This window comes from Inquilinus sp. KBS0705 (genome assembly GCA_005938025.2).
In the GTDB taxonomy this organism is placed as follows: domain Bacteria; phylum Bacteroidota; class Bacteroidia; order Sphingobacteriales; family Sphingobacteriaceae; genus Mucilaginibacter.
This window is the reverse complement of sequence record VCCI02000001.1, coordinates 1095760-1153430: the sequence shown is the minus strand read 5'-3', so window position 1 is coordinate 1153430 and position 57671 is coordinate 1095760. Positions and strand designations below refer to the sequence as shown.

Annotated in this window: 58 protein-coding genes (1 of these 58 running past the window's edge); 29 read left to right on the top strand and 29 right to left on the bottom strand. The window is 42.5% G+C overall.

What is annotated here, in order from left to right:
- The first annotated feature begins 2 nt into the window (after nt 1-2).
- A complete protein-coding gene (locus tag FFF34_005145; GenBank protein ID TSD66791.1) occupies nt 3-1772 on the top strand; it encodes an arginine--tRNA ligase in 1770 nt (589 codons plus the stop codon).
- Nucleotides 1773-1892: 120 nt separating this feature from the next.
- Here the strand turns inward: FFF34_005145 and FFF34_005140 are convergent, their stop codons facing one another.
- Nucleotides 1893-2780 carry a 3-hydroxybutyryl-CoA dehydrogenase gene (locus tag FFF34_005140; GenBank protein ID TSD66790.1) on the bottom strand — a complete coding sequence of 296 codons (888 nt, stop codon included), beginning with the start codon at nt 2778-2780 and terminating at the stop codon, nt 1893-1895.
- Between the two features lie 59 nt (nt 2781-2839).
- On the opposite strand from FFF34_005140, the gene FFF34_005135 reads away from it, so the two are divergent.
- Nucleotides 2840-3499: a hypothetical protein gene (locus FFF34_005135; protein TSD66789.1), complete on the top strand. Its 660-nt coding sequence runs from the start codon at nt 2840-2842 to the stop codon at nt 3497-3499.
- Here the strand turns inward: FFF34_005135 and bioD are convergent, their stop codons facing one another.
- From bioD to FFF34_005120, 3 genes are all read right to left on the bottom strand, one after another.
- Complete coding sequence (gene bioD / locus FFF34_005130) at nt 3500-4114, bottom strand: dethiobiotin synthase (GenBank protein ID TSD66788.1); 615 nt, start codon at nt 4112-4114, stop codon at nt 3500-3502.
- Nucleotides 4115-4188: 74 nt separating this feature from the next.
- Nucleotides 4189-4548: a hypothetical protein gene (locus FFF34_005125; GenBank protein ID TSD66787.1), complete on the bottom strand. Its 360-nt coding sequence runs from the start codon at nt 4546-4548 to the stop codon at nt 4189-4191.
- A 195-nt stretch (nt 4549-4743) separates the two neighbouring features.
- Complete coding sequence (locus tag FFF34_005120) at nt 4744-5517, bottom strand: LexA family transcriptional regulator (protein TSD66786.1); 774 nt, start codon at nt 5515-5517, stop codon at nt 4744-4746.
- Nucleotides 5518-5602: 85 nt separating this feature from the next.
- On the opposite strand from FFF34_005120, the gene FFF34_005115 reads away from it, so the two are divergent.
- Nucleotides 5603-5968, top strand: a complete 366-nt coding sequence (locus FFF34_005115) for a GIY-YIG nuclease family protein (protein TSD66785.1) — start codon at nt 5603-5605, stop codon at nt 5966-5968.
- Here the strand turns inward: FFF34_005115 and msrB are convergent.
- From msrB to FFF34_005095, 4 genes are all read right to left on the bottom strand, one after another.
- Nucleotides 5958-6449: a peptide-methionine (R)-S-oxide reductase MsrB gene (gene msrB, locus FFF34_005110; GenBank protein TSD66784.1), complete on the bottom strand. Its 492-nt coding sequence runs from the start codon at nt 6447-6449 to the stop codon at nt 5958-5960. The genes FFF34_005115 and msrB overlap by 11 nt on opposite strands.
- Nucleotides 6450-6552: 103 nt before the next feature.
- Nucleotides 6553-9765 (bottom strand): tolB protein precursor, encoded by a 3213-nt coding sequence (locus FFF34_005105; protein ID TSD66783.1) that lies wholly within the window; start codon nt 9763-9765, stop codon nt 6553-6555.
- 63 nt (nt 9766-9828) lie between these two features.
- Entirely contained in the window at nt 9829-12156 is a 2328-nt protein-coding gene (locus FFF34_005100) for a penicillin-binding protein (protein TSD66782.1), read from the bottom strand.
- Nucleotides 12157-12515: 359 nt separating this feature from the next.
- On the bottom strand, nt 12516-13382 hold the full coding sequence (locus FFF34_005095; GenBank protein TSD66781.1) for an MOSC domain-containing protein: 867 nt from the start codon (nt 13380-13382) through the stop codon (nt 12516-12518).
- A gap of 143 nt (nt 13383-13525) precedes the next feature.
- Between FFF34_005095 and FFF34_005090 the strand changes: the two genes are divergently transcribed.
- Nucleotides 13526-15235, top strand: coding sequence for a GMC family oxidoreductase (locus FFF34_005090; protein TSD66780.1), 1710 nt, complete (start codon nt 13526-13528; stop codon nt 15233-15235).
- Between the two features lie 48 nt (nt 15236-15283).
- Entirely contained in the window at nt 15284-16012 is a 729-nt protein-coding gene (locus FFF34_005085; protein ID TSD66779.1) for a ThuA domain-containing protein, read from the top strand.
- Between the two features lie 74 nt (nt 16013-16086).
- On the opposite strand, the gene FFF34_005080 is transcribed toward FFF34_005085, so the two are convergent.
- The gene (locus FFF34_005080) at nt 16087-17670 is read right to left on the bottom strand and encodes a M20/M25/M40 family metallo-hydrolase (GenBank protein ID TSD66778.1); all 1584 of its coding nucleotides are present in this window, start codon (nt 17668-17670) and stop codon (nt 16087-16089) included.
- Nucleotides 17671-17829: 159 nt separating this feature from the next.
- On the opposite strand from FFF34_005080, the gene FFF34_005075 reads away from it, so the two are divergent.
- On the top strand, nt 17830-18489 hold the full coding sequence (locus FFF34_005075) for an OmpA family protein (GenBank protein ID TSD66777.1): 660 nt from the start codon (nt 17830-17832) through the stop codon (nt 18487-18489).
- Nucleotides 18490-18506: 17 nt separating this feature from the next.
- Complete coding sequence (locus FFF34_005070; GenBank protein ID TSD66776.1) at nt 18507-19016, top strand: hypothetical protein; 510 nt, start codon at nt 18507-18509, stop codon at nt 19014-19016.
- A 76-nt stretch (nt 19017-19092) separates the two neighbouring features.
- Here FFF34_005070 and FFF34_005065 read toward each other — a convergent pair whose 3' ends face one another.
- The 4 genes from FFF34_005065 to FFF34_005050 all read right to left on the bottom strand — a co-directional run bounded on the left by FFF34_005065 (nt 19093) and on the right by FFF34_005050 (nt 22068).
- Complete coding sequence (locus FFF34_005065) at nt 19093-19416, bottom strand: hypothetical protein (GenBank protein ID TSD66775.1); 324 nt, start codon at nt 19414-19416, stop codon at nt 19093-19095.
- Nucleotides 19417-19750: 334 nt separating this feature from the next.
- Nucleotides 19751-20041, bottom strand: a complete 291-nt coding sequence (locus tag FFF34_005060) for a hypothetical protein (protein ID TSD66774.1) — start codon at nt 20039-20041, stop codon at nt 19751-19753.
- 94 nt (nt 20042-20135) lie between these two features.
- Nucleotides 20136-20741 carry an RNA polymerase sigma-70 factor gene (locus FFF34_005055; GenBank protein ID TSD66773.1) on the bottom strand — a complete coding sequence of 202 codons (606 nt, stop codon included), beginning with the start codon at nt 20739-20741 and terminating at the stop codon, nt 20136-20138.
- A gap of 106 nt (nt 20742-20847) precedes the next feature.
- Nucleotides 20848-22068, bottom strand: a complete 1221-nt coding sequence (locus FFF34_005050; protein ID TSD66772.1) for an ROK family protein — start codon at nt 22066-22068, stop codon at nt 20848-20850.
- A gap of 222 nt (nt 22069-22290) precedes the next feature.
- On the opposite strand from FFF34_005050, the gene FFF34_005045 reads away from it, so the two are divergent.
- Both FFF34_005045 and FFF34_005040 read left to right on the top strand, forming a co-directional pair.
- Complete coding sequence (locus FFF34_005045; protein ID TSD66771.1) at nt 22291-22485, top strand: cold-shock protein; 195 nt, start codon at nt 22291-22293, stop codon at nt 22483-22485.
- Nucleotides 22486-22579: 94 nt separating this feature from the next.
- Complete coding sequence (locus FFF34_005040; GenBank protein TSD66770.1) at nt 22580-22765, top strand: hypothetical protein; 186 nt, start codon at nt 22580-22582, stop codon at nt 22763-22765.
- 6 nt (nt 22766-22771) lie between these two features.
- Here FFF34_005040 and FFF34_005035 read toward each other — a convergent pair whose 3' ends face one another.
- From FFF34_005035 to lepB, 3 genes are all read right to left on the bottom strand, one after another.
- The gene (locus FFF34_005035; GenBank protein TSD66769.1) at nt 22772-23545 is read right to left on the bottom strand and encodes a lipolytic protein G-D-S-L family; all 774 of its coding nucleotides are present in this window, start codon (nt 23543-23545) and stop codon (nt 22772-22774) included.
- Nucleotides 23546-23594: 49 nt separating this feature from the next.
- On the bottom strand, nt 23595-23918 hold the full coding sequence (locus FFF34_005030) for a hypothetical protein (GenBank protein TSD66768.1): 324 nt from the start codon (nt 23916-23918) through the stop codon (nt 23595-23597).
- Nucleotides 23919-24173: 255 nt separating this feature from the next.
- The gene (gene lepB, locus FFF34_005025) at nt 24174-25274 is read right to left on the bottom strand and encodes a signal peptidase I (GenBank protein TSD66767.1); all 1101 of its coding nucleotides are present in this window, start codon (nt 25272-25274) and stop codon (nt 24174-24176) included.
- 125 nt (nt 25275-25399) lie between these two features.
- Between lepB and FFF34_005020 the strand changes: the two genes are divergently transcribed.
- Together FFF34_005020 and FFF34_005015 are read left to right on the top strand one after the other, a co-directional pair.
- Nucleotides 25400-27031, top strand: coding sequence for a hypothetical protein (locus FFF34_005020; protein TSD66766.1), 1632 nt, complete (start codon nt 25400-25402; stop codon nt 27029-27031).
- A 57-nt stretch (nt 27032-27088) separates the two neighbouring features.
- Complete coding sequence (locus FFF34_005015) at nt 27089-27931, top strand: phytanoyl-CoA dioxygenase family protein (protein ID TSD66765.1); 843 nt, start codon at nt 27089-27091, stop codon at nt 27929-27931.
- A 252-nt stretch (nt 27932-28183) separates the two neighbouring features.
- Here the strand turns inward: FFF34_005015 and FFF34_005010 are convergent, their stop codons facing one another.
- The 3 genes from FFF34_005010 to FFF34_005000 form a co-directional block, all read right to left on the bottom strand.
- Nucleotides 28184-31225, bottom strand: coding sequence for a glycoside hydrolase family 92 protein (locus FFF34_005010; GenBank protein TSD66764.1), 3042 nt, complete (start codon nt 31223-31225; stop codon nt 28184-28186).
- Nucleotides 31226-31328: 103 nt separating this feature from the next.
- Entirely contained in the window at nt 31329-32108 is a 780-nt protein-coding gene (locus FFF34_005005; GenBank protein TSD66763.1) for an amidohydrolase, read from the bottom strand.
- 54 nt (nt 32109-32162) lie between these two features.
- A complete protein-coding gene (locus FFF34_005000; GenBank protein ID TSD66762.1) occupies nt 32163-33308 on the bottom strand; it encodes an aminotransferase class I/II-fold pyridoxal phosphate-dependent enzyme in 1146 nt (381 codons plus the stop codon).
- A 112-nt stretch (nt 33309-33420) separates the two neighbouring features.
- On the opposite strand from FFF34_005000, the gene FFF34_004995 reads away from it, so the two are divergent.
- Genes FFF34_004995 through FFF34_004980 form a run of 4 tightly spaced genes read left to right on the top strand, consistent with a single transcriptional unit; the run spans nt 33421 to nt 36291 of the window.
- On the top strand, nt 33421-34392 hold the full coding sequence (locus FFF34_004995) for an ABC transporter substrate-binding protein (GenBank protein ID TSD66761.1): 972 nt from the start codon (nt 33421-33423) through the stop codon (nt 34390-34392).
- Nucleotides 34393-35259, top strand: coding sequence for an ABC transporter permease (locus tag FFF34_004990; GenBank protein TSD66760.1), 867 nt, complete (start codon nt 34393-34395; stop codon nt 35257-35259).
- Nucleotides 35260-35261: 2 nt separating this feature from the next.
- Nucleotides 35262-36011 (top strand): ATP-binding cassette domain-containing protein, encoded by a 750-nt coding sequence (locus FFF34_004985; GenBank protein TSD66759.1) that lies wholly within the window; start codon nt 35262-35264, stop codon nt 36009-36011.
- Between the two features lie 34 nt (nt 36012-36045).
- Nucleotides 36046-36291 carry a hypothetical protein gene (locus FFF34_004980; protein TSD66758.1) on the top strand — a complete coding sequence of 82 codons (246 nt, stop codon included), beginning with the start codon at nt 36046-36048 and terminating at the stop codon, nt 36289-36291.
- Nucleotides 36292-36366: 75 nt separating this feature from the next.
- Here the strand turns inward: FFF34_004980 and FFF34_004975 are convergent, their stop codons facing one another.
- Together FFF34_004975 and FFF34_004970 are read right to left on the bottom strand one after the other, a co-directional pair.
- Nucleotides 36367-36816 (bottom strand): cytochrome c, encoded by a 450-nt coding sequence (locus tag FFF34_004975; GenBank protein TSD66757.1) that lies wholly within the window; start codon nt 36814-36816, stop codon nt 36367-36369.
- The gene (locus FFF34_004970) at nt 36817-38124 is read right to left on the bottom strand and encodes a sorbosone dehydrogenase (protein ID TSD66756.1); all 1308 of its coding nucleotides are present in this window, start codon (nt 38122-38124) and stop codon (nt 36817-36819) included.
- Between the two features lie 166 nt (nt 38125-38290).
- On the opposite strand from FFF34_004970, the gene FFF34_004965 reads away from it, so the two are divergent.
- Nucleotides 38291-39154, top strand: a complete 864-nt coding sequence (locus tag FFF34_004965) for a hypothetical protein (GenBank protein ID TSD66755.1) — start codon at nt 38291-38293, stop codon at nt 39152-39154.
- Between the two features lie 60 nt (nt 39155-39214).
- On the opposite strand, the gene FFF34_004960 is transcribed toward FFF34_004965, so the two are convergent.
- Together FFF34_004960 and FFF34_004955 are read right to left on the bottom strand one after the other, a co-directional pair.
- Entirely contained in the window at nt 39215-40165 is a 951-nt protein-coding gene (locus tag FFF34_004960; protein ID TSD66754.1) for an aldo/keto reductase, read from the bottom strand.
- Nucleotides 40166-40173: 8 nt separating this feature from the next.
- Nucleotides 40174-40398, bottom strand: a complete 225-nt coding sequence (locus FFF34_004955; protein TSD66753.1) for a hypothetical protein — start codon at nt 40396-40398, stop codon at nt 40174-40176.
- Nucleotides 40399-40541: 143 nt separating this feature from the next.
- Between FFF34_004955 and FFF34_004950 the strand changes: the two genes are divergently transcribed.
- The 3 genes from FFF34_004950 (at nt 40542) to msrA (ending at nt 42486) form a co-directional block, all read left to right on the top strand.
- Nucleotides 40542-41468, top strand: coding sequence for an MBL fold metallo-hydrolase (locus tag FFF34_004950; protein ID TSD66752.1), 927 nt, complete (start codon nt 40542-40544; stop codon nt 41466-41468).
- 25 nt (nt 41469-41493) lie between these two features.
- Nucleotides 41494-41733 carry a DUF3820 family protein gene (locus FFF34_004945; protein TSD66751.1) on the top strand — a complete coding sequence of 80 codons (240 nt, stop codon included), beginning with the start codon at nt 41494-41496 and terminating at the stop codon, nt 41731-41733.
- Between the two features lie 93 nt (nt 41734-41826).
- Complete coding sequence (gene msrA / locus FFF34_004940) at nt 41827-42486, top strand: peptide-methionine (S)-S-oxide reductase MsrA (protein ID TSD66750.1); 660 nt, start codon at nt 41827-41829, stop codon at nt 42484-42486.
- Nucleotides 42487-42561: 75 nt separating this feature from the next.
- On the opposite strand, the gene FFF34_004935 is transcribed toward msrA, so the two are convergent.
- A complete protein-coding gene (locus tag FFF34_004935) occupies nt 42562-44175 on the bottom strand; it encodes an ammonium transporter (protein ID TSD66749.1) in 1614 nt (537 codons plus the stop codon).
- A 592-nt stretch (nt 44176-44767) separates the two neighbouring features.
- Here FFF34_004935 and FFF34_004930 point away from each other — a divergent pair.
- On the top strand, nt 44768-45952 hold the full coding sequence (locus FFF34_004930) for an aminotransferase class I/II-fold pyridoxal phosphate-dependent enzyme (protein ID TSD66748.1): 1185 nt from the start codon (nt 44768-44770) through the stop codon (nt 45950-45952).
- Between the two features lie 29 nt (nt 45953-45981).
- On the opposite strand, the gene FFF34_004925 is transcribed toward FFF34_004930, so the two are convergent.
- Nucleotides 45982-46437, bottom strand: a complete 456-nt coding sequence (locus FFF34_004925) for a DUF4268 domain-containing protein (GenBank protein TSD66747.1) — start codon at nt 46435-46437, stop codon at nt 45982-45984.
- Nucleotides 46438-46517: 80 nt separating this feature from the next.
- On the opposite strand from FFF34_004925, the gene FFF34_004920 reads away from it, so the two are divergent.
- Complete coding sequence (locus FFF34_004920; GenBank protein TSD66746.1) at nt 46518-47993, top strand: alpha-L-fucosidase; 1476 nt, start codon at nt 46518-46520, stop codon at nt 47991-47993.
- On the top strand, nt 47994-48896 hold the full coding sequence (locus FFF34_004915) for an SMP-30/gluconolactonase/LRE family protein (protein ID TSD66745.1): 903 nt from the start codon (nt 47994-47996) through the stop codon (nt 48894-48896).
- On the opposite strand, the gene FFF34_004910 is transcribed toward FFF34_004915, so the two are convergent.
- Both FFF34_004910 and FFF34_004905 read right to left on the bottom strand, forming a co-directional pair.
- The gene (locus FFF34_004910; GenBank protein ID TSD66744.1) at nt 48897-50072 is read right to left on the bottom strand and encodes a glycosyltransferase family 2 protein; all 1176 of its coding nucleotides are present in this window, start codon (nt 50070-50072) and stop codon (nt 48897-48899) included.
- Entirely contained in the window at nt 50069-50992 is a 924-nt protein-coding gene (locus tag FFF34_004905; protein TSD66743.1) for a glycosyltransferase family 2 protein, read from the bottom strand. Before FFF34_004905 ends, FFF34_004910 begins: the two co-directional genes overlap by 4 nt.
- 217 nt (nt 50993-51209) lie before the next feature.
- Here FFF34_004905 and FFF34_004900 point away from each other — a divergent pair, with 217 nt between their 5' ends.
- Together FFF34_004900 and FFF34_004895 are read left to right on the top strand one after the other, a co-directional pair.
- Entirely contained in the window at nt 51210-51674 is a 465-nt protein-coding gene (locus FFF34_004900) for a DNA-binding response regulator (protein ID TSD66742.1), read from the top strand.
- Between the two features lie 112 nt (nt 51675-51786).
- Nucleotides 51787-52329: a DUF4199 domain-containing protein gene (locus FFF34_004895; GenBank protein ID TSD66741.1), complete on the top strand. Its 543-nt coding sequence runs from the start codon at nt 51787-51789 to the stop codon at nt 52327-52329.
- 63 nt (nt 52330-52392) lie between these two features.
- On the opposite strand, the gene FFF34_004890 is transcribed toward FFF34_004895, so the two are convergent.
- Nucleotides 52393-53358 (bottom strand): phytanoyl-CoA dioxygenase, encoded by a 966-nt coding sequence (locus tag FFF34_004890; GenBank protein TSD67963.1) that lies wholly within the window; start codon nt 53356-53358, stop codon nt 52393-52395.
- A 141-nt stretch (nt 53359-53499) separates the two neighbouring features.
- Between FFF34_004890 and FFF34_004885 the strand changes: the two genes are divergently transcribed.
- Both FFF34_004885 and FFF34_004880 read left to right on the top strand, forming a co-directional pair.
- A complete protein-coding gene (locus tag FFF34_004885; GenBank protein ID TSD66740.1) occupies nt 53500-54354 on the top strand; it encodes a helix-turn-helix transcriptional regulator in 855 nt (284 codons plus the stop codon).
- A gap of 76 nt (nt 54355-54430) precedes the next feature.
- Nucleotides 54431-54838 (top strand): extradiol dioxygenase, encoded by a 408-nt coding sequence (locus FFF34_004880; protein ID TSD66739.1) that lies wholly within the window; start codon nt 54431-54433, stop codon nt 54836-54838.
- A gap of 16 nt (nt 54839-54854) precedes the next feature.
- Here the strand turns inward: FFF34_004880 and FFF34_004875 are convergent, their stop codons facing one another.
- Nucleotides 54855-55325 (bottom strand): VOC family protein, encoded by a 471-nt coding sequence (locus FFF34_004875; GenBank protein TSD66738.1) that lies wholly within the window; start codon nt 55323-55325, stop codon nt 54855-54857.
- A gap of 202 nt (nt 55326-55527) precedes the next feature.
- Here FFF34_004875 and FFF34_004870 point away from each other — a divergent pair, with 202 nt between their 5' ends.
- The 3 genes from FFF34_004870 to FFF34_004860 form a co-directional block, all read left to right on the top strand.
- Nucleotides 55528-56412: an SDR family NAD(P)-dependent oxidoreductase gene (locus FFF34_004870; GenBank protein TSD67962.1), complete on the top strand. Its 885-nt coding sequence runs from the start codon at nt 55528-55530 to the stop codon at nt 56410-56412.
- Nucleotides 56413-56482: 70 nt separating this feature from the next.
- Nucleotides 56483-57289 (top strand): helix-turn-helix transcriptional regulator, encoded by an 807-nt coding sequence (locus FFF34_004865; GenBank protein TSD66737.1) that lies wholly within the window; start codon nt 56483-56485, stop codon nt 57287-57289.
- Between the two features lie 109 nt (nt 57290-57398).
- Nucleotides 57399-57671, top strand: partial view of a hypothetical protein gene (locus FFF34_004860; GenBank protein TSD67961.1) — the start only. The gene runs 882 nt beyond the window's last position; 273 of the gene's 1155 nt are visible here — the first part of the coding sequence; its start codon is at nt 57399-57401; its stop codon lies beyond the right edge, outside the window.

Below are 57671 nucleotides of genomic sequence, written 5' to 3'. Positions count from 1 at the left end.
CGATGGATTTTATTATTGAGGCTGTTGTTAAGGCCGTTAAAGATTTATACCAAACCGATATTGCTGCCAAATATGTTAACCTGCAGGAAACCCGCAAAGAATTTGAGGGACAAGTTACCCTGGTTACCTTCCCCTATACTAAAGTATCGCGAAAAGGCCCCGAGCAAACCGGTACCGAAATAGGCGAATACCTTAAAAATATATTACCACAAATAGCTGCTTTTAACGTAGTTAAAGGCTTTTTAAATATTGCTATTACCGATGCTTTTTGGATAGACAAATTGCATACCGAAATATTGGCCGATAACTTTGCTGTTGCTAAGCCTACAGGCAAAAAGGTGATGGTAGAGTATTCATCGCCAAATACCAACAAGCCCCTGCATTTGGGCCATGTGCGTAACAACCTGTTAGGTTATTCGCTATCGCAGATATTAGCTGCAGCGGGCCATGAGGTAAGCATGGTTAATTTGGTGAACGACAGGGGAATACACATTTGTAAATCGATGCTGGCCTGGCAGGAGTTTGGCAATGGCGAAACCCCCGAATCATCGGGCTTAAAAGGCGACCACCTTGCCGGTAAATACTATGTTTGGTTTGATAAAGCCTACAAACAGCAAATACAGGAACTGGTGGAAGAAGGCCAAACCGAAGACGATGCTAAAAAGAACGCGCCCCTAATTAAAAAAGCCCAGCAAATGCTGCTGCAATGGGAAGCCGGAGACGAGGCTGTAATAAACCTTTGGAAAACCATGAATGGTTGGGTATACGCAGGCTTTGCCGAAACCTACAAAACCATGGGTGTAAGCTTCGATAAGTTTTACTACGAAAGCAACACTTACCTGTTGGGTAAAGATATTGTTGAAGAAGGCTTGCAAAAAGGCGTATTCTTTAAAAAAGATGATGGATCTGTATGGATAGACCTTACCGAAGATGGCCTTGACCAGAAGCTGGTGTTACGCGCAGACGGCACATCGGTATATATTACACAGGATTTGGGTACCGCGCAGCTAAAATATAATGATTTTAAGATGGACGAATCCATCTATGTAGTAGGTAACGAGCAGGACTACCACTTTAAAGTATTGTTTTTAATACTGCAAAAACTGGGCAAAAACTGGGCAAAAGGTCTTTATCACTTATCTTACGGTATGGTCGATCTGCCTTCGGGTAAGATGAAATCACGCGAGGGAACGGTGGTTGATGCCGATGACCTGATGGCCGATATGTATAAAACCGCAGCTGATACTACCGAGGCAATGGGTAAGGTAGATGGCTTTACCGAAGAAGAAAAGGCTAAGCTGTACCATACGATTGGCATGGGCGCTTTAAAATACTTTTTATTAAAGGTTGATCCAAAAAAACGCCTGTTGTTTGACCCTAACGAGTCGGTAGATCTTCAGGGACATACAGGGCCATTTATTCAGTATACGCATGCCCGTATCAAATCGGTAATGAGCAGGGCAGGGTATAGCCCGGCAGGCGGCACCAACAATGTGGCCGAATTAGATGCTATTGAACGCGACCTTATTGTTACCTTAACCAAGTTCCCGGCTATTATATTAGAAGCCGCTGAAAGCCATAGCCCCGCGTTAGTGGCCAACTATGTTTACGAACTGGCCAAAACCTATAATAAGTTTTACCACGAGAAACCTATTATACAAGCCGAAGAAGAGCGGTTAAAACAGTTTAGATTGCAACTATCTGCAGCATCAGCAAAAGTGATCAGCAGGGGTATGAGCCTATTAGGTATAGATGTACCGGAGCGCATGTAGTTTGCAGTTATTAGTGGGCAGTTTGCAGAAAAACTACTTTATGTTTTTATACAGACAGTAACACAGGCTCAAAAAAGAAAGTTTTGGATTAATATATATCCAACCTGTTAGACAAGGCACTTAGGCAAATTTATCCGCTACCAAAAGGTCTTTGCTTCCGGCGGTATATTTATAAAAACCGCTGCCCGATTTTACACCCAGATGCCCGGCAGTAACCATATTAACCAGCAAAGGGCAGGGGGCATATTTAGGGTTACCAAAGCCATTGTGCAGTACTTTTAGTATAGCTAGGCAAACATCCAGCCCAATAAAGTCGGCCAATTGCAGTGGGCCCATAGGGTGGGCCATGCCCAGTTTCATAACAGTATCTATCTCGGATACGCCTGCTACACCTTCAAATAGGGTGTAAATGGCCTCGTTTATCATGGGCATTAGTATGCGGTTAGCAACAAAGCCGGGGTAATCGTTCACCTCAACCGGCGATTTACCCAAGGTTTCGGATAAAGCCATAATAGTTTGGGTCACCTCGTCGGTGGTGGCATAGCCGCGTATCACCTCAACCAGTTTCATCACAGGTACGGGGTTCATAAAGTGCATTCCTATCACATTACCCGGGTTGCCGGTAACGGATGCTATTTCGGTAATGGATATTGATGAAGTATTTGAGGCCAGTATAGTATCAGTTTTGCAAACTTCACTAAGTTGTTTAAAGAGGTTCAGCTTAATTTCGCGGTTCTCGGTGGCGGCTTCAACTACCAGGTCGGCAGTGGCGGCACCTTGCTTTATATCCGTATAGGTTTTAATATTATTTAAGGTAGCGGTTTTGGCAGCTTCGTCAATAGTGCCTTTTTTTATCTGGCGGTCAAGGTTTCCGGCTATGGTTTGCAATGCTTTTTGCAATGCATCGTTATTAATATCAACAAGCGATACATTAAAGCCGTTTTGCGCAAAGGTATGGGCAATACCGTTACCCATAGTGCCCGAACCTATAACTGTTATGTTTTTCATTGGGTAAATTTATAATAATCTGAATATTTACTTAAATGTATTTTAACTAACTTGTATACATGAAGTACCTACGCACCGTTTTTATAATGCTATGTTGTCTGATCAATATAAATGCAGCTAATGCACAATTCAGGAACGACATTAGCGGCAAGCCAATACTAACCCAAACCTATACCGACGTAGAAGGCTCGCCCTATTTAAACGACGACTGGCAAACCGGAACGGTAAAATTTGCCAATGGTAAAAGCATTATTGGTGTTAAGCTTAAGTATGACATTGTTGCCGATGAATTATACTTTGCAGATAAAAACGACGAACCGCTGAGCTTTGTAGATACCGTTAAAGAATTTACACTTGCCGGGCCGGATAAGCTGCGCTATTTTCGTAAAGGCTTTGCCGGCATTGCCAAAACCACACCTAATAGTTATTTTGAGGTATTAGCTGATGGCGGCGTGCAGCTGATCAAAAAAACAAGTAAAGTAGTGTTGGAGACACAGGCGTTCAATTCGGCCACTAAAACAAAAAGTTTTCAGGAGGATGTGAGATATTATCTTGTAAACAATGGCAAGGCAGTACAGGTTAAAAACGACAGGAAATCTATACTGGCTGCCTTACCAAATAAACAGGAGCAAATAAAAGGCTATGCTGATGCAGGTAAGCTCAACTTTAAATCTGATACAGACCTGGCTGCAATTATCACTTATTATAACTCACAGTAATTACAGGCTGATGTTGCCGGCTATTTTGGCTACTTCGTTTTTGCTAATGTCAGTCAGCATTGGTATGCGCCCCAAAAGTTTTACAGCGGCGTAAGAGAGGATATAATCCTCAGAATAGCTATCGGTATCACCATTAAATATGATGCCTTTGACGGGTATATTACGCTGTTTTAGGGTATCAATAGATAAGAGCGTGTGGTTTATGCTGCCTAAATAATTTTGCGATACCAATATCACTTCGGCACCCAATTGTTTTATCAGGTCTATCATCAAAAAGTGATTGTTCAACGGCACCATCAGGCCGCCTGCGCCTTCAATAATTAAGTGGTTATCCGTTTGTGGCAGGATGATTTGCCTTTCATCAATACTGATACCATCCAGCGCAGCTGATTTATGGGGCGAGTAGGGTTGGGTTAAAGTATAAGCCTCGGGATGAAAAACCGAAACGCTATTAGTAACCAGGCTTTTTACCTTTTTAGTGTCAGAATCGTCCAGGTCGCCGGATTGGATGGGTTTCCAGTAATCGGCCTTCAGGTGCTCAACCAGTATCGCCGAAACCACGGTTTTGCCTATCCCTGTACCTATACCTGTAACAAATAATGGTTTACCCTGCATAACGTATAATTAAAACAGGCCAAAAATAAGAAAAGCGGCCAATCGCCGCCTTTCTTATTATAATTAATATCAAATTACTTGTTTGATGGGGCACCGCCGCCACCGCCACCACGTTGGGCGCGTCTTTCGTCCATCCATTTTTGGTAGGCAGCTGCCTGGTCGGCAGTTAATACCGCTTTAACTTTGGTATTGGTTGCTTCCATCAACGGGCGAAAAGCCGATCTGTCGCCACCTGCGTTACGCAAACTATCTATTTGCTTGCTTTGTGCCTCGTAAATAGCTGTAATTTTAGCTGTCTGGTCGTCGCTAAGTTTTAATTGGGTTTGAATTTGTTTAGCCCTGTCTGCAGGAGCCATTCTCATACCGCCGCCTTGCGCGCGGCTTACTGCCGATATCCCTATCAGGAACAAGCAGATCATCATCACTTTTTTCATAAATAAATTTTTAGTTTTTAATTGATGTTATGATAAAGATAGCTTGCAATAGTTTAATAGCAACCTTGTAACTTAATTGTTGCTTTGTTGGGGTAGCGGACTAAAATGGATCTTTAAAAGAAAAAGGGCTGTAATGGTATAGGACTTTAAACCTCTTTAACCATTACAACCCTTGTAACTTTTTAAACTTTTAACCTAATTATTTCCCTTTAAGCCGGCTATTGAGCGTTGCATCTGGGCCATCATGGTGGTTAGGCTTTCCATGGTAGGCTCGGGGGTAGGCATAGGCATATGGGTAGATATGTATGCCTTAGCTTTCCATACCTCTAATACATCTTCGGCCATTATTTCGTAGGGTTCGTAAACGGGGTTATCAGATACCAACTTTAATTTTTTATTGTCTTTAAACTTGTTACCGGCACGCTTGTATACAATGCCCTCGCTTTTTGATATGATCACATAAGTTTCGCCGGCTTTAACATCGGCCCAGTTTTCCTGGTATTCGCCTACTATAATAGTACCCGATACCAAAGGCAGCATCGAATCGCCCTTTATCTCGAAAGCGCGGTAGGTGCCCTGCTTAAACATAGGCAGGTATAGTTTTGGCATTTGCGCCACATATTCGGGGTCGGCGTAACCGTTTAAATATCCAGCGCTAGCCTTTAAAGGTACCAGTTCAATGTTCTCGTTATCGTCTTTATCTACCGAAATACTTAGCACTCTTAGGTTTGCAGGGTTGCCTTTTGGCTTCGGCGCCCACTTTTCATCGATGGTTTCGTTGATAAAATCATCTAATGAGATATCAAAAAACAATGCTAATTCTTTTAGTAATTCATATTTAGGCTCGGCACGTTCTTCTTCGTATGCACCTACTAATGAACGTTTTATGCCTACCTGATCAGCAAATTGCTGTTGTGTTAGGCCTTTCTTTTTTCTAAGAAACTTTATATTTTTTGAAATATTTGACATAAATATTTGGAATTGCTAAAATAGTTAGTATTTTTATGCTCATAAAATTAGTAATTATTTTTTAATCAGCAAATTTTTTTATCAAATGAAGAGGTTCGTTTATATTATCACAGACAGAAACAGGAAAAATTTACACGTTGGCATGTGCACAGATCTATTAAAGACCATTAAGTTTTACAGCGAAATGCCCACCTTATTTTTCGACAGCGCACAACAGCTAAACCGTTTAGTATATTTTGAAGAGATAAACACCGAGGCACAGGCAATGGAACGCTTTAAAACAGTTAGTACTTTTACTCGCCCGCAAAAAGAAAAAATGATACGCCCGGTAAATCCTGATTGGGTTGACCTTACTATAGGCCTTAATTTTGAAAATGGGATAAAAACAAGGCCCTACGCTTTTAACGCAAGGCCTTCAATACAACCGGTACGCAGGGCTGTTACTTTTTAATAAATTTTAACGCACCGCTGTTCATGCAAAATCTTTTGCCGCCCCTGTCTGCAGGGCCGTCATCAAATACATGGCCAAGGTGTAAGCCTGTACTTTTTTCAACAACCTCATCGCGGGTCATGCCAAAGCTGTTATCGCGCACTATCTCCACCTTGTTGGGGTCAACTGCTTTAACAAAACTTGGCCAGCCCGTACCACTATCAAATTTATCTTCCGAGCTAAATAACACTTCGCCCGTGGCGGCGCTTACATAAACGCCTTTTTCGTGGTTATTCCAATAAGCGTTTTTATAAGGCGGCTCGGTTCCCTGTTTTACCATTATGTAATACTGGTTATCGGTAAGTGTTTTCTTCCACTCCGCATCAGGCTTGGCCAACCTGCGTTTTTCCTGCTGGCCTTTGGCTGTTTGGCCGTTTGAATTATCGCAGCCAAATGCCGCGCATATGCTTATTATAAGTATTGCTAATATCGATTTTTTCATAATACCTAAATTTACGCAAAGGATAATTGTTTGGATGTCATCCCTAAGTCTGATTATATTATATAACAAAGAAGGCGCTTATTTAAGCGCCTTCTTTGTTAGGTTACCAACCCGGTGCAAAGGTTAAACCAAACACCGGCTTGCGTACGTCTGACCGGTTAAACGGTATGGCGTAATACGGTTCTAATACAAAGTAGCCAAATATATTCACCCTTAATGATATACCTGCGCTTAGTGCGGGTACACGGCTATACTTAGGTGTAAGGGTAGGGTTGCCGTTACCATCTAACACCGGGGCGCCATTATTATCAACCACAGGCACATTGCCTAAAAAGTCGGGGTTTAATTTAGCTTGTATCTTATCGCCATTATTCCAGGCTAACCCGGCATCAAAAAATATATTAAGGTCGCTAAACAGGAATTTTGATTTGATCACCGATAGTTTTTCGGGGCCGGTAAAAGGCAGCCTCATCTCAAAATTGGCTACCGCTATATGGTTACCCGATAGTTGGTCGATAGTGAAGTTATTGGTTGGTGTGCTGTTTGAATTATAAAACGACTGTGCCTCGTAACCCCTTATCAGGAATGGATAGCCAACATACAATGGGTAAAGGCCCTGTGTGTTATTATTGCCAAAACGCCCGTAACCATATAAACGCGCGGCAAATGTTACCGGTGCTACCCGTACGTATTTGCGCAGATCGATAGTTGGAGAGAAGAACTGATAGGTACCAAAGTTGTATTCGGCTTCTAAGCGGTACCTGTAACCATCTAATGGGGCAGCAATACCAAATACCGAATTATCGCCAACCAGGGCCGTATTTAAATGGTAAATAGCGAAGGGCTTAAGATCGTACCCTGTCTCGTTCTTAAACTGATCGCGGGATATTTTGTGTTTACGGTAATCTACCACGCCGCCTATTGCGTTAGTGGTCGAGTCGTATTGGTAATAATAGCTGTAGCGGTCTACACGGTACGAATAACGTGCCGCGCCTGTACCCACTTCAAAACGTGTTGAACGCGACAAAGGGTACGATGTAAACAATTGCACCGCATCCTCAAACGTGCGTATAATGTCGGTATGCTCTTCGTAAACCGGTAGTTGTATAGCGTTTCCTTTATCGTCCTTATAAGGTATAGTAGTAATATTATATCCGTAGGTACCCGATTGATAAGGGATGTGCGATGCCCCCACGCCAAAATTCCAGCGGCCCTGTTGGTTTATATAAACTACCTGGCCCCCAAAATCGTATATCTCGCCGTTTACTGCAGCCCCGGCATATATTTGGTTACGTCCCAAAATATCGCTAAACACGCCCTGTACGCCGCTCGACAGACCTGTACCATATGAGCCTACCGAAGCGCCGATACCATTACTGGCCAAATAATCAAGCTTAAACTTGGGTTTGTAGGGAATAGCCTGTATCGAGTCGACCGGCAGCTTCTTATAAGCCAGGTAATTGTTAAGGTTGGCATTAATAAGGTCGACGCCAACTGAGCGGGTAGGAGGCAGCATTGCCGCCTCAAAGTTGGTGTTACCGGGCTCAATAACAACGGGTTTAAAATCGCTTACATTGGCATTATAGATAGCATATTTTTGCTTACGGTAGTAGGAGTAGACCACATCATTAGTAGCCGACAGGCTAAGCGCGGGCGAAAACTCGGTAATGCCGCAAATACCGGTAAAAAGCTCGGTAAGTTGTTCAACCTTGCCGCTGCTAAACGTATAACGGTACATATTGCGGTAACCATCCCTGTTAGACAGGAAGTAAACCTGCGAACCATCTGACGAATATACGGGGTTAAGGTTGTTGGCGCCGGTAAACACTTTTATATCGATAACCTTACGGGTGGCTAAATCCAGCTCGGCAAGGTTAAAAGTTATCTCTTGCGATAATTTGGTATCATACGTAGCCCTGTCTGTAGAAAATATGATCTTTTTGCCATCGCGCGAAAAGTTAGGCTGATAATCAGAATACTTATCGTTGGTTAACTGGGTAACCTTTTTTGAATCAAAGCTGTACATGTACAGATCGCCCTGACCCTCGGACAAGCCCTGGAAAACGATGTTATTACCATCCGGCGACCACGATAGGTTACTAAACTGCTCGGCTTTACCCATTGATACATCATCCAGTATTCGCCCGTCGGGCACATCAACAACCAGCATGCGGTTACGGCCTTTGCTAAATACGCTAAATGCAAACTTTTTACTATCCGGCGACCACGCGCCGGCAGACTCAATAAAGTTAAACTCATCTATATGCGTGTTAGATATTTTACTGGTGAGCCGTTTAATAACGCGGCCCGTTTTGGCATCAGATAAGTACAGATCGATACTGAATAAACTTTTTGAGGATAAAAAAGCGAGGTATTTACCATCGGGACTAACTGCGGGGGCTACAGTTAAATCACCACCTACCTTCTCGTCAATTAAGCGTTTACCAACAGGGGTTTGTAAAGTATCTTTTAAAAGCGGCTTGTAGGTAGATTCTATTGAGTTTTTCCACAAGCGCGAAAGTGTTTTATCATCATAACCAAAGGTGCGCCTTATGCCATAATCAAGCCCGTAACGCGCCACATTTTTAAAGAAGGGCACAATAATGGTATCGCCATAGGTTGAGCCTAAGTACGACCAAAAAGCCTCGCCATAACGATAAGGGAAGTATTTGTTGCTCTCAGTAAGGTCCCTTACCGAGGGTATATCGTGGTTTAAATAGGCATCCCGCATCCACATGGCGGTATAGGCATCCTTTTTACCTAAGGACAGGTATTCGGCCATACCCTCTATCATCCAAAGGGGCAGGTTGCCTATATTTTCAAAATTCGACGAGTCTTTACCTAACAGTGTGTGGTATTGAAAGGCGTGCACCAATTCGTGCCCCAACACGTGGCGCGTGGTTTGGTTGGTTTCCATCACGGGCATTACCACGCGGTTTTTTAAGCCTTCGGTAATACCACCGGTACCTACACTTATTTCGCCGTCAATAGCCGTGGTTTGCTGAAAATCGGGGTGGTTATTATAAAGAATGATAGGATTTGGCTTGCTAAATGTATCACGGAAAATTTGCTGATGCAACGTATACCACAACTCGCTCTCCTGTGCAAAACGCTTGATCAAACTATCATTTTTCATGTAATAGTAGATCTCGAAGTGGGGGGTTTTAAAAACCTGGAACTTAAGGTTTTTATAGCGCACCTTGTTTTGCCCAAAATACTGAGCCTTAGCCTGCTGGTTAAACAGCGAACCTGCAATAAGGCAAACCAGCACTACGAAATATTTTAGGGGGATATTGATCGTGTAACGTTTATTCATAAGCCTGTTTACAGAATAATTGCTAATTTAATTAAATATAACTTGCCTTAAAATACATATTTATTAAGGCGTTGGTTGCTTGGTATCCGGGTTTTCTTCGGTTGTAGGTGCAGCAGGTGGCACTAAACCTGCCGAATCTAAAGGGATGCTCAGGCTATCGGTGCTGGTAGTGTCTTCGCGTATCTCGGGCGACGGGCACATATACTCCTTAGTAATTTTTACCCATGGTTTTGGGAATGGCCCGTATGTATACCCGGATTTTGGGTCGGCGTAAACCTTTTCCATAAACGCGCCAAATATAGGTAAGGCTGTATGCGAGCCTTCGCCGGTTTCGGATGTGGTAAAGTGTACGCTACGGTCATCGGCACCCACCCAAATACCGGTTACCAGATCCTTGGTTATGCCCATGTACCAGCCATCTACATAATCGCTTGATGTACCTGTTTTACCGCCTATCTGGTTGTTCTTTTTCCATAAGCCGGGGTATTCCCATAAAGCCTGCGAAGTACCGCCCGGTTCTTCCATACCGCCACGGAACATATATAACATTAGCCAGGCTGTTTCTTCGCTTAAAACACGCTCGGCCTTCAAGGTAAACTCCTGTATAACATCACCACGCTGATCGGTAATTTTTGTTACCAGCAGGGGGTCTACCTTTTCGCCTTTATTTAAAAATGTACTGTAAGCACGCACCATTTCGAATACCGATACATCATTAGACCCTAATGATACTGATGGTACGGATTTTAATGGACTTTCGATACCAATTTTGTGCGCATATTCAACTATTTTATCCCAACCCACATGTTCGGTAACCTGCGCGGTGATGGAATTTACCGATTTACCCATAGCCCAACGCAACGACATTTCGCGGTACGAGAAGTGGAAATCGGCATTATTAGGCTGCCAAACATCGGGTTTGCCGTTATCAGTATATTTAATGGTCACCGGTTTATCAGTAAACTTATCGCAAGGGGTAAAGCCATTATCTAAGGCCGTAACATAGGCAAAAGGCTTAAATGTTGAACCTGCCTGGCGTTTGCTTTGGTTAACGTGGTCGTAGTTAAAGTACTTATGGTCGATACCGCCAACCCAAACCTTTATTTTACCGGTTGATGGCTCCATGGTCATCATACCAGTGTTTAGTATTTTGGTGTAATATTTAATAGAATCTACGCTGGAGAAAGTGGTATCCCTGTCGCCCGCCCAGGTAAATACGTTCATTTTCTTTTTACGGGTAAAGTAGGCGTTTATTTGTGTAGTATCGCCGTTATACTTTTTACTCAGCAGCTTATATATAGGCAGCCTTTGCTCGGCTTTTAGCAAAAAGTCTTTTATCTCTACACCTTTCGAATCTCTCCATGGGTTTTTATTACCCCACAAGTTGTTAAAACGCTTTTGCAGCATCTTCATTTTTTGGGCAACCGCTTCCTCGGCATATTGCTGCAGCTTCGAGTCGATAGTGGTATATATCTTCAGCCCGTCCTCGTAAAGGTCATAATCGTTTTGCTTGCACCATTTATCCAGCCATTTTTCAACAGCACGGCGTATGTACGAGTCGCCCTGGCCTGTGTTATCTACATAACTAAGGTCAAGGCCTATGGGCTTTTCAACATTGGCTGCGTAATCGGCTTTATTAAGGTAGCCGTTCTTTTCCATTTGGCTTAACACCACGTTACGGCGTTCAATGGCGCGCTCCGGATATACTTTTGGATTATAGGTTGATGTTGCCTTTAACATACCTATTAAAGTGGCTGCCTCGGCAGGGTTTACGGCATCCGGCGTTTTATTAAAATACCTTAAGGTAGCTGTTTTAATACCAAACGAATTATTACCAAAGGGTACCGTGTTAAGGTACATGGTTAGTATTTGCTGCTTAGTGTAAATATGCTCTATCTTAAAGGCTGTAAGCCACTCTTTAAATTTAAACACCACGGTACCAATTACAGGCACATGGCTTATTAAACCCTGCGATTTACGCTTACGCGTTTGAAACAGGTTTTTAGCCAACTGTTGGGTAATAGTACTACCACCGCGCCTGTCGCCTTTGGCGGTAGATAGCATACTGGTAACAAAGGAGTAGAAATCGACACCATTATGCTTGTAAAAACGTACGTCTTCGGTAGCTACAAGAGCGTTTATAAGGTTAGGGGAGATGCTTTTAAAATCGACAGGAGAGCGGTTCTCTTTATAAAAGCGGCCTATCAGCTTACCATCGGCAGTGTACACTTCTGATGATAACGACATGGTTGGCGTTTTTATATCCCTCATATCCGGCGAGTAGCCAAACAACCACAGAAAGTTTAATTCGATGGCACAGAAGAAGATAATAACAAAGTATATGAATATGGTAAAATATCTCAGGTATTGGTTTCTTATACGTCTGAACATTGGGTAAAGATGTAAAATTAAGTGCCTAAATCATAACCGGGCAGCAAAAATTAAAAACGCAAATATTACAACTAAATTTTAAGGTTAGAAATTAGACATGCGATTTTTTTATTACAGCCATTATTTCCTGTAAATTAAAAACCATACAAACTGACGGGCCGAATGAATTTTTATAAGCAATTACTTTTTTAATTGGAATTAAATTTTATATTAGTGGGTGAGGGGTAACGAAAAAAAGAGAAAAATTCCCGCAAGACCAACAAATAAATGGAATAATTTATAGCTAATAGTGGAATGAATATGGCCACTATATGGTGGAAAGGCACTTTTTGATTTTAAAAGCTGTATTTTAAAAGCCATCATCCCAATCGTCTAAGTTTTAACTTTTTTTCATCAAGTTTTGGTACAATAAACCGGTCAGCAGTATGCACCGAAAGCACCTTTAATTCATCGCCCACATTTAGCTCGCCCTGGCCTTTAAACACCAAATTTTGGCCAAATAGTATCTTGTTCTCCTTACGGCGATACCGGGCCAGCGTCTTTAATGGTTCTTTGCCCTTTATTGCAGTAACCTGGTCTACTGTAGTAAGCACACAGCGGGCGCAAAGCTTAACGCCAAACAGATGTATACCATTCACAATAGCCTCATTAATAACATCTTCACTATAGGCTTCACCACCAGTAAAAACAATATTAGGGCGAAAACGATCCATTGGCAGCTCATGTGCCATACGTTCATTCAGGTCATCTAACGATGCCTGGCCTATCAGCAGTGCGGGGTAAGCATCAGCAAATGATGTAATATTACCCTCCTGCGTATAGCGCAGGTCGGTTTGGCGATGTGTTTCATCAGGCATATATACCAGGCGGCACTTTATTCCCAGCTTTTGGCTAAACCATTGGTCTGCATCGTCGCTAACACGCTGTGCTAGGCAGGTGTCATCCCAAATGGTAACTTCCAGCATTTCTGGCGTTAATAGCCGGTAAGGTATGTGTATAAATGATGCATCGGGCCGGTGGGTAACCCTCAATCCATCAGCTAAAACCTCAGGAATAAACAAAGCCAGTTGTGGGTTTTCGCGTTGCGATAAAAAGCGGTTAGCTTCGTCAATCAGCATCCAGCGGCGGTCGTACTGCAAGCCACGATCGGTTACTTTAGCGCTTGTAAGCGCAATACCACCTAACGATTTTATGGGATAAATTACAAGCTGGCTTATTTGTAGCATTCGGTAAAAATAGGGCTTTGTGAGCTATTTTTTTCAGGGTTAAAAAATGTTTATCGGACAGTTGTTAATTTGTGTATTAATTGATAACATTGTTAACCAATTATTAATCAACTGATTTCTCATATCAGTTTAAACCTAAAAATATGTTTGTAGACTCACCCAACATTAATGGTAAGGCTAAGGCCAATAACACATACGATGCAATAGTAATAGGCTCGGGTATAAGCGGCGGATGGGCTGCAAAAGAACTTACGGAACGCGGACTGAAAACAATTATGCTTGAGCGGGGACCTAACTATGAACATATAAAAGACTATAAAACAGCGCAATATAATCCCTGGGATTTTGAACACCGTGGCAATGTAACCCAACAGCAGCGTAAAGAGCGCCCGGTAATATCGCGTAACTGGGGTGCACAGGAGGCTGTAATAGATGCCTGGACAAACGAGCAGGATGCACCATATGCTGAGGTTAAACCCTTTAACTGGTGGCGATCATACCGCCTGGGTGGCCGCTCTCTTTTATGGGGGCGCCAAAGCTATCGCTGGAGCGACTTGGATTTTGAAGCAAATGATAAGGATGGATGGGCTATTGACTGGCCCATACGCTATAAAGACATTGCACCCTGGTACGAACATGCAGAAAAATTTGCAGGCGTAAGTGGGTCAATAGAAGGTATACCCAACCTCCCTGATGGCCATTTTTTACCGCCTATGGATATGAATTGGGTTGAACGTGATGTAGCAGCGAGCATAAAAAAGAACTTTGGCAGGCACATGATAATTGGGCGTGCAGCCAATTTAACCGCGGCCATACCAGGGCGTACAAAATGCCAGTTTCGCAACAGGTGTTGGGAGGGCTGCCCGTTTGGCGGCTATTTTAGTACACAATCATCTACATTGCCGGCAGCGCTTGCAACAGGTAATTTAACGGTGAGGCCTCAATCAATAGTTACCAAAATACTGTATGATAAAGACACCCAAAAAGCAAAAGGAGTGGAGGTGCTGGATGCCGAAACAAACAAAACCTATGAGTTTTACGCTAAGATAGTTTTTGTAAATGCCTCGGCATTAAACAGTGCATGGGTGTTAATGAATTCGGCTACTGATATCTGGCCCGATGGTTTAGGCAGCAGCAGCGGCGAATTAGGCCATAACATTATGGATCATCATTATAACTTGGGTGCCAGTGGTGTGGTAGAAGGCTATGAGGATAAATATTACTATGGCCGCAGGGCAAATGGTATTTATGTAGTGCGTTTTGCCAATATCGGTAACGATAAGCGCGATTATTTGCGTGGCTTTGGCTACCAGGGCGCAGCCGGCCGGCAGGGTTGGAGTCGCGAAATTGCAGAGATGAATATTGGAGCAGGATACAAGGAAGCTTTGAGCGAGCCGGGCCAGTGGACAATGGGCATAGGTGGCTTTGGCGAACTATTACCTTACCATGAGAACAAGATAACGCTTGATAAAACACGTAAAGATAAATGGGGATTGCCAATATTATCAATGGATGCTGAGATAAAAGAGAATGAGAGAAAAATGCGCCTGGATATTGTACAGGAGGCCAAAGCGATGCTAGAAGCGGCCGGCGTTAAAAAGGTTGAAACGCACGATACAGGACACCATGTGGGTGATGGCATACACGAAATGGGAACCGCGCGTATGGGGCACGATCCTAAAACATCGGTATTAAATAAGCACAACCAGGTTTGGGATGCAAAAAATGTATTTGTAACCGATGGCGCTTGCATGACATCATCGGCATGCCAAAACCCATCGTTAACCTACATGGCTTTAACCGCACGTGCAGCCAATTTTGCAGCAGATGAATTAAAGAAAGGAAATTTATAGTATATTGAACCTCAGTTACTATTGTCCTTTAAAATTTGAATACCCCTAATGAAAAGTATTAAACCGGTACTATTAACCTGTGCATTATTAGTGTGTACATTATTTTGTACGGCTAAGCCAAAAATCCTGGTATTTAGCAAAACAGCCAAATTTCATCATCAATCTATACCCGCAGGTATTACAGCTATAATAAAACTGGGGCAAGAAAATAATTTTGATGTAGATACTACCACCAATGCCGACAATTTTACAACAGACAACCTAAAGCAATATGCGGCTGTTGTTTTTTTAAACACTACCGGCGATGTATTAAACAATACCCAGCAAACTGCTTTTGAAAAGTACATTAAAGCCAATGGCGGTTTTGCCGGCGTGCATGCCGCTACTGATACGGAGTACGACTGGCCATGGTATGGTAAATTGGTTGGCGCTTATTTTAAAAGCCACCCAAGCAAAAACCAATTTGCTAATTTACAAGTAATAGACCGCAGCTTTATAGCTACCAAACATTTACCGGCCATATGGCACAGGCTTGATGAATGGTATAACTTTAAGTGGCTCTCGCCTGATTTGAAAGTGTTGATACGAATTGATGAACATAGCTACTCGGGTGGGCAAAGCGATGGGTTGCATCCTATGAGTTGGTATCATGACTTTGATGGTGGCCGTTCTTTTTATACCGCATTGGGGCATACGGATGAATCGTATACTGACCCGCTTTTTCTACAACATTTATTGGGCGGTATACAATATGCTATTGGCACACGTACAAGTTAAAGAATATATCAGTTTAATTAAAAGGCCCGCTTCAAACATTTAAAGCAGGCCTTTCAATTTAATTTGTGTTACAATTAGTCTAAGCCACCATGTCGGTTTGATTTTACCTGCTCAGGCCATTTGCCCGGCTCGCCTTTTGCATTTACAGGCAAAGTTATCTTCTCGCGGTTAAACTTAGCCGGATCTTCGCTGGCCATATAAACCAGTATTGCTGTTAAAATAGCATTGCTCTTTAAATCATCAAATACTATTTTATCATACGTATCGCGATTGGTATGCCAGGTGTAGTTACCGTACGACCAATTAAGCGACCCTAAAGAGAAACCGGGTGCACCAACGGCCACAAAAGAAGCAAAGTCTGAACCGCCACCACCCGGCGAACCAGGAAAACTTGTTTTAATTTGATGTTTAATGGTATCAGGTACAGCTGTTAACCAACGGTTGATGAAATCGCCGGCATTAACAAAACCTTGTCCGCTAATGTTAACTACGCGGCCTGTACCGTTGTCCTGATTAAACAAAGCTTGCAGGTTAGCAACAATTTCCGGGTGGTCTTCTACAAATGCGCGTGAGCCATTCAACCCTTCTTCTTCGCTACCCCAGTGGCCAACTAAAATAGTACGTTTGGGGTGCGGGTAAACTTTTTTAAGAATACGCATTGCTTCCATCATGGTTAACGATCCTGTACCGTTGTCCGTAGCGCCCGTACCGCCATCCCACGAGTCGAAGTGAGCAGATAGCATCACATACTCTTCAGGCTTCTCTGTACCCTTTATTTCGCCTATTATATTAAAGGTCGGCACAACACCTAATTCCTTTGATTCGGTTTGTATAGTTATCCTTGGTTTATCGCCGCTTTCGGTTAAGCGGTAAAGCATACCATAATCTTCTAAGGCAATATCAACCGTAGGAATTACTTTGGTATAAGCGCCAAATATTTTATCCACCCCAAAACCCTGCGACCAGTTAGAGGTAACTACACCCGCCGCACCCGCTTTTTCAAGTGCAACAGGTAAAGTACGGTTAGTTAGGCCTGTATTAGTTATACGTTTACGCCATGCATCAGTTTGTGCTGTACGTACGGCCTTCATTTTATCAAACGATTCGGTGGTGGCAAATTCTTTCCAATTGTAATCGGGTCTGCCTGTTGGCTGGTACATTGATATCATTACAAACTTACCTTTTACACTGGGTAACCAGGCTTTAAATGCAACCGAATCTGTAAGTTCGGGCAATATCACCAATTCGGCTGTAACAGGCTTTTTCATACCAGGGCTCCATGCCAGTTGCGTACCCTCTAACGATTTTACACGCGGGTAAACCATATCTATATGCGATGCGCCGCGTTCCCATCCGCGCCACTCGCCCCATTTCTCGTAGCGGGCGGTAATACCCCATCCTTTATATTTATCTAAGGCCCATTTGCCTGCTTTTTCCATTTGCGGCGTACCCACCAAACGAGGGCCAACACCATCAAGCAGTTCGTGGGCAAGTTTCTCCAGTTGAGAATTTTCAGTTTCTTCTTTTACTATGTTATCAACAACAGGGCTTTTGGTTTGCGCAAAGCCTGCTGCGTTAGTACAAATGGCTGCTAAAACAAGCAACTTTGCTACGTTTTTTGCATTTATAAAATACGATAGGGTATGGGTGGTTTTCATATAGCTAATGTAACTAAATGCTCGCCTGTATAAAATACCGATTGTAAAATATAGGTTACAAGCGTTTAATTAAAGATAATACCTAACATCAATTACACTTTTTTAAAACTAAACACCATTATGATGCTTTGATATTTAACTAAGCATACAAATACATATATGGCGCAATTAGATATACAGCCTAAAAAGAACAAACCTATTTGGGTATGGGTGGTGTTGATGTTTATAGCACTGGGTTTGTTGTTTTTTTTCCTGAAAGGCTGCAGCAACAGCGATACGCCAATGGCTTTAAAAACCATGGAAAATGATACGGCCAGTGCAGACACCGTTCAAAAAGATACAATAAGCACAAACGTAGCTACTACTCAGCCAGACTGGGATGCTGTGGATTTTGACCTGCCAAGATCAACCTACGATGAAATAACCGATACAGCTATAGTGGTTAAGGGCAACCAAAAATACACCATCTACGGCCTTGGCGAGAATGTGTTATTCGCAAAAAACGAAAGTAAGTTGCAGGGCAGTGCTAACGGGCGCTTACAAATAATTGCAGCATCATTATTAAAAAGATTTAAAAATGCTTCGATAGGCGTATATGGGCATACCGATTCGACAGGTACTGCAACTGAAAATAAAACACTTGGTGATGAACGTGCAACAGCGGTGAAAGAGTGGCTGGTACTTAATGCAGGCATGCCCGCAGATAAAATATCTGTGCACTCTATGGGAGAGATTAAGCCTTTAGCTACAAATGGCACTGAACAGGGCAGGCAGCAAAACCGCAGTGTAGAGATCGTAGCCTTTCCGCAGGAGAAATAACCTAATATATAACGACGATGGCATTACAAAACGACGACGATTGCTTTGAAGAATTAAGTGAAAGCGAATATGAGATAGCTGATGGCCAGCCTGATATTATTGGATGGGACATTAAAGACTCGCACCATAATAAACTGGGCGAGGTGGATGAATTACTTTTTAGCGTAACGCTACGCAAGGTATGCTATATAGTGATGCATATGGAGAATAACGACATAGGCTTAGAGGATGGGCGGGTATTAATACCGATAGGAGTAGCCGAGCTGGATGAGAACGAAGATACTGTGCTTATATCTAATGTTACAAAAGCGCAGTTATTGGCTTTGCCGATATACCAGCCCGGCCGAAATGTTGATAAGGAAACAGAGCAAGAGATACGCAACATATTTACCGACCCTAATGTTGGCGTTACAGCAGGTAAAGATTTTCACGATCATGAACACTTTAGCGAAACCAAATTTTACGGCAAACGCTGGACCAAACCCTTTAGTAATTATAACGAGGACGAGCCGGATATAATACCCTAAGCAACAAAAAATATACCGTGGCAAATTTAAACATAAAAGGCCTGCTTATTGAGCAGGCCTTTTATGTAAAGTATTGTTATGTACGCGGGCGCTTTAAATTATATGCCACCAGGTAATTTAAGCTATCAGCCTCTATAGTTCTTTTGTCCAAATGCTGTTCGCTTTGATTAGACGATTGGTTTAAACGCGATTTAATGGCGTAAAAAACTTGCAATACCGCCTCCGGTAGCATTTTAGTAGCTATGGTAGGGTAATAGGCTTTTTGTAAACGCGTTTTCTCGGCATCAGATACCAGGCCAAACTCCCAAACATCATCAGCTTTAAAGCCATGCTCGCGGGCTATATTATTTAAATCGTACAGGTAAAGTCGTATATGATTTTCTATTGTTTGATCATCCATTACTTTGATTTTTTTGAGGATAAATCGGCCGATGCCGATGATTTGCCGGATTGATACGACGATACTTTTTTGTTTACATTTTCGGCAGGAGCTTTCTTTTTCTCCTTAACCGTCTTTCTGTCTTTACTCATATGATAATGTTAGGCCGCATGAGGATGCTATCCTGAAACGGTTAAAATATATTAGTTAATTATATTCCGTAATATTATTAGAAAAGGCTGTACGGAATGATTTTGTGAAAGGAATTGCTTAAATGTACCGCTATTTATTGGCTATCAGAAACTTTAATCAATAAATCGGATAATAGGGCAATAGCAGCAATGTTAAATATAGCCTAGGCCGCAATACTTTTGAATATTTTAAATATAGATGAACTAAATCTTTTTTCTTTTTTTTTACTAACGGTGTTATGCGTAGTATTCATTTGTTCGCGCATACGCTGTAAAATGGCGTCGGTATTGGGATATTCTTCCAGGCGCTGAGCCCAGTACTCAATAAATAATTGATGCAGATCGTTATAATTTTCGTTTATAGCAAGATAGTTATCAAATTCCTCTATTTCTTTGTTTTCTATATCGCCGTAAAGTTTTTTGGTGAGCAATTCAATAAATCTATCGTCAGTCATTAAAATACAGGTGCTTTTTAATTAAGACAATATATTTCAAAAAACTGCTTACATAGCACGTAAAATTTATTTACTATTACTTATGCAGGAGGGGCTATGCGTAATTATCCTGTATGTTAGGGTCTTTTACATAGCGGTACACAGATAGTAATTCGCTTAGCTTTTTTATCGATCGGAAAAGATGGGTTTGCACCGTACGTGGCGAAATATTCATGATCTCTGCAACTTCCTTGTATTTTAAACCGTTCTCTTTTATCATTCTGAAAACCATACATGCCTGCGGTGGTAACGATGATACCGCTTGCTCCATCAGTAAAAAAAGCTCTTTGTGCTCCAGCTCTTTTTCAGGATCAAACGTATTCATAAATTTATTTTCGTCGGCAGGTTGCAGCTCTACCATTTGTACCTGGGAATGCTTTTTGATATAATTTAACGATTGATTTTTAACCGCAACAAACAAATAGGTATCGGGATTAGCAACATCAGTTAATTTTTTTCGATTTTGCCAGCACTTAACAAACACTTCTGATACGATATCCTCAGCAGCTTCATTATTTTTGGTATAAAACTTACTGAATTTGATAAGCGGGTGATTTAACGCACGAAACAGCGATTCAAATGACTTATAATCATCATTTAAGCAAACCAGTTTCCACAAATCAATAGTATTAGTTTTCAATAATGTAATTTTTAAAAGAATGTATCACTGCTCTTCAACACAAAAAATAGGAACCGGAAGCACCGCTAACCGGCTCCTAAATAATCCACCTAAATCAAAAAATCTTCGGCAACACGCAGTTGCTTATTTATATATACCCCAAGCCTGCATTTACCAAGTGTTTATTGGTATTTACGCGTGGGTTTATGTTTTGTAAATTCTCGGCTATTAATATCAATCCGCCATATAATTGGGCGTTATTACCTAAACCCGACACCAATAGATTTACATAAGTTGTTAGCTTAGGTATGCAATGCTCGTTAATGGCTTGTTGTATGGGCGCCAGCCACAGCTTACCCAATACGCTCCCTTTACCGCTTAAAATTATGCTTTCGGGGTTCATCAAGTGTATTAATATAGCTAAACCCTGGCCAACATTATACGCAGCTTCCGAGATGATCTTTATACAAAACGCATCACCCCGCAGTGCCTCTGCTATAATGTCGTCAGCACTAAACTCGTTATACTTTGACAAGCTGGTAGCATGACCGCTTGCTACGCCTGCGCGTGCTTTATCTTCAATTGCCAATAACGATGCTTCTGTTTCCAGGCAGCCGTATTTACCGCAACTGCATATTTTACCATTTTTAAATAAAGCCAGATGGCTAAATTCACCGGCGTAACCACTATGGCCTCTAAATATCTGGCCATTCATTATCATCCCTAAACCAACGCCCCAGCCAAGGTTTACTACCATCGAATTTTTTAACGCGCTTTTGTCACCAAACATTTGCTCGGCCAATGCTATGGCAGTCGAATCATTATCTATAAAAATGGGTAATCCTGTCTCGGCGGTAAGATACTCTACCAGTGTGCCTTGCGGCGGGGGTAAGAATGAATTATTAGTACCTAATTTAGTATCAACAAAACCGGGCATGGTAACTTCTACAGCCAAAAAGTCGTCGGCATTTACAATGGGGTTAGCCAGGCAGGTTTTTATTATACCGGCAAGCTTTTCGGCTGATGGTTCGTAATCATACAAATTCAGCTTAAATTCTTTTTCGTAAACAATATCATGGTTACTTATATCAATTATAGCAACACGAGTAGTAAATTGATTGGCCGCAACAGATAGTATGTAAACCATTCCGTTTACAATTGAAAAGGTAGCCGGGCGGCGGCCGCCATTAGATATACCTAAACCATCATCTTTTAATATACCATTGGCAACCAACTCGTTAACTATTTTAGTTACAGAGGGCACGCTACGTTTGGTATGGTCACTAAGTTCACCAATGGATAATGCTCCATGAATGATATAGTGCTTTATTAGATTACCGTACAGGTAAATGTTTTTATGAAGAGGCATTAATAGGTTACTAAATATTTTACATATTTAATAAAAATTTTAATAATTAGCAAATACTTCTTAAAAAATTTAATAACTTTTTTGATCGTTTGTATTTTTGACTATTAGTGAAAAACTCTAAATTTTTTAGAAAGCAAATCAAAAATAAAAGTTAAAAGATTTTATTTAAAGTAAAGTACCATTTATTATGACTATCTTGCCCACTTATTAAAAAAAGTTATAATGCAAAAAGAAGGAACAGTAAAGTTTTTCAATACCACTAAAGGTTTTGGATTCATTTCACAGAGTGATAACAGAAGCGATGTTTTTGTACACTCAACTGGCCTCATCGACGAAATTCGTGAAAACGATAGTGTTACGTTTGATGTAGAAGAAGGCAAAAAAGGCCTTACCGCGGTAAATGTAAAAGTAGTTTAATTATCACTATAATATTTAATCGTAAGGCACCTGCTTGAAAAAGCAGGTGCTTTTTTGTTCTAAAGTTCAATTATTCACTAATTCTTATATAAATATGGCTAAATCGCAGGCAACATTCATGAAAAAACAATTGGAAAAAAACCGGCAAAAAAAGAAAGAAGACAAAGCGCTTCGTAAACAAGAGCGTAAAGAAAGCTCGACAGGCGGCGACCTTGATGGTATGCTGGCTTATGTAAACGAATTTGGCGAGATCGTATCTACTCCGCCCGAAAAGAGTTAACGTTACTTAGTTACCCAGGGCTTTATTTATTGCCCTGGCCCAAAATTCTCCAAGCCGGGCAGCACCCTCGCTATTTGGATGCAAATAAAAAATACCTTGCCGGCCTTGTTCGTGTTGCAAGGTTTTGTCAAAATTCTTCCTGAAATACTTAAATGCTCTTGTATCACCCTTAAAAACGTGGCCGGGGTGGTTAAGCCCGTATCTTTTAACCATGTCATCAATTACCGGGAAATAGCTTTGTAACCTTGCCAGTCCTTCGGCCAGGTACATAGCGCCATTATAAGTGTTAGGGCTATACCAAATGGGACGGTTGATCACTATCTTACTGTTAGGATATCTTTTTAATAGCGAATCAACAATCTGGGTTATGTTTTTATCATAATCTGTAACCGACACAGGCGCGCCGTGGGTACCTTTAATTGCACTGTCGTTAGTGCCTAACATAACCGAGAAGAGTAATTGTGCTGTGGTATCGGTATAAAACTCATCTGCCGACCCAATTACCCTTGTAAACAACTCCTCGCCGGGCAGGTAATCTAACGTGGTTTTGCCATTTATACCCCGGTTAGCCTGCTGTACGGTGTCGGCAACGTTATGCTCCTTTAAATAATTTACAGCATATACTGATGGCTGCAGGGCGGGATTGTCCTGGCCCTGGGTAATACTATCGCCTATAAATACAATGTTTAGCTTTTTTAACGCCGGTAACCTAAACGCCCCCAGTATACATATGCTTATTAACAAAAAAATTGCCGTTAATCTTCTGCTGTAATTTTTCATATTGCCCGTGTAGCATTTATTTAGATGGGCAATTTAGTAAATGATATTATTAGTTTATACATGCTTTTAGTTCGGTTTTAGCATCAACAATAAACAAGCGATTAAGAAAGGATTTTATTCGCCCGATAATTGATTTTGTTTTGGCCTGGTTTGTCTGGGGTATAATATCCTGTGGCTTATCGCCTTGCGGCGGGTGGCTGGCTTCCTGCATTTCGTCAAGGATGATTCCCTTTAACTTGGGGTCACGGTTCACAATTTCGTCTAATTCTATCAGGTCTTTAAATGTCGCGCTACCGTCCATTTGTTTCCTTATAAGCACTTCAAAACGCTCTTGTAAAAATGTACGCCGTATCAGTGGTCTCTCATTTTTCATCCTGATCAATATTATTACTAAAATGGTGTCAAATAAAATGCCACTGTTATAAGTATTTGTAAATCAATAATCTGTAATTAATTATATGCTACACATGCACGATGTTGATACACTGTGTGTACGGTTTTGGCTTTTATAACTTGCATAAAGTATAATGATTGACATTAGGCCATAAAACAAGTAGAAGAGAACTAAATGCAATAAAAAAGGATCGTTTGCTTGCGCAAATGATCCTTTTTGTAATTGTTGATTTTTTTAGTGTATGCGGCTAAATACCCTGTCCCAGCGTATACGCTTTAAAAAAGTTTCGCTGCTGTCAATACTCATCCAGGTTATCATGGCTTTACCAACTATATGGTCTTCAGGTACAAAGCCCCAAAAACGGGAGTCTTCGGAATTATGGCGATTATCGCCCATCATCCAGTAATAACCCATTTTAAAGGTATAGGTATCGGCCTTTTTATCATTTATATAAATATCCGCGCCTTTATGCTCTACTTTATTGTGCTCATAAACCTCAATGGCGCGGCCATATAAAGCCATTGTAGAATCATTAAGGGGGATGGTTAATCCTTTTTTAGGCATCAATAAAGGGCCAAAGTTATCCTGGTTCCATTTAAACTTTTCGTTATGAGGGAATACCTGGGCGTCGTAGTCGCCTTTAGAGTCAACAATAGGTTTCACCGCTTTAATATTCGAATATCCTTTAAATTCGGTAAGGCTTGCGGCAGGGATTATCATTTCATAATCAGTGTTATTCAATTGCTGCCTAACCTCAATTTTTAATTGGTGTATCATTTCGGGGTTAAGGTTATTACCATCGGTTGTAACCAAATATGACGTTTGAGCTTTTGGGAAGTTTTCAACCAATTTGCCATTAACATATACACGGGTATCAACAATGCTCATTACATCGCCCGGCGTAGCAATACAACGTTTTATGTAATGTACACGCATATCTACAGGCCTTGCTACCGACTCGGCCGGGTAGTTAAACACTACAGGATCGCCTTGTTTAACGGTACCTAAGCCCGGTAAACGGAAGTAAGGTAGCTGTATAGCATCCCAGTAGGTTTTTATTTGTGTGCCTTGTATGGTCGATTCTAAAAATGGTATCGAAATTGGAGTCATAGGCATACGGGCACCGTATGATAATTTACTTACAAAAAGGTAATCGCCTGTCATTAAACTGCCTTCCATCGAAGCTGATGGGATAGCATAGGCCGAAAACAATAAACCGCGAATGATTGATGAAGCTATTACCGCAAAAAGTATGGCATCGCCCCACTCGCGTAATTTGCTTTTTTTAGTTTTAGTAGCTGTTGCTTTTTTACGCGATAAAAATTTCCAGTTCATAGCTATACGGTTTGGTTTTAATAATCCTTAAATGTTTGACTATACAGGTGCTATTTTGTTACAAGTATGGGTTGATAATATAAAAATTATCGGCTATCATTACATTTTTACCAATTACACCTGCTATGCAACGACGCAATTTTATCAAACTATCGGCCACTGCTTTTGCCGCGACTATATTTAGTAGGATTACCTACGCATCTGCTACGGGTAGCACTCTTATTAATTTGCCCGACGAAGCCTGGGCGCAAGTAGGCGGCCAATGGTTTAAAATGACAGCCGCGGGTGGTTCATTTTTTAATTACAATGATGTAAGGGTACAAATAAAATCTGATGATAAAAGCCAGGCGGTATATATATTATCACCAAAATCGGAGTTGCAGGCCATTAAATTGAAATGGAAATTTCAAACGGGCGCTTACCAAAAAGTATTAGGCGACCATTGGGAGCGCTCATACGGCGACCTGGCATGGAAAACCCCGCAAGCCGACGTTAAGAACCCCTGGTATGTGCTACTATATGATGGTAAGCAAACCGCGGGTTTTGGTGTTAAAACCGGCGCTGCAACCATTTGCTGGTGGGCTGTAGACAATGGCAGTATCGACCTTGTATTAGATACCCACTCGGGAGGCGACGGTGTTAAATTGGGCCTGCGTACTTTGCATGCGGCAGATATCGTTACCACTATAAGCACTGCTAACGAAACCCCATACGCTACTACCACACGCTTTTGTACCCTGATGTGCGATAACCCTCGGCTGCCTAAAAAGCCGGTTTATGGTATTAACGACTGGTATTATGCTTATGGTAACAATTCTCAAAAACTGATAAAAGAACAGGCTACTATAATGGCGGAATTTGTTACCAGCAGCAACCGACCATTTTCGGTAATTGACGATGGATGGGAGCAGGCCGACGATTTTTCGAAACACAACGAAAAGTTTACCGACATGCATAAAATGGCCGATGAACTTAAAGCCCTTGGCATGCGGCCGGGTTTGTGGACAAGACCCTTAATTGCCCGTTTAGATGATAAAAAAAGCCTGCTTGCACCTGTAATAAGCGGCCGTGACGATGCAAAAACGCCGATACTTGACCCAACTATACCTGAGAATATCGCGCGTATAAAGCACAATATGTCGTTATATAAGCAATGGGGCTACGAAATGGTAAAACACGATTATACCACCTGGGATATTTTTGCCAGATGGGGTATGCAAATGAAAGATAGCCTTACCCTGCCGGGCTGGAGCTTTAACGACCGCACAAAAACCAATGCCGAAATAATAGGCCGCATGTACCGGGCTATCAGAGAATCTGCAGGCGATATGTACATTATAGGTTGTAACACTATCAGCCATTTATCGGCAGGCTTGTTTGAGCTTAACCGTATAGGCGACGATACCAGCGGAAAGGAGTGGGCACGTACTAAAAAAATGGGGGTGAATACGCTTGGCTTTAGGCTGCCCCAGCATAATACATTTTACGCTGCCGATGGCGATTGCGTAGGCTTAACCAAAGATGTGCCCTGGGATAAAAACAAGCAATGGCTTCAGTTACTGGCCGAAAGCGGCGCGCCGTTATTTATATCTGCCGATACTAATAACCTTGACGCTGATAAGAAAGCTGCCATTAAACAGGCATTTGCACAGGCGGCCAAAGTGCAGCCGACAGGCGAACCGCTTGACTGGTTAACTAACCAATGGCCCGAAAAATGGAGGCTAAACAACAGGGAAGTTACCTTTAACTGGGATTGACATAATTGCTTATTTTTAATAAATACTGCTTAGCTTTACTTACCAAGTATAACATTTATGGCCAATAAAGCATTAAACGCAGCACAGCTTGCAGCATACCACCGTGATGGTTACCTCGTAGTAAAAAACTTTTGCAACGCAGCAGAAATTGATAAGCTATACAGCACCGCGCTAAACGATGATGCCATGCGCAAAAACGCCTTAGATCTTAACGACCAAAGCGGAAAAAAAACTCGCTTATCGCTGTGGTTTACACCCGGTAATGATGTGTTTGGCTATTTAACCCGCAGCGAGCGCATGATAACGCCTGTGGGCCAACTATTAGGCGAAGATGCGCCGGTTTGCCATTTTCACTCCAAGTTAATGCAGAAAGAACCAAAGGTAGGAGGTGCGTGGGAGTGGCACCAGGATTATGGCTATTGGTACAAAAACCAATTTATGTTTCCAGACCAACTGATGAGTGTGATGGTGGCCTTAACCGATGCAAATAAGCAAAATGGCTGCCTGCAGGTAATTAAAGGCTCGCACAAGTTAGGGCGTGTTAATCATGGTTTTTCGGGTGAGCAGGTGGGGGCCGATATGAGCATGGTGAACAATGCCCTGCAAACCATGGAACTGGTATACTGCGACCTTAATGCCGGTGATGCTTTGTTTTTCCATAGCAACCTGTTGCACCGTTCCGAAGCTAATTTATCAGATCATCCCCGCTGGTCTATCATATCCTGTTACTCGCTGCAGTCTAACCTGGCATACAACGAAACCTCGACCTCGTGGAAAACACCGGTAGATATTGTACCCGACGAAGCCATATTAAACTGGGATGCAGGATCGCTATCAAACAACGATTTCCTGGCCAAAGAAAATGATCCGGCACTGAAAGAAACAGGGTGGGAGAAGTGAAAATTCTGGCCTGCAGGGCAGGTGGCTTTTGTTAAAATAGGTTTTTTGTGATAGAAAGTGGCTTGTTGGCCCGAATTAGCTATAAACTTTGCACTTTCCGCTGTAAATTGTTCCACTTTTTTGTTGGTCATGCGGGGAATTTTCGTTTTTTTTCGCTACCTCAGTCTAACTAATATAAAATTTAATCTCAAAAAAACAAGGTATTTGGCGGTAAGGCGTAAAAATAGTTTTTACGCCTCGCCGGTATCTTATTTATTCCACGGTTATCTCGTCAGCAAAAATATATGATGGGCTGCCCTTGCTTTCGTGCCAGTCGGGTAGCGGGCCGTATTGTTTGGCAATAACTTTTATGTATCGCGCCCGTGTGTTGTCAAGCGGGGCGGTAAACTGCTGTGTTTGCGGCTCCAGCTCCTTCACATCAACCTGAGTGTTCACGGTTGATGCCAGTTTGTAGGTTTTACCATCGTTACTTACCCAAAACTGCACATAGCGCGGGAAAACTATCCATGCACGGCTATCCTGCAAGGCACCCATGCTTACTTGTTTTATGGGTTTAATTTGCCCCATATCTATAATAGCTTCTAAATCGTTACCCTGGTAGCCCTGCCAGTTGCCCAGGCGCCAGTTGGCAGTGCCATGCAAGCCGTTCACCAGCGTTTCGTCGCCTTGTGCCGAGTAATTAGGCAGGTACTTGTTAATAAGGGTAAGTTTGATGTCGCCGCGTATTTTGGTAAAGGTGGCCTCGTCAACAAAGCTGCTTTTGCCATTGTTTACCGCTATGGCTTTAACGGTGGTATTTTCGGATATAATAAGCCGTTGGTTAAACAGGGTAGAGTTTACGGTTGGTGTGCTGCCGTCAAGGGTATAGTATATTTTGGCCAGGCTATCGGCGCATTCTATAGCTATACTTATGGGTTTTTTAAATGTTTTTGTACCTGCCTGTATATAGGGGTTAGGTACTATCAGTTCATCTTTAATGGCCGATGTTGGCTTTTCCAGATCCTGCATAAAGAGCTTGTTGGCCAGCCTGCCGGTAAACACTTCAAAGTCACCACCCTGGGCAATGGTTTCATAATCTATATATAGCTTGTTATATAGCTTTTTATCAAGGTTCATACCTTGCAGGTAATTATTCTCGCGGCTAACGGTTGCACTTGGGTTGCTAATTGTAAACTTTTTACCGTTCTCCATATTAATCACCATTTTCTCGAACTGCGGTATACCTATCTGGTACTGTTGCTGCCCCGGCGCTATGTTATATATCCCCAGCGAGCTCATTACATACCAGGCCGACATTTGACCGCAATCTTCGTTACCCGACAGGCCATCGGGCTTGGCGCTGTATTGTTCGCGCAGTATCTTGTTCACATAATACTGGGTTTTATCGGGCGAATTGGTGAAGTTGTACAAATAGGCAATGTGGTGGCTCGGCTCGTTACCATGCGCGTACTGGCCTACCAAACCGGTAACATCTGCCTGCTCGCGGCCGCTTAGTTTAGCCTCAGTACTAAATAGTTCATCCAGCTTGGCTTCCAGTTTATCTGTGCCGCCTAAACTTTTTGCCAGGCCCTCTACATCCTGTGGTACTAAAAACGAGTATTGCCAGCCATTACCCTCGGTATAATTATTATTAATTTCGGTAGGCTCAAAAGGCGCATACCAGCCGCCATTGTCGCGGGCCTGCATAAAGCCATTTTGGTTGTTGTGTACGTTTTTCCAATATTGGGCACGTTTTATATATTCGGCATAATCCTGTGGTTTATTCAGCATTTTAGCCATTTGGGCTATGCACCAGTCATCATAAGCATAATCTAATGTTTTTGATACCGATTCGTGCTCTACATCGGCATTAACCGCACCGGTTTTACGATAGTTATCTAAGCCAAACTGGTTGCGGTTTACAGCAGCTTTCATCGCGGTAAAAGCTTCCTCAGCGTTAAAATCACGTATTCCTTTGGCATAAGCATCTACAATAACGGGGATGGAGTGGTTGCCCACCATGCAATAGGTTTCGGTACTGGCAAGTGGCCATATAGGTAACAAACCGCCTTGCTCGTAAACGGCCAAAAAAGTTTTTATAAAATCAAGCGTGCGTTTACGGTCTATCAGGTTTAACAACGGGTTTTCGGCGCGGTAGGTGTCCCATAGCGAGAAAGCAGTATAATAATTAAACCCGTTTGCAGTGTGTATCTGCTGGTCTAAACCGCGGTACTGCCCGTCAACATCGTTATAAATATTGGGGGCCAGCATACAGTGGTACAAAGCCGAATAAAATATAACCTGCTTTATTTTAGCCACATCGGGTATCTCCATTTTTTTGGTGCGCGGGGCAGGGGTATTGTAACCATAAGGGTTATAAGTTTGGCCCTGCTGCTGTTGCCGCTGCTGCGATACCGGCGGCGCACCGCCTTCTACCTGAATTTTATTTAATTCGTTGTTCCAGGCAAGTTTGGCAGCCTTTTGTATTTTTTTAAAATCGAAGTCGGGTACCTCGGCATCCAAGTTTTTTAAGGCACCATCGGCACTTACCGATGATATACCCACCTTTGATATCACCTCTCCGGGGTTATCAAACTGAATGTACATTTTTACATTTTTACCCTGTATTTTGGTTTGCCCCGCTTGCAGTTTATCATCTAAAGCAATGCCGTAGCTTTTAAACGGCTTTGAAAACTTGGCGTAAAAATATAAATGCTGATTGGTGGCCCAGTACTTTGACCTGCGGAAGCCGCGTATCTCGTGGTCGTTCACTACCTCTATCCACGAATCTAAAACCTCATCGCGATGCTGCAGATCAATAATAATATTGCCCTGCACACCGCCGGGGTAATCGTATTTATGCACGCCAACACGGGTGGTAGCCGTTAGCTCAACTTCAATATTGTACTTATCAAGGGTGGTTTTATAGTACCCCGGGCTTGCATCCTCATTCTTTTTTTGGAAATGCGAGCGGTATTCGGTGTTTTTTAGTTTGGGTTCGCCGGTGGTAGGCATAAATAGCACGTCGCAATAATCGGGGATGCCCGTACCGCTTAAATGGGTATGCGAAAAGCCATACACCAGCGAGTCGGTATAATGATAACCGGAGCTGCCGTCCCAACCCTCCAGCCGGGTATCGGGGCTTAGCTGCACCATGCCAAAAGGGGCAACCGCGCCGGGGTAGGTGTGCCCATGCCCGCCCGTACCTATAAATGGGTCTACATATTGTGTAAGGTCTTTTTTCTTTTGTGCCGAAGCATTTACAGCGGTAAATAGTGCAGATGCCACTACAACACAACGAAGGAATACGCTCATTTACGAAACTTTAGATTTAGAAACGCAAAATAGCAAGATTAGTATTGATTATGAACTTTTTTAATTAGTCCGAAATAAAGCCTGAAGTTAAATCACAGGCGACTTAAGACTTAAGACTAAACTCATCCGCATCCTTTAAAAAAGGCAAATACCGGCGGGCTTTTTTAACCTCATCGGCAATTATCGAAAACGTGTACACGTCCTCTTCGTCTCGTTTATAATAAACCACATTACCGTTGGGATCAATACAGGTCGAATCGCCTGAATGATAAACTTCATTACCATCGTGCCCAACCCGGTTTACACCTATAACATATGCTTGGTTCTCTACCGCGCGGGCAGGTATAAGGGTGCGCCAGTGCAGCGCGCGCTTTTCGGGCCAGTTGGCAACTATCAATAGCAGGTCGTAATCTTCATTCACATTGCGCAGCCACACCGGGAAACGCAGATCGTAACATATTACCGGGCAAATTTTCCAGCCGTTTAGTTCAACTATTAGTTTTTTGGTGCCTGCGGTATAGGTTTGGTCTTCTTTACCCATGGCAAACAGATGGCGTTTATCGTAACACTCGTAAGTACCATCGGGGCGCATCCATATTAACCGGTTATAAAATTTACCGTTATCGCTAATTATAAGGGTACCAGTAACCACGCACTCAAACTTTTGCGCGGTTTTTTGCATCCATTTCATGGTTTTACCACCCATAGGCTCACCCAGGGCTTCGGCATTCATGGTAAAGCCCGTATTAAACATTTCGGGCAGAATGATGAGGTTAGTTTTCTCGCGGATATTGGATAACCGTAACGAAATATTTTGGAGATTTTTATCAATGTTCTCCCAAAACAAATATCCCTGGTATACAGTAATTTTTAAGTTATCCATAAGTAATGCTTTAGGTGCTATCTATTAATTTATACGCAAATATTCTGTAAGGGTTTAAACTTTTCTTAATCTATCAACGGCTTTATCAAGGGTTTCTTGCCTTTTGGCAAAACAAAAACGTAAAACATGCCTATCAATACCGGTACGGTAAAAGGCAGATACCGGTATAGCAGCTACACCATTTTCCTTAGTTAGGCGTATGGCAAAGTCGGTATCCTTTTCATCGGTTATGCTATCGTAGGTAACCGATTGAAAATACGCGCCTGCACAAGGCAGCAATTTAAACCTGGTCTGTTCTAATCCTTTACGAAAGTAATCACGCTTTTCCTGGAAAAAATCGGGCAAGCTCAAATAAGTGTTTTCATCCTGTAAATATTCGGCAATGGCGTACTGTATGGGCGAGTTAACACTGAATACTAAAAACTGGTGTATTTTCCTAAACTCCTGCATTAAATAGGCAGGGGCAAGGCAGTAGCCCATTTTCCAGCCGGTTGCATGAAAAGTTTTACCAAACGATGCTACAATAAAGCTGCGTTGCTGCAATTCGGGGTAGCGCGCCATGCTTTGGTGTTCCTGTCCGTCAAACACCAGGTGTTCGTACACCTCGTCGCTTAAAATCAGTATATCCTGATTTTTAACCAGTGCGCTTAATTGGTCAATATCTGCCCTGCTTAATATGGTAGCCGTTGGGTTATGCGGCGAGTTAAGAATGATCATTTTTGTTTTACTGTTGATCAGCCTTTTTACCATATCCCAGTCAATGCGGTAGTCGGGCGGCTCCAGTTCTAACGATTTTACAACACCGCCCATTAACTTAATAGCAGGGGCGTAGCAATCATAAGCCGGCTCAAATATGATCACCTCGTCGTTTGGCTGTATTACCGCTGTAATGGCTGTAAACACGGCTTGTGTGCCGCCTGCTGTAACGGTTATTTCGGTTTCGGGGTTATACTTTGCACCGTACAGCCGCTCGGTTTTAGCGGCTATTTGTTCGCGCAAGGCCATAATGCCGCCCATAGGTGCGTATTGGTTATGGCCGTTTTGCATGGCTTTGTTAACCAGCTCTATCAATTTTGGCGAGCAGGAGTAATCAGGGAAACCTTGCGATAAGTTTATAGCACCCGTTTCGGCAGCCAGGGCTGACATGGTGGTGAATATATTGGTGCCCGTTTGGGGTAATTTAGAAATAACAGGTATCATGTAACGCTAAAATAGCCAAAAAATGAATTAGAACATTTTTAAATAACAATTCGGCGTATATAATTACATCTATATTATGAAAAAAGCCGCCGTGTTTACATAAATTTGATACATGAGACTACCCAGCATTCTATCCTTGTTTTTTGTAGCCACAGTGTTGTTATCCTGTTCTCCATCTAAAAAAAACAATGTACCCGTTATTGGCTTTGTTGATGCTTTTGAAGATGCTACTATTGCGCAGGCACGTACAGGCTTTACCGATGCCTTAAAGCAAAATGGCTTTAGCGAAGATCAAAAAAATATTAAAATAGAATACCGCAACGCGCAAGGCGCCATACCAACGCTTACGCAAATAGTAAACTACTTTGTATCGGAGCCGGTTGACCTGCTGGCTACTTCTACCACGCTATCAACCGTGGCAGCTATTCAAAAAACTAAAACAATTCCCATTTTTCAGATGGTATCGCCAACGCCTGAGCGGATGAAGGTAGCCGATGCCAATGGCAAGGGCCCTGCAAACCTGTTTGGCACCATGGAAGAACTTAATTATATTGATACCTCTTTTGCCATTATCCCCAAACTGATAAAGCCAAAGGCAGGCAAGCTTACTATCGGTATGATATTTAATCAATCTGAGCCGCAATCTGTGGACGCGCTGGACAGGATAAAGGGCCTGGCTGCTAAACTGAACGTTACTATTGTAGCGCTGCCGCTTAATTCATCGGCCGATGCGCAATTGGTTACACAGGCCTTATTAGCCAAAAACATCGACGCGTTTTTTGCCAACCCCGATAATACCGTGTTTGCCGCTTTTGAAACCATTTACAAAAGCTGCGAACAAAAGAACATCCCTATATTTACCAGCGAAGCCGGATTGGTGCAGCGCGGTGCCGTAGCTGCCTTTGGTGCCGATATTTACCAATGGGGGTACCAGAGTGGACTGCAAGCCGCGGCCTATCTTAAAACGCATAAAACCGATGACTTAAAGCTGGAGATGGTTAAAATACGCAAGCGTGTTTATAACCCTGCCGCTGCCAGAAAGTATAATATTACAATGCCTGCAGATTTTGAAGCTGTAAAATAAATGGATTTTTACCTAACCGCAATATTACAGGGCCTTTGCTTTGCCGGGATTGCCTTTGGTATTTATATATCCATGAAGATATTTAACATCCCCGATATTACTACCGATGGCAGTTATACGCTTGGTGGGGTAGTTACAGGCAGCATGCTGGTACACCACCAGCCGGGTTATATGATTATGGCGGCTGTATTGGCTACAGGGGCCATAGCGGGCGCGCTAACGGGCATTATACACACCAAACTAAAAATAAACGCTCTGCTGGCCGGAATACTGGTAATGACGGCGCTTTACTCGGTTAACCTAACCATACTGGGGCGATCTAACCTGCCGCTGTTAAGTATGCCTACCTTATTTACATCAATTGAGTTAATAACCAATGTAAACCAAAACTCGCTGCTGATATTATCGGTTTTTGTAGTGGCCGTTACGCTGCTGATAGGTTACCTGCTTAAAACCGATTTTGGTATAGCCATGCGCGCCACAGGCAACAGCGAACCCATGATACGCGCCCTTGGTGTAAATACCGACCGCATGAAGATCATCGGCCTGGCCATTGCAAATGCGCTAACAGCATTAAGCGGCTACCTTATTACCCAGTTACAGGGCTTTGCCGATATTAGCATGGGTATAGGTATTGTTATAGTAGGTTTAGGCTCGGTTATTATTGCCGAAACACTGATTAACTGGCTACAGATCACCTCGGTTTGGTTGAGCCTTATTTTAGTTTTGGGAGGCGCTATCATTTTTCAAATGGTATTGGCCTTTACACTGGCCATTGGCGTTGATGCTAACCTGTTAAAAATGGTGACGGCTATATTTGTTTTATTAGTGGTTGGCCTGCCACGCTTAGCATCACGGAGGGCATAAGCATGATCACCTTAAAAAACATCAGCAAAACGTTTAATACGGGCAAGCCCAACCAGGTAAACGCGCTTAGTAATATTAACCTTGATATTAAAACAGGCGAGTTTGTAGTGATTGTAGGATCAAACGGCTCGGGCAAAACAACGTTGCTTAACCTGATTGCCGGTAATATATTGCCCGATACAGGCAGCTTGACCATTGATGGCAACGATGTTACCCGCCTGCCCGAATACAAACGCAGCGAGTGGATAGCCCGTATTTTTCAAAACCCGTTAACCGGTACTGCCGGCGATCTAAGCATTGTAGATAATTTTAGGTTGGCCGCCTTACGCACAAAACCAAAAGGCCTAACCATTGGTAAAAACGACGCTTTTAAAAAATTAGTAAAAGATAGGATAGCAACCCTTAATATGGGATTGGAAGATAAGATAGAGCAATCCATAGGTACGCTATCCGGCGGGCAGCGGCAGGCACTTACCTTATTGATGAGTGTGATGGATACCTGTAAAATTTTACTGCTTGACGAACCAACCGCCGCCCTTGACCCGCGATCGGCAGAGAATGTTTTAAAGATAGCAGATGCGCTGATAAAAGAATACCAACTGACTGCAATTTTGGTCACCCATAACTTAAAAGATGCAGGCAATTATGGCTCGCACATTATACAAATGGGCGAGGGGCAAATACTCAAAGATATAGCAGGCGACAAAAAAACAGCTCTAAAGCAAAACGAACTGTACGACTGGTTCGGCTAAATATTGGCAAAGAAATTGTATTGTATGCAGCACTATGAAGAACAATACATTTGAAAATATATTTGATGCTTACCAGTTAGTAAGCGGCGCAAAAATAAAGGCCAAAAACCACGATGAAGTTTACGAACTGGGCAGCTACGATGGCAACAAACGCGGCTACACCTTATATGCCTACGAAGATGGTATCAGGTTCGAAGATTTTAGTGTCATCATATCCGAAAACGAATTAATGAACAATTACCTTATTGAAAAGGTAAAGCAGCAAGCTATAGCGGCGTAATAATACACGCTAAGCTGTTAAAATATAAAGGATGCACATTGCCGTGGCATCCCTTATATTTTATTTCACAATAGTCTATTTAGCGGCCCTTGTTTTAGTTACCTCGGTTACTTTTACTGCTGCGGCTTTATTACCAAAGCTGTTGCGTACATAGGTTAACACATCTGCTATCTCCTGGTCTTTTAAAAAGTCGTGGGCGGGCATGGTGTTAGAGTAGTACTCGCCGTTTATCTCTACGTCTTCGCTAAAGCCTTTTAATACAATACCTATCAATCGCTTTTTATCGCCTAAAACATACTCTGTTTTTATCAGCGGTGGGTTCATGCGTTGTACGCCGCCACCATCGGCCTGGTGGCAGGTTAAGCAATACTGCATGTACACCTTTTTACCATTAGCTATTGATGTGGCAAGGCCACCTGCAGCATTAGGTTTAACGCTGACCTTTGCCTTATGCCTGGTTTGCGCTTCGGTACAGGCAGATATACATACCAGCCCTAAAACAACGCCAATTAATTTAAACTTCATTTATTTTTTATAGCTGATCTTGTAAATAGTTCCTTTTGAATCGTCGCTTACATATAACGAGCCATCTGCACCTTGTGCCAATCCGCATGGGCGGCGCTCTGCACGGCCGCTGGCGGTATTTTCAGGCGAGCCTGAGAATCCATCGGCAAATACTTCGTAAGCACCATCAGGTTTGCCATTTTTAAATGGCTGAAAAACCACAAAGTAACCTGCCTGTGGCTCAGGCGCGCGGTTCCACGAACCATGAAAGGCTATAAACGCGCCATTCTTATATTTCTCGGGGAATTGGCTGCCGGTATAAAATAGCAAGCCGTTAGGGGCAAGGTGGCCGGGGTAGGCTGCGGCAGGTTCAATAAATTTGCTGTCGCCTTCTTTTTTGCCGTCGCCGCCATATTCAGGGGCTAACATTTTCTTTTTTTGCTGCTGGTCGTAATAAATATATGGCCAGCCAGCGTTATCACCCTTGTTTAAGGCGTACATACACTCGGCAGGTAAAACAGCCTGTTGTTGTACAGTATACATTTCGGGGAACAGGTCATGCAAGCCATCGCGGCCATGCTGCATCACAAAAAGCTGGTTGTTTTGGGTGTTCCAATCAAGGCCTACCACGTTTCTTAAGCCGGTAGCATAACGTACCCCATCTTTATAAGTTTGGTTAAGCTTATCAGCCTTAAACTGCCAAATACCACCCGCCGAGTCTAATATAGGGCAGCCTTGCTGGCCTAATGATCCCTTTTGACGGTCTTTTATCTGGCACGAATTTGAGTAGGCACCAATGTTTACATATATATTACCGGCATCATCTAAAGCTATTGCTTTAGCTTCGTGCTGGCGGCGGTTTAGCAAGCCTGTAACAATGGTTTCGGGCTGTGCCGGGTTAATTACCTGGTTGTTGGCATCCAGCTTATAACGATACACTTCCTCATTTGATGAGGTGTATAAATAGCCATTTTTAACACGGATACCTGTACCGCGATAAGTACCAAAACCAGCTTTTACCTCGGCTTTACCATTGGTTTCGTGCAGCATTAAAACACTTTTACCGTTTTTTGGGCGCTCCAGCTTAACAAAAATATCGCCTTGTGGGGTTACCGCAATGTGGCGGGCATTTCCAAGGTCGTCAGCAATAATAGCTGCGCTAAAGCCATCAGGAATAGTTAAACCAGCCGATACTATGGTACCTGTTGTTGGTGTAACCTCTGTTGGTGCCGGGGTGCTTTTTACTTTATCGTTTGTGCAGGCGTTAAACACTACAAGCCCTGCAAATGCAAGTGCCGGTAAAATAAATACGTACGATCTGTTTTTCATAGGTGAGATTTTTTGACTATTCAAATTAACTTAATATACAGTAAATAAGGAAATCTGTTTTGTAGAAATATGGTGACACGCCCTTTTGTGCATGATGTTAAACATTATGATGATGCAAATTAAACCATGCCGACCGGCCGCTGTCATAGATACATAAATCAAGCAAATGAAAAAGTCAATTATATTATCAGCAATACTACTAAGCGCACTGGCTTACAAAAAGGCCGACGCGCAGATATCAATTCATGTAGGCTTTAATATACCGGTACGCCATGTATATGTGCCCGCACCACCGCCAGAACCTGTACAGGTTTATGACAACGACGATTTTGATGATAGCGACGACTACTATTATATGCCCGATGTAGAGGCTTACTATAGCGTATCGCGTGGTTGCTACTACTACCAGGATGGTGGCCGCTGGTTGGCAGCAGCTTACCTACCCGGCGCTTACCGCAACTACGACTGGCATACTGCCCGCAGGTTTGAAATAAGAGGTCGTCGCCCATTCATGAATCATGATGTGTATCGTGGCAGGTGGGGTGGTAACCCGTACAGGGGCGATTGGAGCAGACGATACGACAATAACAATTACGCGGGCCGCAACAATGGTGGCAGAGATAATAACTGGAACAGACCGGATAACCGTAACAACGGTTGGAACAGACCGGATAACCGCAACAATGGCAGAGACGACCGCGATAACCGTGGCGGATGGAATAGGCCAAATAATAATAACAACGGTGGAAGAGACCACGGTAGCTGGGGCAGCCAACAACCTAATCAAAACGGCGGCAGAGACCATGGTAGCTGGGGTGGCCAACAACCTAACCAAAACGGCGGCAGAGACCGTGGTAGCTGGGGTGGCCAGCAGCCTAACCAAAACGGTGGTGGCCGCGATAGAGATAGAGGTAACGGCGGCGGACGCCCGTCAAATAATGGCGGCGGGCGCGATAGGGGTAACGGTGGCGGCCAATTGGCCCAAAACAACTACCCGAGGCAGGTAGGTGTTGCCCGCCCACGGTTTTAATATTCTTTCCTCAACATATATAATGATAAGCCCTGCGCCTTTAGCGCGGGGCTTTGCTTTTTAATAGTTGCTGGCTGTGGTTAAAAGCTCAATAGTTTCGCCGCTTAGGCTTAGCTGGGCGGCCTGTTCAAGGTCTTTAAGTTGCCCGGTACTGGTAGCACTGGCAATTGGGGCCGTTATACCCGGCCTTGCCATTACCCAGGCCAAAGCAATACTTGCAGGTGTGGTATTATATTCGGCTGCTGCTTTATCAAGCGCCGCCAGTATTTTGTAGCCGCGGCCATTTAGGTATTTTTTTATACCGCCGCCGCGTTTGCTTTTATTCAGGTCGTCTTCCGACCGGTATTTACCCGTTAAAAAGCCACTGGCCAACGAGTAATAGGTAATTACCCCTAAACCGTTTTCGCGGCAAAGCGACTCATATTGCTTCTCATAATCCTGGCGGTCGTATAAATTATACTCGGGTTGCAGTGTTTCGTAACGGGCCAGGTTATTATCCTTACTCACCTGCAAGGCCTCGCGCAGCCTGGCGGCACTATAGTTTGATGCGCCTATGGCACGCACCTTACCCTGTTTAATTAATTCGGTATAAGTTTCAAGCGTTTCGGCCAGTGGCGTGTTCTTATCGTCATCGTGCGATTGATAAAGATCTATATAGTCGGTTTTAAGGCGTTTTAATGATTCTTCCACCGCTTTTGTGATATAGGCTTTTGATAAGCCCTTTTTATCATCACTCATGGGTTTGCCTACTTTGGTGGCTATAATTACTTTATCACGTTTGCCGCTTTGTTTAAGCCAGTTGCCAATTATAGCTTCCGATTCGCCGCCTGTATTACCCGGCACCCACCTCGAGTATACGTCCGCGGTATCAATAAAATTTAAGCCGGCATCAACAAAGGCATCCAGTAAGGTAAATGATGTTTTCTCGTCGGCTGTCCACCCAAAAACGTTACCACCAAAACAAAATGGTACAACCTGTATGCCCGATTTCCCTAATTCACGTTTTTCCATATTACTTATTAATATTTTATAGCGGGTAATTGCTCTGCCAATTCATCTATCCAGCTCGAAAGATAAGGTTCTGATCCGGCTATTCTTTCCCAATGGCCATGCTCATCCTTAGCAATTACAATTTGCAGGCTATCGTCAAATGATCTGAATTCGTATTGTCCGTTAAATTCGGTTACTATACCATTAACCTGTGTATCGGTTCCGGTAAGTACCGCTTCAAATTGTAGTTCCATAATAAATATTGTTTCTTTTTCAACAACGGGCTTGGCTTTGTGTTTGGCGTAATTGGATATTCATCACTTATAGCTATAACGGCAAACCTTATAGTGTCGTAAGTGTTAAAATAATAACCAATTGACTAAATAATATAATTGATATGAAATATTTCCAGGTATCGCAGGGCGTATGGGGGATGAAATTACTGTTTGTAAACGTGTATATGATTACCAACCGACGTGGCGTTGGCAAAGGATGGGTATTGGTAGATACCGGTTTAAAGGGTTCATCTAAAAAAATAATTGCCATGGCCGAATCTATCTTTGGCCCGGGCAGCCGCCCCTCGGCCATTGTGCTTACCCATGGGCATACCGACCACGCCGGCGGTTTGCCCGAGCTGTTAAAAATTTGGGATGTACCTGTATATGCGCATACAATGGAACTACCGTATTTAACCGGGAAATCGGCTTACCCGCCAGTCGACCCTGAAGTGGGCGGGGGGTTGATGAGCTTAACATCGTGGATGCTGCCTACCAAACCTATTAATGTAAGCCGAAACTTAACTGAAATAGATATGTATGATGGCATACCCGAATTACCTGAATGGAAGGTGATACATACACCCGGCCATACGCCGGGGCATATATCATTATTTTTGCCATTAAACACTACTTTAATAGCCGGCGATGCCTTTACCACCACACCAGCCGAATCGGCTTTAAGTTTGCTTACTTACACAAAAAAAATAAGCGGCCCGCCCAAATATATCACCAGCGACTGGATAGCCGCGGCAAAATCGGTACGTAAGCTGGCGGCCCTGCAGCCACGCATAGCCGCTACAGGCCATGGGCCGGTAATGCGCGGTCGGGAGTTACAAACTGAACTTAGCCTGTTGGCTAACCGCTTTGAAGATATAGCCGTACCTACAAAAGGGAGGTATGTACACCACGCCGCCGTAAGCGACGAAAATGGCGTGCGATACATCCCGTCATACCAAAGCAGCTTAAAATTAAAGGCCGCTATAGCACTTACAGCGGCAGTAGCCGGTTTTTTTATTGCAAGGCAAGCTGGCAAAAGCTGGTCGTGATGGTTTAAAAACCTACATTTACCCTGTGGAAAATATTAACCCCGACCCGCAGGTTTTAATTGATATTGTAAATACGCGTATGCCTTTTGGTAAGTATAAAGGCACCTTAATATGCGATATGCCGGTAAGCTACCTGGAGTGGATGTCGCGCAAGGGGTTTGCGCCGGGTAAACTGGGCATGATGCTAAGCACCGTGTTCGAAATAAAAACCAACGGGGTAGACAAGATATTGCGAATGGTAAAGGAGAAATACGGACGGTATTAATGGTTGCTGCATTAAAGCATCTACCATATATTACCCTTGCATGACCAACCATCCCAGTGTTTTAACCGTAATTGTATAAAATCATATAAAAAAATGAAAAGATCGATATTATACATAGCAGCCTTGTTTATATTTTGCGGTTGCACCAACCAACAACCTGCAAACGCGCAAGGCAACAGCTTTGCTGCCGTACCCAAACCTGCACCCGGCGAAGCAGTGGCAACTTTTGGCGGCGGTTGCTTTTGGAGCATGAGCGAAGCCATGTCTGAATTGAAGGGCGTAAGCAAGGTAGTATCGGGCTATGCAGGCGGTACAACCGCTAACCCAAGTTACGAGCAGGTAGGCAGTTTAACCACCGGCCATGCCGAGGTTACACAAATTTATTACAACCCAAAAGTGATCAGTTTTACTACCATTGCCGAAGCTTTCTTTTTTGCGCACGACCCAACTACGCTAAACCGCCAGGGCCCCGATGTAGGCACCGATTACCGCTCTATTGCCTTTTACCGCAATGATGAAGAAAAAGAAATCCTTGTTAATACGGTTAAAAAAGTAAACGCGTCTAAGCATTATCCAAACCCGATAGTTACACAGGTAGTGCCTTTTAGAGCGTTTTATCCGGCCGAAAAGTACCACCAGGGCTATTACCGTTTAAATATGGATAACCCATATATTACCAGCGTAAGCGTGCCAAAGGTGATGAAGTTTCGTAAAGCGATGAAGGACGACTTAAAACCGGAATTTCAGAAGTAATATTAGCAATATGGTAAGAGCATAAAAAAGCCCCCGGGGAAATTCCTCAGGGGCTTTTATCGTTTTATTTAAGTGTTATACTGTTTGTTTAACGCCTTTGTCAAACAGGTCGCTCAGGCTAACCTCTTCGTCTTGCGGAGGGTAAACTTCTATACCGTGGTCAAATACATCTAAACCACCAGCACCAAGTTCGCCATGCTCTTCAACACGCAGTCTCCATGGGTTTGGCAATTTGTTAATAACGTACATCATTACAAATGATATGGCAAATACAGCCACCGTAATAGTTAAGCTACCTACAAACTGAGCTTCTAATACGCTAAAACCGCCACCGTAGAATAAGCCGGTAACAGGCGCGCTATTATCAGGGCCGGTAGGGCCGGTAGCACCAAATTGGCCCGATGCAAATAAACCTAAAGATAAAGTACCCCATATACCGTTTAAACCGTGTACAGAGAATGCACCAACCGGATCATCAATACGGAACCACTCTATAAGGTAAATACCACCTACTACTATAAAGCCGGCTACACCACCTAAGGCAATTGAGCCAAGCGGGCTAACCCAGTAACAAGGGCAGGTAATAGCAACTAAACCGGCAAGGAAACCATTAACGGTAAAAGCCAGGTCGAATTTGCCTTTTGTTGGGCCCCACCAAAGTGCGGCAAGCATAGCGGTAAAACCACCGGCGCAGGCTGCTAAAGTAGTGTTAGCGGCAACACGGCCAATACCTTGCATATCCATTGCAGATAGCGTACTGCCCGGGTTAAAGCCGTACCAGCCAAACCACAGGATAAAACCGCCCACAGCGGCTATTAATAGGTTATGGCCTGCAGGCAAACCACCTTTTTCTTTATTGTCGCGGGCAAATATGCGCCCCAGGCGCGGGCCTAAAACTATTGCACCAGCCAATGATGCAACACCACCTATAGTATGTACTACGGTTGATCCTGCAAAGTCGCGGAATGGCTGGCCCAATAATTTAGCGAACACACCAGATGTGCCCATAGTAGCTAAGAAACCATCAGGTCCCCAGGCCCAGTGGCCAATAATTGGGTAAATAAACCCTGTTATACCAATACTGTATAAAATATCGCCGCGGAAACTTGTACGGCCTATCATGGCACCAGATACGATGGTTGAGCAGGTATCGGCAAATGCGAACTGGAATATCCAGTGTGCAAGCAATGGAATACCGGTAGCTAAATAAGTCTCAGGTGTATTTTGTAAGAAGAACCAGTTAGTGATTTTGCCATCGGCACCTAAACCACCCCAGCCAATAAAACCGTTACCGTTACCAAACATAAACGCGTAACCTATGGCGTAAAATAAAATACCGCAAAGGCAGGTATCAAAAATACATTCCATTAAAACGTTAACTGTTTCGCGCTTGCGTGCAAAACCAGCTTCGAGCATAACAAAACCCGCCTGCATACCAAATACAAGGAAGGCGGCAACTAAGGTCCAAACGGTGTTTACCGAATTAATTAATGACGTTTCGTGCGCCGTGTAGGTTTCGGCAGCATGAGCCGGGCTGCCAAATAAGTTCGGCATCACCATCATTACAAACACGACCGCAAACAGGCCGATCATTTTTCCCGCGAAAATGGTAGCACCAAGCTGCCATTTTTCCTTTGATAGCTGCCGGAACGAGTCCAGCATGCTGATTTTTGTAGAATTACTCTTCATTCTTTGTTTAATTAAGTGGATTGATATGATAAAAAAGTCTTTTTCTGTTAAAAAATCAGATTGAATTACGCTTCTGACATAATAATTAATAATAAAATCTATAGAATAGCTATGAATTATTAATTTTTTATGAAATTATGAATGAATTTTAATAAAAACAAATTATCTATGAGATAATTACAATAAAAAGTAGATTGTTTTTAATTATTTGTATTATTTATTAACATTTACATTTCAAATAAATCAAAATAGAACATCAGAATTATAAATATTATAATTTAACAATACTTTAATACTAATTTTTTATTCAAATGATAATAAATTCAAATTTTAAACATATTTAAAAATAAAATACATGCTATGCATGCATAAATTATTGTCATTTATTTAAAGTATTCATAAAAAATGCGCTTAATAACCCTTGTATAATATTATTTTAACAAAAAGATGCGTTTTTTATACTATTATCCATTTAATTGTTTCTGCAAGATATTATAGGGTGATAAACGTCCTTTTCAGCCAATTCTTTATTAAAAAAGGCCCGATTAGCTTTCCAAAACCCTTATATTAGCCATTACACAATGCTTTTAACATGAATGAGCTAAAAAGGAGAAACTTTTTAAAAGTATCCGGACTATCAGTTTTACCGGCACTGCTGCCGGGTTTAGGTAACAGCGCTTCGGCGGCCGCACCAAAGGCGGCGGCAGCGCCCGCTGTGGCTACCGCCACGGTATCATTTAACGATGATGGTGTATTTTATCAACCCGCCGAGTATATTGCCAAGCTGCAAGAAATAAACGCCGCAGACCCTATAAAAATGGATTATTACGGCGGTGGTGGCGCAGTGCTTGACCTGTGCATCAAATTTGCCGATTTGACCGGGAAACACGCCGTAGCCTACATGCCATCGGGTACCATGGCTAACCAATTGGCTATATCGGTACTCAGCGGCGATAATACCAAAGTATTTGTGCAGGAAACCAGTCACGTTTACCGCGATGAGGGCGATTCGGCACAATCTATATTTAACAAACGCCTAATGCCATTGGCACCCGGCGAAGCTCATTTTACATTAGAGCAGCTAAAAGCCGGTGTTGATTATGCCAACGAAAGCGAAGTATTTAAAAGCGGCATTGGCGCGGTATCTATAGAAAACCCTGTTCGCCGCTGCGATGGCAAGTTTGTACCGTTAGACGAGATCAAGAAGATATCGGCCTGGTGCCGCGAAAAAGGCTACAAGCTGCACATGGATGGGGCACGGGTGTTTTTGGCAATGGCCTTTAATGGCGTTAGCCTAAAAGATTACGCGCAATACTTTGATACCATTTATATATCGCTATACAAGTACCTGGGCGCTGCCGGCGGTGCCATTTTATGCGGCGACAAAGAAGTGATAGGGCAGATGGAGCACCTAATAAAAATACATGGTGGCACTACTTTTAGCAATTGGAGCAATGCCGCCATGGCCATGCACACACTAAACGGTTTAGAGGACAGGTTAAAGAGGTCGGCCGATAAGGCTAAGGAGTTGTTTGCCGCGCTCAACAAAATTCCGGGCATTAAAATTAGTGCCATACCCAACGGCTCCAATATTTTTGATATGGAACTCACAGGTATTGATGCCAAACTATTTAATAAGGCTTTAGGCGAAAAAGATATTAAACTGAGGGCCGATAAAGGCATTAGTAAAATACGCGTGAACGAAACACTGTTACGGCAAGACAACGCCGCTATAATAATCGCCTTTACCAATGCCGCCAAAGTTGCAAAAGTTTAACAATCGGGTTAATGTGTTTTGAAGATGGTTTAAACGCCAAAAGCGTATTTAGCGTCGCTCCAAAATTCGTCTAATGCTATAATGCGTGGTTTAAAAAAGGATATAAGCGCCGGCCACTGTTGTTGCTGATAAATGCTGATAGGAGCCAGTTGTGTATATATGCGGCTAATGGTTTTACCATACTCGTCGGTGGTGTGTAGCTGCCATTGCCATTCTTCACCTAATAAACTGTTTAATAGCACCTTATAGGTAGCAAACTGCTCAAAATATAATTGCTGCAGTTCCTTATCAGGGTGAGTGATATCAATAGAAACGCTGGCCAGCTTACCATCGGCCTGCAATCTGAAATAGATATGCTTAGCGCCGGTTTTATAGTTAACCCAATTGGTTTTAAGGCCATCGGCAGATAGTACCGGCCCCATGTACTGCCCAAACGCTGTCCAGAATGCCTGTTTAAGCTGCGATGCCTGCTCTTTGCTATACATGGTGCAAAATAGCTTAAAATATTTCGGTAGATAAAATCAGGCTGTTTATTTACATTAGCAATTAAAACCCGTTTACCCGCATGAAATACCTCTTGATTTTTTTACTGCTACCATTGTTTGCTATAAGCCAACCTGCACCAAAACCTTACGGCCCGCTACCTACAAAGGGCCAGCTTAACTGGCAGGAAACAGAAATGTATTGTATAATACACTGGGGGCCGGATACCTATACCAATAAGGAGTGGGGTTATGGAGATGAGGATCCAAAGCTTATAAACCTACAGCAGTTTGATGCCATGCAAATTGTTGGGGCAGCTAAAGCAGGCGGTTTTAAAGGTATTGTAGTAGTAGCCAAACATCACGATGGCTTTTGCTTGTGGCCCACTAAAACAACCGAACATAACATATCAAAAAGCCCCTACAAAAACGGCAAAGGCGATATATTAAAAGAATACCGCCAGGCCTGCGATAAACTGGGCATGAAAATGGGCGTATACTGCTCGCCATGGGACAGGAATAGTCCTTTATATGGGAAGCCCGAGTATGTTACTAAGGTTTACCGCGAGCAACTGAAAGAATTATACAGCAATTACGGCCCGTTGTTTATATCGTGGCACGATGGTGCCAACGGCGGTGATGGCTATTATGGCGGAGCAAAAGAGGTGCGAAAAATAGACCGATCTACCTATTACGGCTGGGACGAAACATGGGGTATAACCCGCAAAATGCAGCTCAATGCCGTAATTTTTGGCGATGTTGGCCCGGATGTTCGCTGGGTAGGTAACGAGAATGGCCGTGCGGGAGAAACCAGCTGGGCCACCTATACCCCACATGCACCCGATGAGGGTAAGAAGCCAGGGAACGGCTATGTAAAGGATTATGAAGGTACCGATGGCCACCGCGATGGTAAATACTGGATGCCTGCTGAATGCGATGTAGCACTAAGGCCGGGATGGTTTTACCATGCAAGGCAGGATGATTCGGTTAAAACACCGCAAGCGCTGCTTAAGTTATTTTATCAAAGTGTTGGCCATGGAGCCTGCCTCGACCTTGGCTTATCTCCCGACAGGAGAGGGGTGCTGAATGATAATGATGTACAATCGTTAAAGGAATTTGGCAACATACTAAAACAAACATTTGCGGTTAACCTGGCTAAAGGCGCAACCTTAGCTGCCAGCAACACCCGCGGCAAAAACAAAGCTAAATACGGTGCCGCCAACCTTTTAGATAATAACCGCTATAGTTATTGGGCTACAGACGATAAAATAACAACCCCTGAATTGATAATTAACCTGCACCAACCAAAAACATTTAATGTGATACGCCTGCGCGAAAACATTAAACTGGGCCAGCGTATTGATGCAGTTAGTGTAGATGCGTTTATTAAAGGCCAATGGCAAGAGGTAGCAAAGGCAACCAGTATTGGTGGCAACCGCCTGATAAAATTAGATGATAAAATTACCACTAACAAAGTACGCTTGCGTATAACCAAAGCGCCAGTAAGTATTGCTTTAAGCGATTTTGGATTATACCTTCAACCTTATCAAATCAATTAAATGAAAAACATAAAATACTTATTGATAACTACTTGTCTATTTTTACTGTTATCACCAAGCGCAGTAAAAGCACAAACGGCAGCCCTTTTTGATCCGCAGGTAAAACCGCAATTGATTGCTAAGCACTTTGCCTTTACAGAAGGCCCTGCGGTTGATAAAAAGGGGAATATATACTTTACCGATCAGCCGAATAATAAAATATGGAAGTATACTACCGATGGCCAGTTATATGTATACCTGGACAGCGCAGGCCGGCCAAACGGGATGTATTTTGACAATAAGGGCAACCTAATAGTTTGCGCGGATGAGCATAACCAATTATGGCAGGTAAAGCGTAAAAACAAAATAAAGGTATTGATGAAAGATTTTGGCGGAAAGCTTTTAAATGGCCCGAATGACCTTTGGGTTGATAAAAAGGGTGGCATTTATTTTACCGACCCATACTACCAGCGCCCATACTGGACACGCACAAAATCTGAATTAGACGGCCAAAAGGTATATTACCTTGCTAATGGCGCTGCACAACCTGTTATAGTTGATGAAACCTTAAAACAACCCAACGGCATTGTGGGTACACCCGATGGTAATTATCTATACGTGGCAGATATACGAGGCAACAAAATATATAAATTTAATATAGATAGCGACGGCACGCTGGACGATAAACAAGAGTTTGCCCCACAAGGTGCTGACGGCATTACGCTGGATGAGAAGGGTAACCTTTACCTTGCAGGAAACGGTATTACTATATATAACCCAAAAGGCGAGAAGATAGGGCATATAGATATCCCCGAACCATGGTCGGCTAATTTGTGTTTTGGTGGTAAAAACCGTGACCTATTGTTTGTGACCGCATCAACAGCCATATATACCATGAAAATGAACGTAAAAGGAGTGGAGTAGTTACATTTTCCGTTGTACCTTTTCCCAAACCGAGCTTTGCTTTTTAGTGAAGTACCTGATTATACCTGCTAAAACGGCATAATTCATTACACAAAAATAGTAGGGTATAAAAAGCACCTTAATGCGTATCTGGCGCTTCTCCATCACCAATCCTAATAAAGCCAACAGGTAAAAAAACACCTGGGCGGCAAACAAAAGCTCATAAAGCAATCCTTTTTCGGCAAAGGCAACTGCAAAATTTGTTATAAAAGCCAGTATTAAAAAAAACGGGGTAACCGTCCATCTAAGCACACGGTGGCTAATGTATTGAAAGGATAACACCGGGAATTTAAAAGGTAATAAAAGGCTTTGTAAACGCAGGATAGATTGTATACCACCCGCGGCTATTCTTATTTTGCGTTTTAACTCTTCAGTTACATTTTCTGATGCTGTTTCTAAGGCGTATGCTTCGGGTTCGTATACAATACGGTAGCCCTGGGCGGCAATCAGCATCGATATCATAAAATCGTCTAAAACGGTATCGGCAGGCACATCCTTATAATGCTCGCGCCTTACACTAAACAATTCACCCGCGGCACCTACTACCGAGTAAAGCTCCGAGTCCCATTTTTTCAATGCCGATTCGTACTTCCAGTAAAAACCCTCGCCGGCAGCGCTGGCATCGGCATTTTCGTCAATTTGCACTCTCTTTTCGCCTGCTATGGCACCAACCGTTTTATCTGCATAATGGCGGCAAATACGGCTGATAGCCTCTGCATTTAAAAAGGTATTGGCATCTGTAAAAACAACTACTTCTGTATCAACAAAAGCCATAGCACGGTGTACTGCCGCTATTTTACCGGCGCGTTCGGGTTTGTGCAATAATTGTATTTGTGGGTATTGGCTTATTATTTCGGCTGTTTTATCTGATGATCCGTCAGTTACAAAAACAAATTTTAGTTTGCCGGCAGGGTAATTTAGCTGCAGGGTATTGGCAACCTTTTGGGCAATAAAATGCTCCTCGTTATAAGCGGCTACTACCAGCGTACAGGTTGGTAGTTCGGTATCGGCAACTATTTGTAATAAAGGCTTACCCTTAATAACCCGCTTTATTTTTATGATGATGTACAGCAAAATGCCGTAGCCTACAAAAGTGTAAAAAACAATAAATAAGCTTATCCAGAGTGTAATTATCATTTAACCTTATTAATTGTGTAACCTAACTCGGTACTGTGTTTATTATGGGTAACATTCCACCAAACCGCCCTAAAAAGGACAGGTATAAAATTGTATTTCTTCTCTTTTATATAGCTGATCACATTACGTGGTACTACAACAAGTATAAAGTAAATGTAAAACACCAAAGCCTTTAAAGCCGGTGCATTGTGCCTGATAAAAAGTATACGGTTGCGGTTCATAAAGTACTCCTTAAACGGACTGTTTTTACCCACCGTCATCGATTCTTTGTGGTAAATAACCGCATCGCCGCGCACCCACGCCTGGTAGCCCGATTTGTTGATTCGTTCGCCCCAATCAACCTCTTCAAAGTAGATAAAAAAGTTATCGGCCATTAAGCCGGCTTTTTCGCAGGTTTCGCGTTTAACCATCATGGCGCCCCCATGGCAATAACCGGTTTGGCCTAACAAGTTATCATACTGCCCTGTATCTTTTTCGTTTTTACCTACGGCCCGATTGCGGCATGTATAGTAATTTACTAAGGTAAAGCCAACGTACTGTATAACTTCGCGATTATAATCATAAACAAGTTTTGGCGATATAATGCCGACTTCAGGATGGGTATCCAGTATGTCTGTGAGCTTTTTAACTAACCCTGGCGAAAACTCTGTATCGTTATTCACCAAAAAATAATAGTCACCCGTAGCTTGTTTAATGCCAATATTGTTACCGCCCGAAAATCCGAGGTTAACATCAGACCGTATAAACTTTACTTTGGGATATTTGGCTATCCAATCCGGAATTGGGTTTACCGTGCTACCGTTATCAACAACAATTATTTCGATGTTATCGTAAGTGTTAGTTTTCTCTATCGATACTAATAGTTCTTCGGTTATTTTATCCTGATTAAAATTAATGGTAACAACTGAAACCCTTTTCATTTACTGGCGATTATTTAAAGCTATAATATTAATAAAAGTAAAGCATTTAACAAGGATTTAAAACCCCGGCGTTTACTAATGATGCTGATACGAGTGCCACCGTAGTTTTGTTGCTGATAATTAGATTTAACGACGAACATATTTACAATTACCACATCTTAAGAAAAATGATACTACAGGCTAATTTTTTTTATTTTAGGGCTTACATAAGTAGTAAATGACATTAAATATTATTTCGCGTAACCGGTCGGCATTGCTATATGGCGCATTGCTTGCTGCTTTGTTTTTTTTAATGAAATGGCTGGAATGGCGCTACATCATATTAGATAATGCATTTGAAATATATGCAGGCGCCATAGCAGTACTTTTTACCTTGTTGGGTATTTGGCTGGCTATAAAACTAACTAAACCTAAAACTATTTTGGTTGAAAAGGAAGTAATTGAAAACAACACCGGGTTTGTATTAAACCAAAGTGAGTTGAATAAACTTGGCCTTAGTAAACGCGAATTGGAAGTATTACAATTAATGGCGCAGGGGCTAAGTAACCACCAAATAGGCGAAAGGTTGTTTGTATCGTTAAACACCATAAAAACCCACTCATCAAAAGTTTTTGAAAAACTGCAGGTGCAGCGGCGTACCCAGGCCATAGAAAAGGCTAAACGCTTAAATTTGATACCATAAAGCATCATACTTTAGTATGAAAGCCTGCGCTAATTTAAAAATCACCCTAAAGTATGACCGTTAAATAAACACTGTTATTGAGTTTTGAGCCATCACTTAAACACATAAAATAATGAAAAGAATTGTATTGGTATTTGGCCTTATAGCCGGGCTTATCGTATCGGCGTGGTTGGTTGGGGGTTTAGCCTTGTGCTATAACAGCGGAAGTTTTGAAGGCAATATGCTGTTGGGCTATGCCTCAATGATAATAGCGTTTGCCTTTGTATTTATAGGCGTTAAAAATTACAGGGATAAGTACAATAATGGTGTAGTAAGTTTTGGTAAGGCTTTTCAAATAGGGCTTTACATTACACTGATCGCGTCATCTATGTATGTAGTGGTATGGCTAATAGATTACTATGTATTCATTCCCGATTTTATGGATAAATACTCGGCGCATATGATCACAAAAATTCAAAGTAGCAGTGCCAGCATCGCAGAAAAAGCAGATAAAATAAGCGGAATAAATAAGATGAAAGAGATGTATAGATCGCCCGCATGGGTGGTTTTAATGACCTATCTCGAAATATTCCCGGTAGGGCTTGTAGTTACCATTATTACAGCTTTAATACTAAAACGTAAAGCTACTAACGGCAATGTTTTAGCTGTTGATTAATTAAGTAATAGCATTAGCTAAAAAAGGCCCATCAATATTGACGGGCCTTTTAGTTTTTTTATTTTACCACCTATCTAACCCTAACAGCTTCCTGCCTAATGGCGATAGCTCGGCAACGGGGTTTTTCTTTTCACGTTCCTGCGGGTCGCCGGGGAAGGCGTAGCCCTGCATGGCTTCGCGGCTTTGCCAGCTATTTATTCGCCAGTTTACCAACTCTTCATTGTCTTGTTGTGCGGGCATCATAGATATGTACTGCGCTATACGCACCTTATTACCACTTGTGTTGGGGCGTATACCATGCGGTTCAAGGCTGTTAAATATCAATAAGTCGCCGGCTTCTAACTTTACCTTTTCAATTTTAAAACCTGTGGTATCGGGTTTATAATGGTCGCGGTCTTTAGGTTGGGTCAACTTCCAGGTATCATAAGTGCGGTATAGCTCAGGTATGCATTGAAACCCGCCCATTGTTTCGTCAGTTTGGTCGGCCAATGCCAGTACGCCCTGCACATTTTGCGGTTTGGTTTCGGGGTCATAATCCCAGTGTATAAAGCCCTTATACTCAAAACCCGGCCTCAACGGAAAGTTTAGGTTAGCCCTGTCAATATTAGCCCATAGCTTTTCTGTACCCCATATATCTGCAAAGGCCTGGTGCACCCTGGGGTGTTGCCTGTTATCCCACATATACTGGTGGTTATATATTTCCACCATGCCGGTATTGTTCAGCTCGGCCATTTGCATTTGGGCATTGGGCTTTTTATACCAGCTTTCAATATCGTTAGGGTCTTTACCTTCGTATTCCCAAAGGTAATCGGCCAACTTTTTTACTTGCTCTTTTGGCACCGCGTTTTTAACGATCACATAACCGTTCTCTATCCAAAATTTCCAATCATCTTCGCTTAATACCTTTAGCGGCTTACCGTTACTGCGGTCGTTAAGTTTTATTTGGCTGGAGGTGGCAGTTGAGGGATTACCCGGAATTACTTTATGTGCCTCGTTGGCTTTCATAGCCGGGGCCATTGTTGGTGTCATGGGTTGCATGCTCATAATTTTATTGGTTTGATACATCAAAGGTAGGGTAGGTTTGAAAGCAGCATATCCTTCGTAATGACCAATATTTGCTCTGCATTGATTTATTATCTACATTTATTAAACCTATAAGTGCAACTGAGAATGAATGAGATACAATTAGAGCGTGTTGAATTTGAACCGGGTAAATCGTTCAAGCTGTTTTCTCCTCGCCTGCGCAATACATTTTTATGGCATTACCATCCGGAATTTGAATTAGTGTATGTGGAAGCTGATGCAGGCATACGGCATGTTGGAGCACATATATCGGGTTATACCCAAAGCGACCTGGTATTTATTGGCGGGAACGTGCCTCACCTAAACTTTGATTACCGCCTGCGAAGTGATTATCATCAAATAGTGATACAACTGCGTACCGACTTTTTAGGCGCAGCGATAGGCACATCGCCCGAGTTTGCAGCAATAAAACAATTATTTAAAAAGGCCGACCTTGGTATTGCCTTTACAGGGCAAACCAAAGCTAATGTGGCGCAAAAACTTAAAACATTAGGTGATTTAAGCGCTTATGAGCAATTAATTGAATTGATAAATATATTTAACCTACTGGCGCACACAAACGAAACAGAAGTGCTAAATAAGGACGAGACGAGTAAAGACTTCATCCTTAAAGACAAAATACGCATGGGTGCTATATACGAGTACATTGATGCCAATTATCACCGTAAACCCGATGTAAATGTTGTGGCCGCCAAGGTTAATTTAACAACTGCCGCTTTTTGCAGGTACTTTAAGCGCCAAACCAATATAACGTTTACCGATTTTGTGAATCAATACCGCATAGAGCGTGCTAAGAACATGCTTATACAGGGTAAAAACATCACCGAAACCTGTTATGCCATCGGTTTTGATAGCCTATCGTATTTTAACAAATTGTTTAATAAGATAGTAGGAGAGAACCCTTCGAATTTTAAAAAGAATTGGATCAATAATGCCCGTTAAGCAAATAGCAGCTTGTTTGGTTTGTAAAAGAAAGCTAAATTGCCAGTGTTAGTTTCGATACAAAACAACTATAATTATGACTAAGCAAATTTGGTTAAACCTGCCGGTAAAAAATGTAAGCCGATCAAAAGAGTTTTTTAGCGAGTTAGGATTTTCGTTCAATACCGAACGCGGGAATACCGAAAACTCTGCCTGCATGATAGTAGGCGAAAAAGGCGTAGTGATAATGTTGTTTGAAGAGAACACCTTTAAAAACTTTACTAATACCGATATCCCTGCTTACGGCACCGAAGTATTGTTTTCTATTGATGCTGAAAGCAGGGATGATGTTGACGCCATGGCGGTGAAAGTTGCCCAAGCCGGCGGCAAAATATTTAGCCAACCGGCAAGCAGCCAGGGATGGATGTACGGGTTTGGCTTCGCCGACCTTGACGGGCACCGTTGGAACGTGTTATATATGGATATGAGCCAAATACCGGCTTAATACTTTACTTACAGTACTAAGCTGCTGCGTCTTCTAAATCTTTTATAATTATTTTGCCCATTTGCATCATCGTTTGCATTACGCGTTGGGCTTTATCAGCATCCTTATGCTGCAACAATTTGCCCAACATACCTGGTGATACCTGCCACGATAAGCCAAACTTATCTTTTAACCAGCCACACTGCGATTCCTGCCCGCCATCGGCTGTAAGATTATCCCAGTAATAATCAATTTCTTCCTGTGTGTTGGCATCAATACTAAACGATATCGATTCATTAAATTTGAACATTGGCCCGGCATTCAGCAACATAAATTGCTGGTCTTCTATTTCAATTTCGGCTACCAGTATCTCTCCGCCAAAACCAGGGGCATCCTTTGGGTAGTAGGTGGTGCTAAGTACTTTTGAGTTTTTAAATACTTTGGTATAAAAATCAATTGCCTCTTTCACATTGTGGTCCAGCCATAAACAGGGTCTTATCTTTTTCATTTTAGGTGTTTTAGGTAAATAATATTGTTTGTTGATTAAAACAAAGCTATTGCAATAAAAGCATAGTTAAAGGGTGTAAAAGAGACGAGTATAAGGGTGAATTGCGACAATGTATGAGCTTTTTAACAAAGCCACTTTGAGCTTTACAACAAAGCTAAGCCTTACCAATCACCGTACCTTTGACTTGACAAAAATTAAAGACATGACAAAAATTTGGTTTATAACAGGAAGTTCCCGCGGATTGGGAAGAAACCTAACAGAGGCAGTATTAGCTAAAGGCGATAAGGTGGCCGCAACAGCCCGAAACATAGAAAGTTTAAATGACCTGGCAGACCAGTACCCTAACAACCTGTTCCAGATAAAGCTTGATGTAACTAATAAAGATGAGGTATACCAGGCGGTTGAAAGTACAATTAAGCATTTTGGCCGTATAGATGTTTTGGTTAACAATGCAGGCTTTGGTATTACCGGCGCGGCAGAAGCTTTTACAGACGAGCAGGTACGCAGCCAACTGGAAACTAACTTATATGCCCCAATTGAAATAACCCGCGCAGTTTTACCTCATATGCGCAAGCAACGCTCGGGCCATATTTTGCAAGTGAGCTCGATGGGTGGCCGTGTAGGCAGTGGCGGTGTAAGTATATACCAGGCGGCAAAGTTTGGCTTAAGCGGCTTTAGCGAAGGATTGGCCATTGAGGTAGCACCCTTAGGCATAAAGGTAATTTGTGTTGAACCCGGAGGCTTCCGTACCGACTGGGCAGGCGACTCGATGACCTATGCACCACATGTAGATGGTTATGAACATACCGTAGATACACGTGTACAAATGTTTAAAACAAAAGCCTTTGTGCCTATGGGCGACCCAAACAAATCAGCTAAAGTGATGATAGATATGATTGATGTACCGCAGCCACCTCTACATTTACTTTTAGGCAGCGAAGCAGTGGCTATAGTAAAACACTCTGAATTAGTTAAAATGGCCGAACTTGAAAAATGGGAAAGCGTAAGCATATCAACAGACCATGACGACGCGGTTAACTTTCTGGAAACCGAGCATGGCAAAAGATACTTAACTTTGAAAAAGTAATTATAAGTTCAACAGGTTGATCCAGTAGATAGTTATATCCACTTGATCAACCTGTTAATTCAATCAACAAATGCAAAAAGGGGAAACACCTAAACCGGAATCGCAGATTGCCTACTCCTGTTACTATACCAGTAGCCGTGGTGGCGAGCAATTTATACCCGAACACGTCTTTAGCTACCAAATATCCGGTACACTCACCGTTAACGATGGTGAGCATACTTATTACTCTAAGGAAGGAGATTTTAGATTAAGCCGGAGAAATCACTTAATGAAATTTAATAAGCAACCACCGGCAGACGGTGCTTTTCAATCGGTATCTATATACCTTGATCAGCAAATGCTGCGCAATTTAAGTATCGAATATGGGTACAAGGCCGAAAAACAGTACGATAACAGGGCAATAATAGATATTGCCCCAAGGCCACTATATAAAAGCTTTATGGAGTCGCTTATTCCTTATTACCAGTCGGGGCAGTCTATGAGTTCCGAATTACAGGCTTTAAAACAACGTGAAGCTATTTTACTGTTAATACAGTCCAATCCCGAATTAAAGCATATTCTTTTCGATTTTAGCGAACCCGGCAAAATTGATCTGGAAGGTTTTATGGAACGGAATTTTCATTTTAATGTACAACTTAAACGATTTGCTTATTTAACGGGCCGCAGCCTGGCTACTTTTAAGCGCGATTTTGAAAAGTTGTTTAATACTACTCCGAGCAGGTGGCTGCTGCACCGCAGATTGCAAGAGGCTTATTATCTTATAAAAGAAAAAGGCAAAGCGCCTTCTGACGTTTACCTTGACCTCGGGTTCGAAGACCTATCGCATTTTTCTTTTGTTTTTAAGAAGGCGTATGGAGTGCCGCCGTCGAGATTATAAATTGCAATTTTTTGTATTAAGTAATCGTTAAAAAAACGTACATTTAATATAACCAAATTATAAAGCCATGAAAAGGCTTTGCTTTTTATTATTACCTGTATTTAGCTTTATATATATCGCTGCAAAAGGGCAGGGGTTACCTGTGCATGTCGATTTTTACCGTAACATATTTATTGTTAATGTAGATAAAAGCGCATTAATTGACATACCACAAACGCCTACAGATAAAGATATTAAGCTGGGGTATGACCAAGTTACCAAAGCCCGCTATCAACCTATAATTGATTCGCTATTAAGCTACAAGAAACAATACCAGTTAAACGACTGGATGTACTATCAACTCATCAGACGTGTTGCGCAGCAGATAAGTCCGAAAGAAACT

Coding starts and splice junctions, on each gene's coding strand:
- FFF34_004950 (TSD66752.1), top strand. CDS start 40,542: ATGAAATATTTCCAGGTATCGCAGGGCGTATGGGGGATGAAATTACTG.
- FFF34_005060 (TSD66774.1), bottom strand. CDS start 20,041: ATGACTGACGATAGATTTATTGAATTGCTCACCAAAAAACTTTACGGC.
- FFF34_004915 (TSD66745.1), top strand. CDS start 47,994: ATGAAAAACATAAAATACTTATTGATAACTACTTGTCTATTTTTACTG.
- FFF34_005035 (TSD66769.1), bottom strand. CDS start 23,545: ATGAAAAATTACAGCAGAAGATTAACGGCAATTTTTTTGTTAATAAGC.
- FFF34_005065 (TSD66775.1), bottom strand. CDS start 19,416: ATGGATGATCAAACAATAGAAAATCATATACGACTTTACCTGTACGAT.
- FFF34_005125 (TSD66787.1), bottom strand. CDS start 4,548: ATGAAAAAAGTGATGATGATCTGCTTGTTCCTGATAGGGATATCGGCA.
- FFF34_005005 (TSD66763.1), bottom strand. CDS start 32,108: ATGGATAACTTAAAAATTACTGTATACCAGGGATATTTGTTTTGGGAG.
- FFF34_004995 (TSD66761.1), top strand. CDS start 33,421: ATGAGACTACCCAGCATTCTATCCTTGTTTTTTGTAGCCACAGTGTTG.
- msrA (TSD66750.1), top strand. CDS start 41,827: ATGAAAAGATCGATATTATACATAGCAGCCTTGTTTATATTTTGCGGT.
- FFF34_004920 (TSD66746.1), top strand. CDS start 46,518: ATGAAATACCTCTTGATTTTTTTACTGCTACCATTGTTTGCTATAAGC.
- FFF34_004970 (TSD66756.1), bottom strand. CDS start 38,124: ATGAAAAACAGATCGTACGTATTTATTTTACCGGCACTTGCATTTGCA.
- FFF34_005080 (TSD66778.1), bottom strand. CDS start 17,670: ATGAAAACCACCCATACCCTATCGTATTTTATAAATGCAAAAAACGTA.
- FFF34_005095 (TSD66781.1), bottom strand. CDS start 13,382: ATGCTACAAATAAGCCAGCTTGTAATTTATCCCATAAAATCGTTAGGT.
- FFF34_004975 (TSD66757.1), bottom strand. CDS start 36,816: ATGAAGTTTAAATTAATTGGCGTTGTTTTAGGGCTGGTATGTATATCT.
- FFF34_005040 (TSD66770.1), top strand. CDS start 22,580: ATGGCTAAATCGCAGGCAACATTCATGAAAAAACAATTGGAAAAAAAC.
- FFF34_005030 (TSD66768.1), bottom strand. CDS start 23,918: ATGAAAAATGAGAGACCACTGATACGGCGTACATTTTTACAAGAGCGT.
- FFF34_005085 (TSD66779.1), top strand. CDS start 15,284: ATGAAAAGTATTAAACCGGTACTATTAACCTGTGCATTATTAGTGTGT.
- lepB (TSD66767.1), bottom strand. CDS start 25,274: ATGAACTGGAAATTTTTATCGCGTAAAAAAGCAACAGCTACTAAAACT.
- FFF34_004960 (TSD66754.1), bottom strand. CDS start 40,165: ATGGAAAAACGTGAATTAGGGAAATCGGGCATACAGGTTGTACCATTT.
- FFF34_004870 (TSD67962.1), top strand. CDS start 55,528: ATGACAAAAATTTGGTTTATAACAGGAAGTTCCCGCGGATTGGGAAGA.
- FFF34_005115 (TSD66785.1), top strand. CDS start 5,603: ATGAAGAGGTTCGTTTATATTATCACAGACAGAAACAGGAAAAATTTA.
- FFF34_005050 (TSD66772.1), bottom strand. CDS start 22,068: ATGCCTCTTCATAAAAACATTTACCTGTACGGTAATCTAATAAAGCAC.
- FFF34_005135 (TSD66789.1), top strand. CDS start 2,840: ATGAAGTACCTACGCACCGTTTTTATAATGCTATGTTGTCTGATCAAT.
- FFF34_004865 (TSD66737.1), top strand. CDS start 56,483: ATGCAAAAAGGGGAAACACCTAAACCGGAATCGCAGATTGCCTACTCC.
- FFF34_004955 (TSD66753.1), bottom strand. CDS start 40,398: ATGGAACTACAATTTGAAGCGGTACTTACCGGAACCGATACACAGGTT.
- FFF34_005120 (TSD66786.1), bottom strand. CDS start 5,517: ATGTCAAATATTTCAAAAAATATAAAGTTTCTTAGAAAAAAGAAAGGC.
- FFF34_005000 (TSD66762.1), bottom strand. CDS start 33,308: ATGATACCTGTTATTTCTAAATTACCCCAAACGGGCACCAATATATTC.
- FFF34_004890 (TSD67963.1), bottom strand. CDS start 53,358: ATGACACCAACAATGGCCCCGGCTATGAAAGCCAACGAGGCACATAAA.
- FFF34_005075 (TSD66777.1), top strand. CDS start 17,830: ATGGCGCAATTAGATATACAGCCTAAAAAGAACAAACCTATTTGGGTA.
- FFF34_005090 (TSD66780.1), top strand. CDS start 13,526: ATGTTTGTAGACTCACCCAACATTAATGGTAAGGCTAAGGCCAATAAC.
- FFF34_005100 (TSD66782.1), bottom strand. CDS start 12,156: ATGTTCAGACGTATAAGAAACCAATACCTGAGATATTTTACCATATTC.
- FFF34_004885 (TSD66740.1), top strand. CDS start 53,500: ATGAATGAGATACAATTAGAGCGTGTTGAATTTGAACCGGGTAAATCG.
- FFF34_005010 (TSD66764.1), bottom strand. CDS start 31,225: ATGAGCGTATTCCTTCGTTGTGTTGTAGTGGCATCTGCACTATTTACC.
- FFF34_005140 (TSD66790.1), bottom strand. CDS start 2,780: ATGAAAAACATAACAGTTATAGGTTCGGGCACTATGGGTAACGGTATT.
- FFF34_004985 (TSD66759.1), top strand. CDS start 35,262: ATGATCACCTTAAAAAACATCAGCAAAACGTTTAATACGGGCAAGCCC.
- FFF34_004930 (TSD66748.1), top strand. CDS start 44,768: ATGAATGAGCTAAAAAGGAGAAACTTTTTAAAAGTATCCGGACTATCA.
- bioD (TSD66788.1), bottom strand. CDS start 4,114: ATGCAGGGTAAACCATTATTTGTTACAGGTATAGGTACAGGGATAGGC.
- msrB (TSD66784.1), bottom strand. CDS start 6,449: ATGAAAAAATCGATATTAGCAATACTTATAATAAGCATATGCGCGGCA.
- FFF34_005045 (TSD66771.1), top strand. CDS start 22,291: ATGCAAAAAGAAGGAACAGTAAAGTTTTTCAATACCACTAAAGGTTTT.
- FFF34_004990 (TSD66760.1), top strand. CDS start 34,393: ATGGATTTTTACCTAACCGCAATATTACAGGGCCTTTGCTTTGCCGGG.
- FFF34_004875 (TSD66738.1), bottom strand. CDS start 55,325: ATGAAAAAGATAAGACCCTGTTTATGGCTGGACCACAATGTGAAAGAG.
- FFF34_004935 (TSD66749.1), bottom strand. CDS start 44,175: ATGAAGAGTAATTCTACAAAAATCAGCATGCTGGACTCGTTCCGGCAG.
- FFF34_005070 (TSD66776.1), top strand. CDS start 18,507: ATGGCATTACAAAACGACGACGATTGCTTTGAAGAATTAAGTGAAAGC.
- FFF34_005145 (TSD66791.1), top strand. CDS start 3: ATGGATTTTATTATTGAGGCTGTTGTTAAGGCCGTTAAAGATTTATAC.
- FFF34_004880 (TSD66739.1), top strand. CDS start 54,431: ATGACTAAGCAAATTTGGTTAAACCTGCCGGTAAAAAATGTAAGCCGA.
- FFF34_004910 (TSD66744.1), bottom strand. CDS start 50,072: ATGATAATTACACTCTGGATAAGCTTATTTATTGTTTTTTACACTTTT.
- FFF34_004965 (TSD66755.1), top strand. CDS start 38,291: ATGAAAAAGTCAATTATATTATCAGCAATACTACTAAGCGCACTGGCT.
- FFF34_005020 (TSD66766.1), top strand. CDS start 25,400: ATGCAACGACGCAATTTTATCAAACTATCGGCCACTGCTTTTGCCGCG.
- FFF34_004900 (TSD66742.1), top strand. CDS start 51,210: ATGACATTAAATATTATTTCGCGTAACCGGTCGGCATTGCTATATGGC.
- FFF34_004925 (TSD66747.1), bottom strand. CDS start 46,437: ATGTATAGCAAAGAGCAGGCATCGCAGCTTAAACAGGCATTCTGGACA.
- FFF34_005015 (TSD66765.1), top strand. CDS start 27,089: ATGGCCAATAAAGCATTAAACGCAGCACAGCTTGCAGCATACCACCGT.
- FFF34_004895 (TSD66741.1), top strand. CDS start 51,787: ATGAAAAGAATTGTATTGGTATTTGGCCTTATAGCCGGGCTTATCGTA.
- FFF34_004980 (TSD66758.1), top strand. CDS start 36,046: ATGAAGAACAATACATTTGAAAATATATTTGATGCTTACCAGTTAGTA.
- FFF34_005105 (TSD66783.1), bottom strand. CDS start 9,765: ATGAATAAACGTTACACGATCAATATCCCCCTAAAATATTTCGTAGTG.
- FFF34_004905 (TSD66743.1), bottom strand. CDS start 50,992: ATGAAAAGGGTTTCAGTTGTTACCATTAATTTTAATCAGGATAAAATA.